General features: G+C 71.7%; 49 protein-coding genes and 1 pseudogene (2 of these 50 only partly in view). 22 read left to right on the forward strand and 28 right to left on the reverse strand.

Annotated elements, in window-relative coordinates; all coding sequences use genetic code 11:
- A protein-coding gene (nrdR, locus tag J3486_RS31700) for a transcriptional regulator NrdR (RefSeq protein ID WP_207826658.1) crosses the window boundary here: on the reverse strand, nt 1–380 show its 5' portion. It extends 166 nt beyond the left edge of the window; only the first 380 of its 546 coding nucleotides appear in the window; it begins with the start codon at nt 378–380; its stop codon lies off the left edge, out of view.
- Between the two features lie 527 nt (nt 381–907).
- Here nrdR and lexA point away from each other — a divergent pair.
- Nucleotides 908–1693: a transcriptional repressor LexA gene (gene lexA / locus J3486_RS31705; protein ID WP_207826535.1), complete on the forward strand. Its 786-nt coding sequence runs from the start codon at nt 908–910 to the stop codon at nt 1691–1693.
- Nucleotides 1694–1784: 91 nt separating this feature from the next.
- Here the strand turns inward: lexA and J3486_RS31710 are convergent, their stop codons facing one another.
- From J3486_RS31710 to J3486_RS31730, 5 genes are all read right to left on the reverse strand, one after another.
- Nucleotides 1785–3758: an ATP-dependent DNA helicase gene (locus J3486_RS31710; RefSeq protein WP_207826537.1), complete on the reverse strand. Its 1974-nt coding sequence runs from the start codon at nt 3756–3758 to the stop codon at nt 1785–1787.
- A gap of 40 nt (nt 3759–3798) precedes the next feature.
- On the reverse strand, nt 3799–5688 hold the full coding sequence (locus J3486_RS31715) for an IucA/IucC family siderophore biosynthesis protein (RefSeq protein ID WP_207826539.1): 1890 nt from the start codon (nt 5686–5688) through the stop codon (nt 3799–3801).
- A gap of 58 nt (nt 5689–5746) precedes the next feature.
- On the reverse strand, nt 5747–6529 hold the full coding sequence (locus J3486_RS31720; protein ID WP_207826540.1) for a GNAT family N-acetyltransferase: 783 nt from the start codon (nt 6527–6529) through the stop codon (nt 5747–5749).
- Nucleotides 6530–6584: 55 nt separating this feature from the next.
- On the reverse strand, nt 6585–8579 hold the full coding sequence (locus J3486_RS31725) for an IucA/IucC family protein (RefSeq protein WP_207826542.1): 1995 nt from the start codon (nt 8577–8579) through the stop codon (nt 6585–6587).
- Between the two features lie 259 nt (nt 8580–8838).
- Nucleotides 8839–10287, reverse strand: coding sequence for a diaminobutyrate--2-oxoglutarate transaminase family protein (locus J3486_RS31730; protein ID WP_307805016.1), 1449 nt, complete (start codon nt 10285–10287; stop codon nt 8839–8841).
- Between the two features lie 544 nt (nt 10288–10831).
- Here J3486_RS31730 and J3486_RS31735 point away from each other — a divergent pair.
- Together J3486_RS31735 and J3486_RS31740 are read left to right on the forward strand one after the other, a co-directional pair.
- Nucleotides 10832–12052 (forward strand): serine protease, encoded by a 1221-nt coding sequence (locus J3486_RS31735; RefSeq protein ID WP_207826547.1) that lies wholly within the window; start codon nt 10832–10834, stop codon nt 12050–12052.
- Between the two features lie 238 nt (nt 12053–12290).
- Nucleotides 12291–13490, forward strand: coding sequence for a serine protease (locus J3486_RS31740; protein ID WP_207826549.1), 1200 nt, complete (start codon nt 12291–12293; stop codon nt 13488–13490).
- An 81-nt stretch (nt 13491–13571) separates the two neighbouring features.
- On the opposite strand, the gene hflX is transcribed toward J3486_RS31740, so the two are convergent.
- The 6 genes from hflX to miaA form a co-directional block, all read right to left on the reverse strand.
- A complete protein-coding gene (gene hflX, locus J3486_RS31745; RefSeq protein WP_207826553.1) occupies nt 13572–15068 on the reverse strand; it encodes a GTPase HflX in 1497 nt (498 codons plus the stop codon).
- 174 nt (nt 15069–15242) lie between these two features.
- Entirely contained in the window at nt 15243–16712 is a 1470-nt protein-coding gene (locus tag J3486_RS31750) for a M1 family metallopeptidase (RefSeq protein WP_207826554.1), read from the reverse strand.
- Between the two features lie 77 nt (nt 16713–16789).
- Nucleotides 16790–18904, reverse strand: coding sequence for a bifunctional (p)ppGpp synthetase/guanosine-3',5'-bis(diphosphate) 3'-pyrophosphohydrolase (locus J3486_RS31755; protein ID WP_207826555.1), 2115 nt, complete (start codon nt 18902–18904; stop codon nt 16790–16792).
- A gap of 139 nt (nt 18905–19043) precedes the next feature.
- Nucleotides 19044–19982 carry a diaminopimelate epimerase gene (gene dapF / locus J3486_RS31760; protein WP_229378907.1) on the reverse strand — a complete coding sequence of 313 codons (939 nt, stop codon included), beginning with the start codon at nt 19980–19982 and terminating at the stop codon, nt 19044–19046.
- A gap of 46 nt (nt 19983–20028) precedes the next feature.
- Nucleotides 20029–20496, reverse strand: a complete 468-nt coding sequence (locus J3486_RS31765; RefSeq protein ID WP_229378940.1) for a hypothetical protein — start codon at nt 20494–20496, stop codon at nt 20029–20031.
- 106 nt (nt 20497–20602) lie between these two features.
- Nucleotides 20603–21541 carry a tRNA (adenosine(37)-N6)-dimethylallyltransferase MiaA gene (gene miaA, locus J3486_RS31770; protein WP_207826557.1) on the reverse strand — a complete coding sequence of 313 codons (939 nt, stop codon included), beginning with the start codon at nt 21539–21541 and terminating at the stop codon, nt 20603–20605.
- 197 nt (nt 21542–21738) lie between these two features.
- On the opposite strand from miaA, the gene J3486_RS31775 reads away from it, so the two are divergent.
- Nucleotides 21739–22017 (forward strand): hypothetical protein, encoded by a 279-nt coding sequence (locus J3486_RS31775; protein ID WP_307805017.1) that lies wholly within the window; start codon nt 21739–21741, stop codon nt 22015–22017.
- A 43-nt stretch (nt 22018–22060) separates the two neighbouring features.
- Nucleotides 22061–22309, forward strand: a complete 249-nt coding sequence (locus J3486_RS31780) for an antitoxin (RefSeq protein WP_207826559.1) — start codon at nt 22061–22063, stop codon at nt 22307–22309.
- Nucleotides 22310–22387: 78 nt separating this feature from the next.
- Here J3486_RS31780 and J3486_RS31785 read toward each other — a convergent pair whose 3' ends face one another.
- The 4 genes from J3486_RS31785 to J3486_RS31800 form a co-directional block, all read right to left on the reverse strand.
- Nucleotides 22388–23092: a class III extradiol dioxygenase subunit B-like domain-containing protein gene (locus J3486_RS31785; RefSeq protein ID WP_207826560.1), complete on the reverse strand. Its 705-nt coding sequence runs from the start codon at nt 23090–23092 to the stop codon at nt 22388–22390.
- Nucleotides 23093–23102: 10 nt separating this feature from the next.
- Nucleotides 23103–23477, reverse strand: a complete 375-nt coding sequence (locus J3486_RS31790; RefSeq protein ID WP_207826561.1) for a hypothetical protein — start codon at nt 23475–23477, stop codon at nt 23103–23105.
- Between the two features lie 29 nt (nt 23478–23506).
- Complete coding sequence (gene miaB / locus J3486_RS31795; RefSeq protein ID WP_207826562.1) at nt 23507–25033, reverse strand: tRNA (N6-isopentenyl adenosine(37)-C2)-methylthiotransferase MiaB; 1527 nt, start codon at nt 25031–25033, stop codon at nt 23507–23509.
- A gap of 144 nt (nt 25034–25177) precedes the next feature.
- Nucleotides 25178–25576: a hypothetical protein gene (locus J3486_RS31800; RefSeq protein WP_207826563.1), complete on the reverse strand. Its 399-nt coding sequence runs from the start codon at nt 25574–25576 to the stop codon at nt 25178–25180.
- Between the two features lie 154 nt (nt 25577–25730).
- On the opposite strand from J3486_RS31800, the gene J3486_RS31805 reads away from it, so the two are divergent.
- Together J3486_RS31805 and J3486_RS31810 are read left to right on the forward strand one after the other, a co-directional pair.
- Nucleotides 25731–26690 (forward strand): TIGR01777 family oxidoreductase, encoded by a 960-nt coding sequence (locus J3486_RS31805; protein WP_207826564.1) that lies wholly within the window; start codon nt 25731–25733, stop codon nt 26688–26690.
- A 58-nt stretch (nt 26691–26748) separates the two neighbouring features.
- Nucleotides 26749–27756 carry a TAXI family TRAP transporter solute-binding subunit gene (locus J3486_RS31810; protein ID WP_207826565.1) on the forward strand — a complete coding sequence of 336 codons (1008 nt, stop codon included), beginning with the start codon at nt 26749–26751 and terminating at the stop codon, nt 27754–27756.
- Nucleotides 27757–28085: 329 nt separating this feature from the next.
- Here the strand turns inward: J3486_RS31810 and J3486_RS31815 are convergent, their stop codons facing one another.
- Complete coding sequence (locus tag J3486_RS31815; protein ID WP_207826566.1) at nt 28086–29543, reverse strand: HAMP domain-containing sensor histidine kinase; 1458 nt, start codon at nt 29541–29543, stop codon at nt 28086–28088.
- Nucleotides 29544–29561: 18 nt separating this feature from the next.
- Nucleotides 29562–30248 carry a response regulator transcription factor gene (locus tag J3486_RS31820; protein ID WP_207826568.1) on the reverse strand — a complete coding sequence of 229 codons (687 nt, stop codon included), beginning with the start codon at nt 30246–30248 and terminating at the stop codon, nt 29562–29564.
- Nucleotides 30249–30509: 261 nt separating this feature from the next.
- On the opposite strand from J3486_RS31820, the gene J3486_RS31825 reads away from it, so the two are divergent.
- From J3486_RS31825 to J3486_RS31855, 8 genes are all read left to right on the forward strand, one after another.
- Nucleotides 30510–31289, forward strand: a complete 780-nt coding sequence (locus tag J3486_RS31825; RefSeq protein WP_207826570.1) for an amino acid ABC transporter ATP-binding protein — start codon at nt 30510–30512, stop codon at nt 31287–31289.
- Nucleotides 31290–31390: 101 nt separating this feature from the next.
- Nucleotides 31391–32230, forward strand: a complete 840-nt coding sequence (locus J3486_RS31830) for a glutamate ABC transporter substrate-binding protein (protein WP_207826572.1) — start codon at nt 31391–31393, stop codon at nt 32228–32230.
- A 101-nt stretch (nt 32231–32331) separates the two neighbouring features.
- A complete protein-coding gene (locus tag J3486_RS31835) occupies nt 32332–32997 on the forward strand; it encodes an amino acid ABC transporter permease (protein WP_207826573.1) in 666 nt (221 codons plus the stop codon).
- Entirely contained in the window at nt 32994–33878 is an 885-nt protein-coding gene (locus tag J3486_RS31840; RefSeq protein ID WP_207826575.1) for an amino acid ABC transporter permease, read from the forward strand. Before J3486_RS31835 ends, J3486_RS31840 begins: the two co-directional genes overlap by 4 nt.
- A gap of 195 nt (nt 33879–34073) precedes the next feature.
- The gene (locus J3486_RS31845) at nt 34074–35702 is read left to right on the forward strand and encodes an FAD-dependent monooxygenase (RefSeq protein WP_207826577.1); all 1629 of its coding nucleotides are present in this window, start codon (nt 34074–34076) and stop codon (nt 35700–35702) included.
- A gap of 64 nt (nt 35703–35766) precedes the next feature.
- Nucleotides 35767–35838, forward strand: coding sequence for a putative leader peptide (locus J3486_RS45270; protein ID WP_309544753.1), 72 nt, complete (start codon nt 35767–35769; stop codon nt 35836–35838).
- A 116-nt stretch (nt 35839–35954) separates the two neighbouring features.
- Nucleotides 35955–36515 (forward strand): cysteine dioxygenase, encoded by a 561-nt coding sequence (locus tag J3486_RS31850; RefSeq protein WP_307805018.1) that lies wholly within the window; start codon nt 35955–35957, stop codon nt 36513–36515.
- Nucleotides 36512–36925 (forward strand): rhodanese-like domain-containing protein, encoded by a 414-nt coding sequence (locus J3486_RS31855; RefSeq protein WP_207826579.1) that lies wholly within the window; start codon nt 36512–36514, stop codon nt 36923–36925. Before J3486_RS31850 ends, J3486_RS31855 begins: the two co-directional genes overlap by 4 nt.
- Here J3486_RS31855 and J3486_RS31860 read toward each other — a convergent pair.
- The 4 genes from J3486_RS31860 to recA form a co-directional block, all read right to left on the reverse strand.
- Nucleotides 36922–37878 carry an IS481 family transposase gene (locus tag J3486_RS31860; RefSeq protein ID WP_207826581.1) on the reverse strand — a complete coding sequence of 319 codons (957 nt, stop codon included), beginning with the start codon at nt 37876–37878 and terminating at the stop codon, nt 36922–36924. The genes J3486_RS31855 and J3486_RS31860 overlap by 4 nt on opposite strands.
- Nucleotides 37879–38059: 181 nt before the next feature.
- Entirely contained in the window at nt 38060–40603 is a 2544-nt protein-coding gene (locus tag J3486_RS31865) for an FtsX-like permease family protein (protein WP_207826661.1), read from the reverse strand.
- Nucleotides 40604–41139: 536 nt separating this feature from the next.
- On the reverse strand, nt 41140–41916 hold the full coding sequence (recX, locus tag J3486_RS31870; RefSeq protein WP_207826583.1) for a recombination regulator RecX: 777 nt from the start codon (nt 41914–41916) through the stop codon (nt 41140–41142).
- 3 nt (nt 41917–41919) lie between these two features.
- The gene (gene recA, locus J3486_RS31875) at nt 41920–43035 is read right to left on the reverse strand and encodes a recombinase RecA (RefSeq protein WP_207826585.1); all 1116 of its coding nucleotides are present in this window, start codon (nt 43033–43035) and stop codon (nt 41920–41922) included.
- A 266-nt stretch (nt 43036–43301) separates the two neighbouring features.
- Here recA and J3486_RS31880 point away from each other — a divergent pair, with 266 nt between their 5' ends.
- The 3 genes from J3486_RS31880 to J3486_RS31890 all read left to right on the forward strand — a co-directional run bounded on the left by J3486_RS31880 (nt 43302) and on the right by J3486_RS31890 (nt 45067).
- Nucleotides 43302–43691, forward strand: a complete 390-nt coding sequence (locus tag J3486_RS31880; RefSeq protein WP_207826587.1) for a VOC family protein — start codon at nt 43302–43304, stop codon at nt 43689–43691.
- Nucleotides 43692–43780: 89 nt separating this feature from the next.
- Nucleotides 43781–44176 (forward strand): hypothetical protein, encoded by a 396-nt coding sequence (locus tag J3486_RS31885; protein ID WP_207826589.1) that lies wholly within the window; start codon nt 43781–43783, stop codon nt 44174–44176.
- Between the two features lie 84 nt (nt 44177–44260).
- Entirely contained in the window at nt 44261–45067 is an 807-nt protein-coding gene (locus tag J3486_RS31890; protein WP_229378909.1) for a hypothetical protein, read from the forward strand.
- Nucleotides 45068–45085: 18 nt separating this feature from the next.
- Here J3486_RS31890 and J3486_RS31895 read toward each other — a convergent pair whose 3' ends face one another.
- Nucleotides 45086–46342, reverse strand: a complete 1257-nt coding sequence (locus tag J3486_RS31895) for an AI-2E family transporter (protein ID WP_207826591.1) — start codon at nt 46340–46342, stop codon at nt 45086–45088.
- An 81-nt stretch (nt 46343–46423) separates the two neighbouring features.
- The gene (locus tag J3486_RS31900) at nt 46424–46618 is read right to left on the reverse strand and encodes a DUF3046 domain-containing protein (protein ID WP_207826593.1); all 195 of its coding nucleotides are present in this window, start codon (nt 46616–46618) and stop codon (nt 46424–46426) included.
- A gap of 79 nt (nt 46619–46697) precedes the next feature.
- Between J3486_RS31900 and J3486_RS31905 the strand changes: the two genes are divergently transcribed.
- Nucleotides 46698–47648, forward strand: coding sequence for a hypothetical protein (locus tag J3486_RS31905; protein ID WP_207826595.1), 951 nt, complete (start codon nt 46698–46700; stop codon nt 47646–47648).
- Between the two features lie 35 nt (nt 47649–47683).
- Here the strand turns inward: J3486_RS31905 and J3486_RS31910 are convergent, their stop codons facing one another.
- The gene (locus tag J3486_RS31910; protein WP_207826597.1) at nt 47684–48862 is read right to left on the reverse strand and encodes a CdaR family transcriptional regulator; all 1179 of its coding nucleotides are present in this window, start codon (nt 48860–48862) and stop codon (nt 47684–47686) included.
- A 216-nt stretch (nt 48863–49078) separates the two neighbouring features.
- Here J3486_RS31910 and J3486_RS31915 point away from each other — a divergent pair, with 216 nt between their 5' ends.
- Both J3486_RS31915 and J3486_RS31920 read left to right on the forward strand, forming a co-directional pair.
- Nucleotides 49079–50470, forward strand: a complete 1392-nt coding sequence (locus tag J3486_RS31915) for an alkyl sulfatase dimerization domain-containing protein (protein WP_207826599.1) — start codon at nt 49079–49081, stop codon at nt 50468–50470.
- Nucleotides 50470–51759 carry an MFS transporter gene (locus J3486_RS31920; RefSeq protein WP_229378947.1) on the forward strand — a complete coding sequence of 430 codons (1290 nt, stop codon included), beginning with the start codon at nt 50470–50472 and terminating at the stop codon, nt 51757–51759. The genes J3486_RS31915 and J3486_RS31920 overlap by 1 nt, the downstream gene beginning before the upstream one ends.
- A 193-nt stretch (nt 51760–51952) precedes the next feature.
- Here the strand turns inward: J3486_RS31920 and J3486_RS31925 are convergent, their stop codons facing one another.
- The 3 genes and pseudogenes from J3486_RS31925 to J3486_RS31935 all read right to left on the reverse strand — a co-directional run.
- Complete coding sequence (locus tag J3486_RS31925) at nt 51953–52261, reverse strand: AzlD domain-containing protein (RefSeq protein WP_207826603.1); 309 nt, start codon at nt 52259–52261, stop codon at nt 51953–51955.
- On the reverse strand, nt 52258–53007 hold the full coding sequence (locus J3486_RS31930) for an AzlC family ABC transporter permease (RefSeq protein ID WP_207826666.1): 750 nt from the start codon (nt 53005–53007) through the stop codon (nt 52258–52260). The genes J3486_RS31925 and J3486_RS31930 overlap by 4 nt, the downstream gene beginning before the upstream one ends.
- A gap of 188 nt (nt 53008–53195) precedes the next feature.
- Nucleotides 53196–53963: pseudogene (locus J3486_RS31935) on the reverse strand (AraC family transcriptional regulator); the annotation flags it as partial.
- An 80-nt stretch (nt 53964–54043) separates the two neighbouring features.
- On the opposite strand from J3486_RS31935, the gene J3486_RS31940 reads away from it, so the two are divergent.
- Nucleotides 54044–57305, forward strand: the 5' portion of a protein-coding gene (locus J3486_RS31940; protein WP_207826605.1) for an ATP-dependent helicase. Its footprint extends 1478 nt past the window's final position; 3262 of the gene's 4740 nt are visible here — the first part of the coding sequence; its start codon is at nt 54044–54046; the stop codon falls past the right edge of the window.

The raw sequence follows: 57305 nt of genomic DNA on the forward strand, positions 1-57305 counted from the left end.
ACGGACGCGAACCGCAGGTAGGCCACGAGGTCCAGCTCCTGAAGGGGGCCCAGTATGGCCAGACCCACGTCATGAGTGGTCAGTTCGGCACTGCCGGTGGCCCGCACCGCCTCCTCGACCCGCTGGCCGAGCTGGGCGAGGGCGTCCTCCGTGACGGGGCGCCCCTGGCACGCCTTGCGCACTCCGTTGATGACCTTGGTGCGACTGAAGGGTTCGGTCACCCCGCTCCGCTTGACCACCATCAGTGAGCAGGTCTCCACCGTCGTGAAGCGACGGGAGCAGTCCGGGCACTGGCGGCGCCGGCGGATCGACGTGCCGTCGTCAGTGGTGCGACTGTCGACGACACGACTGTCGGGATGCCTGCAGAAGGGGCAGTGCATGAACTCCCAACCCTCCTTCACGGCACGACTCGATAGCCCCGAGAAGCTGGTCACGCCTCTCGCGGCAGCCCCAAGCATAGGCGATGACCACGGACCCGAAGGACCAGGGACCACAACTTCTGGGCTGCTGATGCAATCCAACCACTACATCTGGGGTTTGGCTGCTTTTCCTGCCCCATCGCGTGTCGCGGAGCCCGACGCTTCGGCGCGCAGCCGGGAAACCCCACAGGCCACAGGGGTCGACCCGGGCTCGACCGGCGCGACGCACGCGAAAAGGGGGCGGTGTCCGGTTGACGAGGGGTCGGGTGGCAGACTGGAGGGGCCCGCTCGGCGGGTCTCGGTCCCGGCGGTGAAGCGTACCGGATTGAACCGAATTGCCTCTCCGCCCCAGCGCGAGCCATACACCCAGGCACATGATCACGACAAGCAATCTGCGGTTTTTCACTCGAACGTGTGTTTGGCGCAACCTTTCGAAAGGAACTACCGTTGGCTAGCTAGGGAGACATTCTCGAGAGGGGCCGACCGACGTGACCACGACCGCAGACAGTGCCACCATCACTGCCCAGGGCCGCCCCCAGGGCCGACTCGAGCCGGTGCATGCCATGAATGACGCATCCATGAGCCAGGAGGGGCCCAAGCCCGGTCGCTCCCTGCCGGGCCGACCTCCAGGGATCCGCGCGGACAGCTCGGGACTCACCGACCGCCAGCGCCGTGTGATCGAGGTCATCCGCGACTCGGTGCAGCGCCGGGGGTACCCGCCGTCGATGCGGGAGATCGGCCAGGCGGTCGGCCTGTCCAGCACCTCGTCGGTCGCCCACCAGCTGATGGCGCTGGAGCGCAAGGGCTTCCTCCGTCGTGACCCGCACCGCCCGCGTGCGTACGAGGTCCGCGGCTCGGACCAGCCCAGCGCGCAGCCCACGGACACCACCGGCAAGCCCGCCGCCTCGTACGTGCCCCTGGTCGGCCGGATCGCCGCCGGTGGACCGATCCTCGCCGAGGAGTCGGTCGAGGATGTCTTCCCGCTCCCCCGGCAGCTGGTCGGCGACGGTGAGCTGTTCGTGCTCAAGGTCGTCGGCGATTCGATGATCGAGGCGGCCATCTGCGACGGGGACTGGGTCACGGTCCGCCGCCAGCCGGTCGCGGAGAACGGCGACATCGTGGCGGCCATGCTGGACGGCGAGGCCACGGTCAAGCGCTTCAAGCGGGAGGACGGCCATGTCTGGCTGCTCCCGCACAACTCGGCGTACCAGCCGATCCCCGGTGACGAGGCGACCATCCTGGGCAAGGTGGTGGCCGTACTGCGGCGCGTCTGACGCTCCTCCCTGACCGGGCCCCGGGACCAACTGCGCCGGTTCCGGGGCCCAGCGCTGTCCGCGCCCGGCCCCGGATGACGCATCGGGCCGGCTACTTGCCTTCCGCCGTCGCCGCCGCGTCGATCGCCGCGAGAGAACGGCGCACCTGATTGCGGTCCGTCGTGTACCAGAAGTTCGGCATCGAGGCCCGCAGATAGCTGCCGTAGCGGGCGGTCTCCAGGCGGGGGTCGAGGACGGCGACCACACCGCGGTCCCCCGTCGCCCGGACGAGACGGCCGGCGCCCTGGGCCATCAGCAGCGCCGAGTGGGTCGCGGCCACCGCCATGAAGCCATTGCCTCCGGCGTCCTCCACGGCCTTCTGCCGGGCGCTCATCAGCGGGTCGTCGGGGCGCGGGAACGGGATCTTGTCCATGACCACCAGCTGACAGCTGGGGCCCGGGACGTCCACGCCCTGCCAGAGCGAGAGCGTGCCGAACAGACAGGTCTTCGGGTCCGCCGCGAAGTTCTTGATCAGCTCACCGAGGGTGTCCTCGCCCTGGAGCAGGATCGGGAACTCCGGGATGCGGGTGCGCAGCTCCTCCGCGGCGGCCTGGGCGGCGCGCATCGAGGAGAAGAGGCCCAGCGTCCGGCCGCCCGCCGCCTGCATCAGCTCGGTCAGCTCGTCGAGCATGTCGACTCGCGTGCCCTCGCGCGCGGGACGGGCCAAGTGCTTGGCGACGTAGAGGATGCCCTGCTTCGGATAATCGAACGGCGAGCCGACGTCGACGCCCTTCCAGACGGGCACGTCGTCGCCGGTGGTGCCCTCGGGGGCGAGGCCGAGCGAAGCCCCCACCCCGTTGAAGTCCCCACCGAGCTTCAGGGTCGCCGAGGTCAGGATCACGGAGCGGTCGCTGAAGAGCTTCTCCCGCAGCAGTCCGGAGACGGACATGGGGGCGACACGCAGCGAGGCGCCGAAGCGGTCGTGGCGCTCGTACCAGACGACGTCCCACTCCGAGCCGTTCGTCACGCGCTCCGCCACGTCGTGGATCGACTCCACGGAGGCGAGGGCCTGCTTGCGCACCGCGTCCTCGTCCTGCACGGACTTGTCGCGCGTGGAGCCCAGGGCGGTGATCACCGTGCGGGCCGCGTCGCGCAGCGCCATCAGGGCGTAGCCGAGGTCCTCGGGGATCTCTTCGAGGCGGCCCGGCAGCGCCAGCTCCATGAGCCGCTCGAAGCCCTCGGCGGCGGTCTGCAGCTGGTCGGCGGCCTTCTCGTTGACGAGCTTCGCGGCGCGGCGCACCGCCCGGTTGACCTGCCCGGGCGTCAGCTCGCCCGTCGCGACGCCGGTGACCCGCGAGACCAGCTCGTGGGCCTCGTCGACGATCAGCACCTCATGCTGGGGCAGCACCGGAGCGCCCTCGATGGCGTCGATGGCGAGGAGTGCGTGGTTGGTGACGATGACATCGGCGAGCTTGGCGCGCTCGCGGGCCATCTCGGCGAAGCACTCCTGTCCGTACGCGCATTTCGAGGCGCCGAGGCACTCGCGCGAGGAGACGGACACCTGGGACCAGGCCTTGTCGGAGACGCCAGGGGTGAGGTCGTCCCGGTCGCCCGTCTCCGTCTCATCCGCCCAGTCGCGCATGCGCAGCAGGTCCTGGCCCAGCTTGCTGGTCGGCGCGGCCGCCTCGAACTGGTCGAAGAGGCCCTCCTCCTCGTCCTGCGGGGCGCCCTCGTGGAGGCGATGCAGGCACAAGTAGTTCGACCGGCCCTTGAGCATGGCGAAATCGGGGCGGCGGCGCAGCAGCGGGTGCAGCGACTCGACCGTGCGCGGCAGGTCCCGCTCCACGAGCTGGCGCTGCAGCGCCAGGGTGGCCGTCGCCACCACGACGTGCTCCCCGTGGGCCAGGGCCGGCACCAGGTAGCCGAGCGACTTTCCGGTGCCGGTGCCTGCCTGGACGAGCAGATGGGAACCGTCGTCGATCGCCTCGGCGACGGTCTCGGCCATGGTCACCTGGCCAGGGCGCTCCGTGCCGCCGACTGCGGCGACGGCGGCGTGCAGGAGCTCGGGGAGTGAGGGCTTCGTCATAGCTCGACCACCCTAAAGGGCCCCACTGACAATCCCCCGATCACGGCTGATGCAGGGGGTTGTCCACGGTGCCGGCCACGGCGGCGTGCGGGCGGTGGGCCCGGTCGCGGTAACCGTCGAGGTGCAGCCGGTTGCGGTTGAGGCACAGGCGCTCGATCCGCGGGGTGAGCAGGTCGAACATCTCGTACCGCTCCTTGAGCTCCGGGAAGCGGGCGTGGTGGCGGAGGATCTCGGCCCGCACCAGGGACCAGAACTCGCGCTCGGGCACGCCGAGTTGCCCCTCGCACAGCGGAGCGAGGTAGCGGAAGACGCCCACGAACAGACCGGAATGGATGAACTGGGTCAGGAACTCGGGACGCTCCGTGAGCAGGACGTCACGGACCTGCGGCGGCATCGAGTCATGTTCGGGCAGCGGCACCGCGCTGATGTTGACGTCGTCCACGAAGTCCTTGACCGCCAGCCGTACGGGCACGTCCTGGTCGTCGAAGACGACGATGGCGTTCTCCCCATGGGGCGAGAACACCGTTCCGTAGCGGTACAGGAAATGCAGCAAAGGCGGCAGCAGGGACGCGAACAGTCTGCGCAGCCAGGTGGTGGCGTCGAGTCCGGAACGAGCGACCAGTTCCGCGGTGAAGGAGCGTCCTTCCTTGTCGACGTGCAACAAGGAGGCGAGCGTTCGGGCGCGCTCCCCGGGTGCCAGCTGCCGGGAGACGGGCTCGCGCCAGATCGCGCCGAGCAATTCCTTGTACTGGTACGGCACTTCGTCGAGGCCGTCGTACAGCGGGTGCTTGACCGTCACCGACGCCACCTCGCCGAGCAGGATGACCCCGCATACGTCGCGCAGGAAGGGGTCGGCGTCGCGCAGTCCGTGCATCCACGCGGTGACGGCGGGGGCGGCAAGGGTGCGTTCGGTGGGGAGTCCGCGCCACACCAGGGTGTTGAGGACGGACAGCGGCAGTTTGACGCTGAGCCGCCCGGGGTGCGAGGTGTTGAGGAACGTACGGATCGACTGCTGCGGCATCCGCAGGTCGCCGTCGGCGGGCAACGGGACGATGGCGCCCGTGGCGACGGCCGGTGCGAACAGCGGAAGTACGACGTCGTCCCACTGCCAGGGGTGCACGGGAAGATAGAGATACGCCGCCGGGTCCAGGCCGCGGGCCCGGAGGGTCTCGGCGAACAGTTGCCGGGTGTCGGCGTCGAGTTCCCGGGAGTAGAGGAGGTCGGCGGAGTCGAGGTCCGGCACGCCCCGGTACGTGGCGAGGTCGGTGCGCACCGCGATCCAGGGCAGGCGCGTGAGGCGGCGGGCCTCGGGGGCCCAGAGCGCGGTGTCGGTCGCGGAGAAGCCGAGGCGTCCCTTGTTCAGGACGAGCCAGGGGTGGCCGGTCTGGTGACCTTCCAGTTCCGCGTAGCCGAGGTCGGCGAGTTGCGCGGCGGGCAGAGCGGTGTGGTCGAGGCGGGCGTCGGCGGCGAGGGTGACGGTGAGTTCGCGGATGATGTGGCCGAGCGTGGTGCCGTCGAGACCGAGGAGCCGCTTGGCGCGAACGAGGAAGGCGAGCGGGTCGGTCAGGGGCGTCGGGACCGCCCCGGTGCAGGTGCCGATGCCGGGGTCGGAATGGGCGTCGACGGCTTCCGTCCAGGTGAGGCTCACCGGGTCGACCTGCCAGCTGCCGTACGCGCCGCGGCGGGCGCGGAAGCGGAGCACGCCGCCGCTGCCCGGATCGTCTTCGCCGGCGGGCACGTTCAGAGTGTGGACTCCGGGTTCCGCTCCGCCGACCGGGACGGGCCGGAGGATGCCCTCGTAGGCGAACTCGCCGATCAGTTTGGCCAGCAGCCGTGCACCCGCACGGTCCCAGTTCTCACGGGTGAGCTCGGGCGGGTCGTAGAGGGCGGGCGGCTCACCGGAACTCGGGACGACGGGCGGATTCGGCACGGGGACTCCTCGCGAGGGAACCGGATCAGGTCGAGCATCGTTACTGAGAGTGACCGGGTCAGAGCACGGCGCGCAGGGCTCGGTCACGGACCATGAGCGCGGCCCGTTTGTCGGGGAGGTCCACCTCGGCGGAGAAGCGGAAGCCGGCGCTCAGGAAGGCGGAGACGGAAGGGGTGTTGCGAAGGTCGGGTTCTGCGACGACGCGCGCGCATTGCGGGCGGTGGTCGAGTACGAGGTCGGCGACGGCCCGGAGCAGTGTGGTGCCGAGCCCTCGGCCGCGATGGGCGACGCCACCGATGAGGAGGTGGATCCCGGTGTCGTGCGGGCGGGCGGGGTAGTGGCGGGCCAGCGGGTCGAGGTCGGCGCGGTAGACCTCCCAGTAGCTCATCGGGGTGCCGTCGAGCACGCCCAGGCAGGGGACGCTGCGTCCGTCGCCCTCGACCTGGGGGCGCAGATGGTGCTCGGTGACGTCGTCCGGTCCCGCGAGTTCCCAGAAGGCGGCCACGGCCGGGTCGTTCATCCAGCGGCTGATGAGCGCCAGGTCGCGTTCGATCCGGGCGGGGACGAGCTGGAAGACGCCGGAGGCGGTGGTGACGGGGCCCCACTCCCCCACGTCGTCGAGCAGATCGGCGATGTCCGGTCCGGGGCGGGTGGTTCCGGACTCGTCCTGCTCGGCGATAAGCGCGAGGAGTTCGTCGGGCAGGCGCAGGTCCAGGGTGTCCTGGCAGTCGCTGTTCTCCGACTGCTCCGGGTCCCGCGCGGGTTCGGCGGGCGCGGAGGGGTCGCCGGGTTCGGCGACGGGTGTGGTGCCGGCGTCGGTGCTCGCATCGGTCGGGGGCACGGCGACGCTCCTCTCAGGATGTGGTGCGGGGTGTGGTCCTCAGGTATGTGGGGGCTCAGGAATGAAGGGGGTTGGCGATGGTGACGTAGACGGACTGGGTGTCGACCGGGCCGACGAGTTCGTCGAGGCCGTGCAGCCGGGTGAGCAGGTTCGCCTTGCAGCGCAGCGTCGGCGATTCGAGGAGCCGGCTCGGCAGGGGGCTGCGCAGCCGGGTGGGGCCGGTGGCGGCTTCGGTGAGGAAGCGCCGGAACGCGGCGAGCAGCAGACGCTCGTCGACCAGGCGTTGGGAGCCGAAGGCGCCGATGAGGCCGAGGACGTTGTTGATGGCGAGGTAGTAGGCGAACCGCTCGTCGGTGACCTCGTCGGAGACGAACGTGTCGCTGTGCGCGCCGATGCCGGGCAGGCGTCCGTCCAGGCGGTCGCGGTGGGACTCGCGGAAGTAGTAGCCCTGGTTGTCGCGGTAGCGTCCGCCGGTGGGCCAGCCTTCGGGGCCGAGCAGCAGCAGGGTGTTCTGCTGGTGGGCCTCCAGGGCGATGCCGGCCTCGCTGTCGAGCCAGAGCACGGGGCGTACGACGTGCTCCAGGTAGCGCAGGAACCACTCGGCGGAGACGGCGCCGCGGGGGCGTCCGGTGCGGGCCGAAAGGCTGTTGATCACGGCTTCGAGGCGGGACGTGACGGGCGTGCGGCCGACGGGTCCTGTGGTGTCCGCGGGCGGCCTCGGCGAGACGAATCCGGCGATGCAGGAGACGTCGTCGGCCGGGGCGAAGGGGTTGTTGCGGATCATCACGTCGAGGCCGGGGGCCGGGCTGCCGTCCGGGAGGTCCACGGCGAGCCAGGCCGGGTCGCGGACGATGTCGAAGCCCGGGTGGGCCGCGCGCCACTGCTCGGCGAGGCCGCTGCGCAGCAGCCGGTGGACCTCGACGCCGCGGTGGAGTTCCTTGCGGAGGTTCTCGCGGCGGGAGTTGGTGATGCGCAGGCCGAGCGAGAGCTTCAGCATGGCGGGCGCGTCGGGTCGGTACAGAGTGCGGACGGAGGAGGTGGGGTACCAGGGGTCGCCGTGCGGGCCGAGTTCGGTCAGCAGGCCGGCGTCGAAGAGCGCGGCGGTGGCGGGGCGGTGCTGGAGTTCGCGGATCTGCCAGGGGTGCAGGGGCAGGGCGGCGTTCCCCTTGGGCAGGGCGAGACCGGGGCCGGCCAGCCGGGCGGTCAGGTCGGCGGCGGAGACGGTGCGGCCCTGCTCGGTCCAGGCCGAGTCGTGGGCGAGGGCCTCGGGGGCGACCGCGAGCCAGTACAGAGGGAAGGAGCCGCGCAACTCCGGTGAGTAGAGCCGGGCTTCGGCCTCGGAGAGTCCCTCGCGGCTCTTCGGGGTCGGGTGCAGCGGGTGGCCGAGGAGCAGGGCCTGTTCGGCGGAGAGGAAGCGGTCGCCGGCGTCGGCCGGCCGGTTCCGGCGGTCGGTGATGAACTCCGCGGTGCGGCGCACCGAGTCGGCGACCCGGCCGACGAGGTCGCCGCCGTCGCCGGAGACACCGCCGCCCGACGCGGTGGTGCCGGTGGCCGAGGACGGCTGTCCTGCCGTGGTCGCGGACTCCTGCACGGCGGTGCCGTCCCCGGCCGCGCCGCCGCGCGCCGACTCACGGCCGAGGAGCGCCGCCAGGGTCACCGCGTCGACGCAGGGGGCGCCGTGCGGACCGTCCTCCAGATAGGGGAGGCCGAAGCGGTGCCAGCCGGTGGGCGACCAGTACTGGACGGGTACGAGAAGGCCCGCGCCGCTGGCGGGCAGCGGGATCCGCAGGACGGAGAGGGAAGGAGGGGCGATGTCGTTCTCACGCACCCAGCAGCGCAGCAGGTTCTCGACTGCCGCCGCCTGTGCGGCGGTTGTGGCGTCCGGATGGTCGAGCAGGTCGACGGTGGACGTGCGCAGACGCTCGGCTTCTTGGCCGCCGCCCTTCTGCCGGGGGACCGTTTCGCGTTCCTGCGCGTACGGATTCTGCGTGTCGCAGCCTCCGCCGGCGGCGGGACGGGGAAGGCCGTCGGGTGCGGGAGTGGCGTTCAAGAGGGCTTCCTTGCGTGGGGTGGTGGACTCCGAGAGGCGTGGCGCCCGTGAGACATGGGGGGACCCGGCATCTGCATCCGGCCGCGCGCACAGGGACGACGGCGGTCCGTCCGGACACCTCGTTAACGACGCGGGTCGCGGAGGAACACGGATCGAACGCAGAGACACGACGAGACCTTCACCACACCGCAAAGCAGTACAAAAGCGCCTCAACATGCCCACATCGCGGGCCCGTTGGGGAGAAGTGCGCCCTGGCCGGCTACGCCTGGGCGGTGCGGGCCACGGCCGCGATGGCGTCCGCGAGCCGGTCGACGACGGCCGCGGCCTGTTCGTCGGTGATGGTGAGCGGCGGCAGCAGGCGTACGACGCTGGAATGACGGCCGCCGAGTTCGACGATGAGGCCGCGGTCGAGGCAGGCGTCCCGGACGGCCGCGGCGAGGTGCGGGGCCGCGGGGAGCGGGGCGGCGGAGGCACCCAGGAGCGGATCGTCCGCACGGTCGGTCGGGGTCGCTCCGGCGGTCGCAGCCGAGCCGGAGGGCGGGATCGTCTCGGTGGCGCCGGGGTCGACCAGTTCGACGCCGATCATCAGGCCGCGGCCCCGGACCTCGCCGACGCAGGGGAACTCCTTGGCCAGGGAGTGGAGTTGGCCGAGCATCCGGGCGCCGAGCTCCGCCGCGCGCGCGGCGAGACCGTGTTCCCTGACGTACGCCAGCGTGGCGGCGCCCGCGGCCATGGCCAGCTGGTTGCCGCGGAAGGTCCCGGCGTGGGCGCCGGGGCGCCAGACGTCGAGGTCGTCACGGTAGACGATCACGGCGAGCGGGAGGCTGCCGCCGATCGCCTTGGACAGCACCATCACGTCCGGGACGACGCCGCTGTGCTCCACGGCCCAGAAGGTGCCGGTCCTGCCGACTCCGGTCTGCACCTCGTCGGCGATCAGCGGGATCGACCGCTCCTCGGTGATCGACCGCATCCGGCGCAGCCAGGCGTCGGGGGCGGGGAGTACGCCGCCCTCGCCCTGCACCGGCTCCAGGATCATCCCGGCGGGCCGCGGCACCCCGGACTTGGTGTCGTCGAGCAGGGACGCGGTCCAGCGGGCGGCGAGTTCGGCGCCGCGGGGTCCGCCGATGCCGAACGGGCAGCGGTAGTCCTGGGGATAGGGCAGGCGCGTGACGCGGACGTCCTGTGCGCCGCCGGACGCTTCGAGCGCCCCCGCGGTCATGCCGTGGTACGCGCCGGTGAAGGCGAGGAGACCGGAGCGGCCGGTCGCGGTGCGGACCAGTTTCAGGGCGGCCTCGACCGCGTCCGTCCCGGCCGGGCCGCAGAACTGGATGCGGGCCCGGTCGGCGAAGGCGGGCGGCAGGGTGCCGAAGAGTTCGGTGGTGAAGGCGTCCTTCACCGGCGTGGCCAGGTCGAGGACGTGCAGGGGCGCGCCCGAGTCGAGGACCTTGCGGATGGCTTCCAGGACCACGGGGTGGTTGTGGCCGAGCGCGAGCGTCCCCGCTCCGGAGAGGCAGTCCAGATAGCGGCGGCCGTCGGCGCCCTCGATGGTGAGCCCGCGGGCGCGCACCGGCACGATCGGCAGCGACCGCGCATAGGTGCGCGCCGCCGACTCCCGCGCGGACTGGCGGCGCAGGATCCCCTCGTGCGCGCCGCTGTCGCCCGCGGCGCTCGCGCGCGCCTCCCCCTCGTACGGGGCGGGTACCGTCACGGACGCAGAATCGGTCACGGCCACGGCTGTTGGTCCTCCCGCTGGATACACGTCGATGCACGGCCGACCTGGTGCGTCGGCACGTCGGTGGGCGGGGCGAGTCGCCGTACGACGTCGCGTACAGAACGCGTCGTACATCCGGGTGGTTCGTGGACTGAACACCGGATGCGGTTCCCCCGTACGTATCAACGACGGCTCGTCCGCGGAAACACGGGTCGGGCACGGACTCATGACGAGACCTTTGCCGATCGGGTGCCGATCGGATGCCGGCCGTGTGCCGACCGCGGCCCGACAACGCCGGACCCCGAGCCGTCTCCCCGGTCCGCCTCCCCAGCCCGCGTCCGGGGAACGAGGTGTCATAACGATCCGTGGGACCAGCAAGATCCCTCCGTGACGTAACCGTTGCGGTTCCGTCGGTCGTCCCGGACGGCATCGGCATAGTGTGGGGTGCCGTTCGGCGGCGGAGGGGACGGCGGAGCACGTCGTCCGTCCACCGCACGCGTACGGCAGCACAACCATCTCGAAGCCCAGGGGGATTCACGACATGCGACCCATACGCCCACTGTTCGCCGCTCGTCGCGCACGGAGTGCGCGCGGCAGAACGGCCCCTGTGGCGGCGGCAGTTGCACTCGGCGCGGCGCTCGCCCTGACCGCGACGGCCTGCGGGCCGGGGGACGACAACGCGGACGCCAAGGCGTCGGCCTCCGCGTCCGCGGGCAGTGACACGCTCAAGATCCCGGACGACCTCAAGCAGCGCCTCAAGGACCACGGGATCGACCTGGACAAGTGGAAGAACGGCGAGTGGAAGAACTGGAGCAAGGACAAGTGGCTGCGTGAGGCGCAGGACTTCGTCAACCCGATCATCGACGGCCTGTGGGACGCGGGCCGTATGCGGGACGCCGACAAGAACCCGGGCGGCCAGGTCGACGACAACGACCTCTCGGGCGACCAGGGTGTGACGGACCCGGAGCCGAAGCCCGTGCCGGCGGCGGCCGTTCAGCCCTCGTACCACCAGAACGCCCCGTACGCGGGCAAGTTGGTCTTCGACACTCCTGAGGGCCAGGCGCAGTGCTCGGCGACCGTGGTCACCGACCCGGCGCACCCCGGCAAGTCGAACCTGGTGTGGACCGCGGGCCACTGTGTGCACGCGGGCAAGAACGGCGGCTGGTACCGCAACATCGCGTTCGTGCCGTCCTACAACGACGCGGGCAAGTCCGCCGACCAGCTGCAGAACGCCACCCGCGAGGAACTCGCTCCGTACGGCGTGTGGTGGGGCGACTGGGCGCAGACCTCCGACCAGTGGATCGAGCAGGGCGGTCCGACCGGCGGCGCCGGCGCGTCGTACGACTTCGCCGTGCTGCACGTGAAGCCGGAGAAGGGCGCGACCACCAAGTCCCTGGAGGAGATCGCCGGAGCCGCGCTCCCGGTGAACTTCAACGCCCCGGCCGTGCCGAAGATCTCGCAGCTGACGGCGAAGGGGTACCCGGCGGCGCCGCCGTTCGACGGCCAGAAGCTGTTCCAGTGCGCGGACAAGCCGGGCCGGCTCTCGCTGAGCGACACGGACCCGACGATGTACCGCATCGGCTGCACCATGACCGGCGGTTCGTCCGGTGGCGGCTGGATCGGGCAGGGCTCCGACGGCAAGCCCGCGCTGGTCTCCAACACCTCGATCGGTCCGGTGACCTCGGGGTGGCTGGCCGGTCCGCGGCTCGGCAAGGAGGCCAAGGCGGTCTACGACTCGGTGAGTCAGAAGTTCGCCAAGTAGCCGCGGGGTCCGGGCGGTTGTGACCCGGTCGGTGGCGGGGTGCGGAAATCTTCACCACCCCGCCGCCGTTCGTCCTCAACCCCACAGGCATAGTGGGGTGCCGTGTCCTCATGGCCGGCGCACAGGTTCCGGCCCCGGAGTGACACGCTCATGACAGCGGTACGCGCACCTGCGCCGCGCCGCACGCTTTCCATCAGGCCGTCGAGGCCTTCAGGTTTCCATCGGGGGTACACGCAGCATGCGTTCCACACGTCCGTCCGCCGCGCGCGGCCGCAACCGGCGTTCGCTGATCGCCGCGACCGGTCTCGCCGCGGCCCTGGCGCTGACCGCCACCGCCTGCAACGGCGACAAGGGCGACGCGGCCGGGGACAAGCCGGCCGCCACCACCTCGCAGGGCGCCGACACCGGCGCGAAGCTGCCGGGGGACATCGCCGACAAGCTCAAGGAGCACGGCATCGACCCCGACAAGTGGAAGGGCGGGGCCTGGAAGAACTGGAACAAGGACGACTGGCTGCGTGAGGCGAAGGACTTCGTCAACCCGGTCATCGACGGTCTGTGGAAGCCGGAGCGGATGAAGTCCGCGAAGGACCCGAACAAGACGGTCCAGTCGAAGGACTACGCGAGCGACCAGGGCGTCACCGATCCGGAGCCCGAGCCGGTGAAGGCGGAGCCCGAGAAGACGCCGTACCACGAGAACGCGGCCCCGGTGGGCAAGGTCTTCTTCGACTCCCCCGAGGGTTCGATGGTCTGCTCCGGCACCGTCGTGAAGGACCCGGCGCACCCCGGCAAGTCCAACCTGGTGTGGACCGCGGGCCACTGCGTGCACGCGGGCAAGAACGGCGGCTGGTACCGCAACATCACCTTCGTGCCGTCCTACAACGACCTCGGCAAGTCCGCCTCCCAGCTGCAGAACGCGACGCAGCAGGAGGTCGCGCCGTACGGCACGTACTGGGCGGACTGGGTGTCCACCTCGAACGAGTGGATCAATGACGGCGGTCCGACGGGCGGCGCGGGCGCCCCGTACGACTTCGCGGTCCTGCACGTGAAGCCGGAGCAGGGCACCAAGTCCCTGGAGGAGACCGTCGGCAACGCGCTGACCGTGGACTTCTCGGCGCCGTCCGTGCCGTCGGTCGGCTCGATGGGCGCCTGGGGCTACCCGGCCGCGCCGCCCTACGACGGTCTGCTCATGCACAAGTGCATCGACCGGCCCGGCCGGCTCTCGCTCGGCTCCGGCCTGCCGACGATGTACCGCATCGGCTGCACGATGACGGGTGGTTCGTCGGGCGGCGGCTGGTTCCGCGTCCGTGACGGCAAGACCGTCCTCATCTCGAACACGTCGATCGGCCCGGCCGAGAACACCTGGCTCGCCGGACCGCAGCTGGGCTCCGAGGCCCAGCAGGTCTTCGACACGATGAGTGAGAAGTACGGCAGCCAGTAAGGCCGGTTGCACAAGAAGGGGCCCGCCCCGGTCGATGACCGGGGCGGGCCCCTTCTCATGTACTGCCGGTGGAGGCCGGCGTCAGTGCGCGGCCGCCGCGGGAACGAACGACGAGAACTCCGCCGCCAGTTCCTCGTGGACGCGCGCCTTGAGCAGGGTGCCCTCCGCGGTGTGCTCCTCGGAGATCACCTCGCCCTCGCTGTGCGCCCGCGCGACGAGCTTGCCCTGCGTGTACGGCACGAGGACCTCGATCTCGACCTCGGGCCGCGGCAGTTCGGCGTCGATGAGCGCGAGGAGCTCCTCGATGCCGGCGCCGGTGCGGGCCGAGACGGCGATCGCGTGCTTCTCGTTGCGCAGCAGGCGCTGCAGGACCAGCGGGTCCGCCGCGTCCGCCTTGTTGATCACCACGATCTCCGGTACGTCGGTGGCGCCGACGTCCCGGATCACCTCGCGCACGGCGGCGAGCTGCTCCTCGGGCACCGGGTGCGAACCGTCGACCACGTGCAGGATCAGGTCGGAGTCGCCGACCTCCTCCATCGTGGAGCGGAACGCCTCGACGAGGTGGTGCGGCAGGTGCCGGACGAAGCCGACCGTGTCGGCCAGCGTGTACAGGCGACCGCTCGGCGTCTCGGCCCGGCGCACGGTCGGGTCGAGGGTGGCGAACAGTGCGTTCTCCACCAGGACGCCCGCGCCCGTGAGGCGGTTGAGCAGCGAGGACTTGCCCGCGTTCGTGTACCCGGCGATGGCGACCGAGGGCACCTTGTTGCGCTTGCGCTCCTGGCGCTTGATGTCGCGGCCCGTCTTCATCTCCGCGATCTCACGGCGCATCTTCGCCATCTTCTCGCGGATCCGTCGCCGGTCCGTCTCGATCTTGGTCTCACCGGGACCACGGGTGGCCATGCCGCCACCGCCGCCGCCACCCATCTGCCGGGAGAGCGACTGACCCCAGCCGCGCAGGCGCGGCAGCATGTACTGCATCTGCGCGAGCGCGACCTGCGCCTTGCCCTCTCGGGACTTGGCGTGCTGGGCGAAGATGTCGAGGATCAGGGCGGTCCGGTCGACCACCTTGACCTTGACGACGTCTTCGAGGTGGATGAGCTGGCCGGGGCTGAGCTCACCGTCGCACACGACGGTGTCGGCTCCGGTTTCGAGGACGATGTCGCGCAGTTCCAGGGCCTTGCCGGAGCCGATGTACGTCGCCGCGTCGGGCTTGTCCCGGCGCTGGATGACGCCGTCGAGCACCAGCGCGCCCGCCGTCTCGGCGAGGGCGGCCAGCTCCGCGAGGGAGTTCTCCGCGTCGTGCACCGTGCCGGACGTCCACACGCCGACGAGGACGACGCGCTCCAGGCGGAGCTGTCGGTACTCGACCTCGGTGACGTCCTCGAGCTCCGTGGACAGACCGGCGACACGGCGCAGTGCCGCGCGCTCGGAACGGTCGTACTGATCACCGTCCCGGTCCGCGTCGATCTCTTGGCTCCAGGCGACGTCCTCTTCCATCAGGGCATCGGCCCGAAGACCTTCGGTGTAGTTCTGCGCGAAGCTCTGCGCGTCCTGGGAAGGGGAAGAAGAGGAGGTCATTGGATCCTTTACGTCGCTGGGGTTCGGGATGGTCTCGTACGTCACAACGCTCGGGCCGTCCCCGGGATTCCCGGCCGGCCCGCGCCGTCAGCCTGAAGATGGTCGCACGGGACGGGCCGTCTCGTCATCCGGGTTATTTCCCGCGCCGGGCGGGCCGAAGCCCCCGGGAGGGCGCTATTTCCGTGCCCTCTGTGCCGCCTGCGTCTTCCAGTCCGGGTGACCGGGCATCGGCGGGGTCTTCTTCCCGTACAGCCAGGCGTGGAAGAAGCCGCTCAGATCGCGCCCGGCCACGCGCGAGGCGAGGGCGGTGAAGTCCGCGGTGGTGGCCGTCGCGTCACGGTGCGTGCTGACCCACTCCCGCTCGACGCGCTCGAACTTCTCCTTGCCGATCTCCTGGCGCAGCGCGTACAGGACGAGCGCGCTGCCGTCGTAGACGACCGGGCGGAAGATGCTGATCTTCTGGCCGGGCTCGGGGGCCTTGGGAGCAGCCGGCGGCCCCCCTGAGGCGCGCCAGGCGTCGGAGTCGCGGTAGGCGTTGCGCATCCGCGTCTCCATCGGCCGGTCCGCCTTCTCCTGCGCGTACAGGGCCTCGTACCAGGTGGCGTGCCCTTCGTTGAGCCACAGGTCGGACCAGGTGTGCGGGCTGACGCTGTCGCCGAACCACTGGTGGGCGAGCTCGTGCACCATGATCGATTCGACGTACCACTTGGGGTACTCCTTGCGCGTGAACACCTCTCTCTCGAAGAGAGAGAGGGTCTGCGTCTCCAGTTCGAAGCCGGTGGTGGCTCCGGCGATCAGCACCCCGTAGTTCTCGAAGGGGTAGGGGCCGATCTTGTTCTCCATCCAGGCGAGCTGCGCGGGCGTCTTGTCGACCCACGGCTTGAGCGCCTCGATGTCCTTGGTGGGCACGACGTGGCGGACGGGGAGGCCGTGCGGCCCCTGCTGGTGGAGCACGGTGGAGCGGCCGATGGAGACCTGCGCCAGCTCGGTGGCCATGGGGTGGGCGGTGCGGTAGATCCAGCCGGTGGCCGTGTCGGTCCTGGCCTGCGCGACGGGCCGCCCGTTGGCGACCGCCGTGTACGCCTTCGGCGCCTTGATGCGGAAGGTGAACATGGCCTTGTCGGCGGGGTGGTCGTTGCACGGGAACACCCGGTGCGCGGCGTCCGCCTGGTTGGCCATGACGAGACCGTCGTCGGTGCGCACCCAGCCCACTTCGGTGTCCTTGTCGGGCATCGGGTCGCTGGTGTGCCGCACGGTGATCCGCAGCGGCGTCCCGGCCAGGACGGGCTGCGCGGGCGTCACGACCAGGTCCTCGCCGCCGGTCGCGAAGTCCGCGGGGGCGCCGTTGACCTCCACCGAGCGCACGGTGCCGTGCGAGAAGTCGAGGTTGACCCGGTCGAGCCGGGAGGTGGCGGTGGCGTCGATCCGGGTGACCGCGTCCAGGGGTTTGCTGTTGTCGCCCTTGTACGTGAAGGAGATGTCGTACGCGCGCACGTCGTACCCGGGGTTCCCCAGGTACGGGAAGAGCCGGTCGCCGATGCCGAGCGGCGTGGCGGGCCGGGGCGCGGCCGCGGCGAGCAGCGCGACGGAGGCACCGGCGGCGAGCAGCGCGCCGGTGCGGGAGGTTCGGGAGCTGAGCAGCATGAACTACGGCTATCAGCGCACCCCCGCCGGGTGGTGCGGCACACGCCGCACCCACTCGAACGAGACCCCCCGGCGTCCTACAGGGCGCCCGCCGCGGCGTGCTGGGCGCGCCCGACGTCGTACACCCCCGGCACGTTGCGCATCGCCCGCATGACGCCCTGGAGGTGCGAGGAACCCGGGAGCTGGAGCGTGTACGTGTGCCGGACGCGGCCCTGCGCGGGCGGTTCGACGGTCGCCGAGATGATGGCGACGCCCTCCAGCGCTATGGCTTCGGTCAGGTCGGCGAGCAGGTGCGGGCGGCTGAAGGACTCGGCGATCAGCGTCACCCGGTACTCGGCGGTCTCCGCGTCGGCCCAGCGCACGCCGATCTCCGGGCGCCCCGCGTCCTTCATGCGGGCCACCGCTGAGCACTCCACGCGGTGCACGGTGACGGCGCCGCCGCGCACGGCGAAGGCGGTCACCGCGTCGGGCGGTACGGGCGTGCAGCAGCCCGCGAGGCGGACGGTGGCCCCCGGCTGGTCCACCACGGCGTTCGCCGCGGAGGGGCGGGCCGAGGGGCCGCTGTAGGGGGCGCGGGGCGCGGACTCGGGCGCGCGCGGGCCCTCCGGGTGGGCGGTCAGCCAGCGGCGGATGGCGATACGGGCGGCGGGCGTACGGGCGTGGTCGAGCCAGTCGCGGGACGGCTCGGACGAGCCGTCCTGGTCCATGAGCAGCTGGACGGTGTCACCGTCCTTCAGGACCGTGCTGAGCGTCGCCAGGCGGCCGTTGACGCGGGCGCCGATGCAGGCGTGGGCGTCCTCGCCGTACTGCGCGTACGCGGCGTCCACGCAGCTGGCGCCCGCGGGCAGGCCGATCGTGCCGCCGTCGGGCCGGAAGACGGTGATCTCCCGGTCCTGCGCGAGGTCCTCCCTGAGGGTGGACCAGAACGTGTCGGCGTCGGGGGCCGACTCCTGCCAGTCCAGGAGGCGGGAGAGCCAGCCGGGCCGCGTCGGGTCGGAACGCTCGCCCAGGGTGTCCAGGTGCTCCTCGCCGGACGGCGCATAGGGATTGCCCAGTGCGACGACACCGGCCTCCGCCACCTTGTGCATCTGGTGCGTACGGATGAGGACTTCGGCGACCTCGCCGTCGCCGCGGGCCACGGCCGTGTGCAGCGACTGGTACAGGTTGAACTTCGGTACGGCGATGAAGTCCTTGAACTCCGAGACCACCGGCGTGAAACAGGTGTGCAGTTCGCCGAGGACGCCGTAACAGTCCGCGTCCTCGGAGACGAGGACGAGGAGCCGGCCGAAGTCGGCGCCGCGCAGCTCGCCGCGTTTCCGGAAGACGCGGTGGACGGAGACGGAGTGCCGCGGCCTGATGAGGACCTCGGCGTTCAGCCCCGCCTCGCGCAGCACGCCGCGCACCTCGTCGGCGATCTCGGCGAGGGGGTTCTCCTCGCGGGCCGCGTTCCGCGCGATGAGGGTCTGGGTGTGCGCGTGCTCCTCGGGGCGCAGGATCGCGAAGACCAGGTCCTCCAGTTCGGTCTTCAGGGCCTGCACGCCGAGGCGCTCGGCGAGCGGGATGAGGACGTCGCGGGTGACCTTGGCGATCCGTTCCTGCTTCTCCTGGCGCATGACGCCGAGCGTGCGCATGTTGTGCAGCCGGTCGGCGAGTTTGATCGACATCACACGGACGTCGTTGCCGGTCGCGACCAGCATCTTGCGGAAGGTCTCGGGCTCGGCCGCGGCGCCGTAGTCGACCTTCTCCAGCTTGGTCACGCCGTCGACCAGATAGGCGACCTCGGCCCCGAACTCCGTGCGCACCTGATCCAGCGTCACCTCGGTGTCCTCGACGGTGTCGTGGAGCAGGGAGGCGGTCAACGTCGTGGTCTCCGCGCCCAGTTCGGCGAGGATCAGCGTCACGGCCAGGGGGTGCGTGATGTACGGCTCGCCGCTCTTGCGCATCTGGCCGCGGTGCGAGGACTCGGCCAGTACATAGGCGCGGCGCAGCGGCTCCAGATCGGCGTCCGCGTAGTGCGCCCGGTGCGCCTCGGCCACATGGCCGATCGCATCGGGCAGGCGGTCCCGGGCGGCCGGGCCGAGCAGCGCGGCGCGGCCCAGACGCCGTAGATCGATCCTGGGGCGGCCACGCCTGCGCTGTGCTCCTGGCGTGATCGGCCCCGGGGTCGCGGGGTTGGTCGCCTCCGCACTCATGAGCACCTCCGGCTGGATCGACCGGCGGCGGGCTGGCGGGGGCACCCGTCCGGACCGGTGCTTGATGCTACCGAGCCCATCACGTGGCGCAGTCCCGCTCTCGCCCAGCGTGAAACGGATCACCCATTCGAGCGACACTTCACTGGTTTAGGGTTTCGGCGCTCGGACCGGCCTGACCGGCCGGGGGTCCGGGGGTTGTCCCCCGGGAAGGCACGGCGATCGACGCGAACCAGTCCGCGTCGATCTCGCCCTGGGCCACGATCACGGCCGGTCCGGTCATCTCGATCTCGCCGTCGGGCCGCTCGGTGATGGTCAGGCGCCCGCCGAGCACGTCGATCTCGTACGTCACCGGGGCGCCGGTGACGGCCGGGTCGAGGCCGTCGCGGCGGGCCGTGGCGACGGCCACCGCGCAGGCGCCGGTGCCGCAGGAGCGGGTCTCGCCGGAGCCGCGCTCGTGCACGCGCATGGCGACGTGGCGCGGGCCGCGGTCGACCACGAACTCGACGTTCACCCCGTCCGGGTAGGTGCTCGCCGGGGCGAACGGCGGCGGGTCGAGCAGGCGGCCCGCGTGCGCGAGGTCGGCGACGAAGGCCACCGCGTGCGGGTTGCCCATGTTCACGTTCCGCGCGGGCCAGGAGTGGTCGGCGGAGTCGGCCACGGTGACGGTGACCTCGCCCTCGGGGAGCGTCGCCCGGCCCATGCCGACCGTGACCAGGCCTTCCTTGTCGATGTGGACCTTCTTCACGCCGCCGCGGGTGGCCACGGCCAGATCGCCGCCGGTGACGTGTCCCGCGTGCTGGAGGTACCGGGCGAAGACCCGGACGCCGTTCCCGCACATCTCGGCGATCGAGCCGTCCCCGTTGCGGTAGTCCATGAACCATTCGGCCTCGGCGGCCAGGTGCCGTGCCTCGGGGTGGGCCGCGGAGCGCACGACGTGGAGGACACCGTCGGCGCCGATGCCGGCGCGGCGGTCGCACAGGGCGGCCACGACTGCCGGGGGCAGCTCGATCGCGTTCTCCGGGTCGGGGATGATCACGAAGTCGTTCTCGGTCCCGTGACCCTTGAGGAAGGTCGTCATTCGTCGATCGTACGAGATCGGTCGGACAAGCTGTCGGCGAGGGCGCTCAGCGCAGCCGGGCGACGCGCCAGACGGCCAGCACCGTGACGGCGGCGACCACGACCACGTACGCGCCCACGACCCGCCAGTCGGGCCAGCGGCCCGAGCCGCGGGGCGGGAGCCCGGGCAGCGTGTAGCCCACCCGGCGGGCCGCCATCAGGCCCCAGCCGGCCGCGCAGGAGCTGATCAGCAGGCCGAGCATGGCCACGACCGCGCCGCCGTCGCCGAACTCGAAGAACAGCGGGAAGGCGAACATCAGGGAGCCGATGGTGGCGAGCATCACGATGGGGGCGAGCTGCCAGATGCGGAGCCTGCGCTGCGGGCGCAGCTCGACCTGGACCTCGGCCGCCTCGTCCTGCGCGGCGAGCTCGTCGACGGACGGGCCGTCGGCGATCACGCCGTCCGGGGTCGTCTCAGGACCGTCGGCGCTCAACTGGTCGCCGCCTGGTGCGGTGTCTCGAGGGCCGGCCTCCATCGCCACGCGCCCTCCCACTCCGGACTGTCTGGTCGATCGATGGTCGATGATGGCACGGCCGCGGGGGCGGCGATGACCGCCCGGGCGTCCCGATGCCATCACGTGATCAGGCTGTAACCGGTCGTTCGACCAACGCCATTGCGCGCGCCGGGAGTTCCGCGCGGTCGGTGACAGCCCCACTGAGCCAATGCACCCGCGGGTCGCGGCGGAACCACGAGTCCTGGCGGCGCGCGAAGCGCTTGGTGGCGCGGACGGTCTCGGCGCGCGCCTCGTCCTCGGTGCACTCCCCCGCGAGCGCCGCGAGCACCTGCTGATAGCCCAGCGCACGCGAGGCCGTCCGCCCTTCGCGCAGTCCCTGGGCCTCCAGGGCGCGCACCTCGTCGACCAGTCCGGCCTCCCACATGCGGTCCACGCGCGTGGTGATGCGTTCGTCGAGTTCGGGCCGCTCGACGTCGACGCCGATCTGGACGGTGTCGTAGACGGAGTCGTGTCCCGGCAGGTTGGCCGTGAAGGGCTTGCCCGTGATCTCGATGACTTCGAGGGCGCGCACGATGCGGCGGCCGTTGCTGGGCAGGATCGCGGTGGCGGCCTCCGGGTCGGCGGCGGCGAGGCGGGCGTGCAGGACGCCGCTGCCGTGCCGCTCCAGCTCCTCCTCCAGGCGGGCGCGGACGGCGGGGTCGGTGCCGGGGAACTCCATCTTGTCGACGGCTCCCCTGACGTAGAGTCCCGAGCCGCCGACGAGGACGGGCCAGCGCCCCTCCGAGAGGAGGCGATCGATCTCGGCGCGGGCGAGCTTCTGGTACTCGGCGACGCTGGCCGCCTCGGTGACGTCCCAGATGTCCAGGAGGTGGTGCGGCACGCCCGCGCGCTCCTCGGGTGTCAGCTTGGCGGTGCCGATGTCCATCCCCCGGTACAACTGCATGGAGTCGGCGTTGACGACTTCTCCTCCCAGTTCCTTGGCGAGGAAGACTCCGAGATCCGACTTTCCGGCCGCGGTGGGACCGACGACGGCGATGACCCGCGGCGCGGGAGCTGCACTACTCACCGCCCCAGTCTCGCAAACCCCGCCACCACTTCTCGAACGAGCTACGTGACGGCGCGGGTCCGGGGTCGTTGCCTGTTGCGAGGTTCCAGCCGCCGGTTTTGCGGACCGGTGACCCGGGCGACGCAATGGGACGCACCGGGCAGGGCGGGATTTCGCCCACACGAGTAACGTATGGAGTTGAAATGGGCGTTTTTGCCATGTTTCGCCGGAAGGCCAAGGACACCGAGGAGGCGTCAACCCCCGAGGCGGCGGCCGCCACTCTGACGGCCGATCCCGAGGCGGAGGAGACTCCGGACGCCGAGGCGGCGCCCGAGGCCGCAGAGGCCGCCACGGCCGACGAGAAGGCCGAGTCCGCCGAGGAGGCGGAGGCCGCCGAGACCGTCGAGGCCGCTGCGAAGGAGAGCGTGGAGATCCCGAAGCAGCAGTCCGCCGAGCAGGCCGCCGACAACGAGGCCGGCGAGAGCGCCCGCAAGTAGCTCGAGCCGAATTCCTCGAGCCCCCACGAGGGAAGGTGGATCCATGGGCTTCCTGGACTCGATCAGAGCCAAGCTGAACAAGGACAAGGTCTCGGACCTCGCGCGCGAGCACGGGGACAAGATCGACCAGGGTCTGGACAAGGCCGCCAAGATGGCCGACGACAAGACCAAGGGCAAGTACAGCGACAAGATTCAGCAGGGCGCGGACAAGGCGAAGGACACCCTGGGCAAGCTCTCGGGCTCGAACGGCAAGGACGGCGGCACCCCGCCGTCGCCCCCCGCGGCGTCCTGACACCGCGCCCGGCACACATGGCGGACGGCCGCGAAGCCCGAGGGCTTCGCGGCCGTCGCCGTGTGCGGCACGTCGGGGTTACGTCCAGGAGGCGACGAAGTAGCCGACTCCGTAGGGGGCGTCCTCGTACAGGAGGCGCGCGCCGAGGCCGTCGTCGCAGTCGGCCCCCAGGAGGATCTGCCACGGTGAGCGGCCCGAGACCTTGAGCTCGCGGGCGAGGTCCGCGCTCAGGTTCGGGAGGAAGCCCTCGTGGTCGAGGGTGCGCAGTGCCTCGGCGATGCCCGCGTCGACGCCCTCGGCCCGCTCGTCCAGATAGCCGGGGGCCTTGACCGTGCGGCAGGCGGTGCCGTCGCCCATCACCAGCATGCCGACCCGGTCGGCCATGGTCGACAGGTGGACGCCGTCCTCGCCGTTGGTGGGCCAGGAGCGCTCGCCCGCCACTTCGTAGCCGCGCACCGCGCCGTCCCAGCCCGCGCGCGCGAGCAGCCAGGCGCCGACCGCGAGGGACGGCGGCAGCGTCACGTCCACGGCGCCGGCCGGGGCGCCGAGGACCACGTCGACATCGACGCCGAAGGGGCGGAAGGAGCCGCGGGCCCCCGCCTCGTGGAACGTCGTGCGCCCGCCCTCGCCGACGACCACGATCAGGTCGGGCCGTGCGGCGACCACCGCGCCGATCGCCTCGTCGCAGGCCGCGCGCGCGGCGTCCAGTTCCGGGGCCGCACCGGCGGCGACCTCGGGCACGAGCAGGGGCGGGCAGGGGCAGACGGCGGCGGCGACAAGCATGATCGGCAGCCTACTCGCCGGGCGGCCGCCAGTAGTCGGGGACGGTCCCGTCGGGGTCCGGCCGGCCGGCCGAGGTGTGCCGGGCCGCGGTTCCGCTCCGGCCCGCGCCGCCGGCCCGCTCCCCCGCGCTCCATACCAACTCCGCGAGGCAGTAGCGCAGCCGGTACTCGGTCAGCGCGCCCTGGATCTCCACGTAGTACGTGCCGTCGTCCCGGCGGAACACGTCGCGGCCCTGCTCGCGCAGCGTGCTGCTGAAGCGATGCGTGCACGCCGTCTCGTACAGCCTGCGGTGCGCCTGCTCCCGCGTGCCGTCGAAGCGCGCCACGGGGACGACGTCGTACACGTCGCCCCTGGCGTGCTCCACCGTGATCACCCAGCGCGCCATGGCCCGCTCCCCCGTGTCGGTGTGTCCGGTCAGTCGACGGCGCAGCCTCCGGTGACCGCGGGCAGCGGCTCCGGGACGCCGACCTTGGGCAGGCCCAGCAGGACGCCGGCCTTCTTGTCCTGCGTCTCCTGGGTGCGCTTCTCCCACGCGTCGCCCGCGCGCGTGCGGCGCACGTTCAGGACCTCGCCCTCGGCGAGCAGGTGGTGCGGGGCCGCGTACGTGATCTCGACCGTGACCACGTCGCCGGGGCGGACCTCCTGGTCGGGCGCGGTGAAGTGGACCAGGCGATTGTCGGGGGCGCGGCCGGAGAGGCGGTGCGTGGCGCCGTCCTTGCGGCCCTCGCCCTCGGCGACCATCAGGTCCAGGGTGCGGCCGACCTGCTTCTTGTTCTCCTCCCAGGAGATCTCCTCCTGAAGGGCGACCAGACGCTCGTAGCGCTCCTGCACGACCTCCTTGGGGACCTGGTTCTCCATGGTCGCGGCCGGCGTTCCGGGGCGCTTGGAGTACTGGAAGGTGAAGGCGTTGGTGAAGCGGGCCTCGCGGACCACGTGCAGGGTCTGCTCGAAGTCCTCCTCGGTCTCGCCGGGGAAGCCCACGATGATGTCGGTCGAGATCGCGGCGTCCGGCATGGCGGCACGGACCTTCTCGATGATGCCGAGGAACCGGTCCTGCCGGTACGAGCGGCGCATCGCCTTCAGGACCGTGTCGGAACCGGACTGCAGCGGCATGTGGAGCTGCGGCATCACGTTCGGGGTCTCGGCCATGGCGGCGATCACGTCGTCGGTGAAGTCGCGCGGGTGCGGGGAGGTGAAGCGGACGCGCTCCAGGCCCTCGATGCCGCCGCAGGCACGCAGCAGCTTGCTGAAAGCCTCGCGGTCGCCGATGTCCGAGCCGTACGCGTTCACGTTCTGGCCGAGCAGCGTGATCTCGGAGACGCCCTCGCCGACCAGGGCCTCGATCTCGGCGAGGATGTCGCCGGTGCGGCGGTCCTTCTCCTTGCCGCGCAGCGCCGGGACGATACAGAAGGTGCACGTGTTGTTGCAGCCGACGGAGATGGAGACCCAGGCGGCGTAGGCGCTCTCGCGGCGCGTGGGCAGCGTGGAGGGGAACGCCTCCAGGGACTCGGCGATCTCGACCTGCGCCTCCTCCTGGACGCGGGCGCGCTCCAGCAGGACCGGCAGCTTGCCGATGTTGTGCGTGCCGAAGACGACGTCCACCCAGGGCGCCTTCTTCACGATGGTGTCGCGGTCCTTCTGGGCGAGACAGCCGCCGACGGCGATCTGCATGCCGGGGCGCGCGGTCTTCCGCGGGGCGAGCCGGCCGAGGTTGCCGTAGAGCTTGTTGTCGGCGTTCTCGCGCACGGCGCACGTGTTGAAGACGACCACGTCGGCGTCGCCGTCGGAGCCCTCGGGGGCGCGGACGTAACCGGCGCCCTCCAGGAGGCCCGACAGACGCTCGGAGTCGTGGACGTTCATCTGGCACCCGTAAGTGCGTACTTCATAGGTCTTGGGGGCGTGAACGTCCACTGCCTGGCTCCGGTCGCTGCTGATGGTCATGCAACAAGGGTAGGCGGTCCCCGCAGCCCCTCCGCCCCCGCTGTCAGTAGGCGGTGCTCCGTCCTTCCAGGCGGCTCCGGAGGAACGTGAACTTCGCGTCACTGTCTGCGGCCGCAGCGGGTTCAAACCTCTCTCCCGTCTCCATCACGAGCGGCCGTTCCGTGCGCACGGCGGGCCAGGCAGGCAGTGGCCGGGCACGCCGGTGGGCGGGCACGCCGGTGGGCGGGGCTGTTGGGGTCGCCGGTCGCCGCGAGGTTCACGACGTACGAGGAGAAGGTCTCGGCGGCCTCCCGGCCGCGGGCGGTCCACTGCCTTGCGGTGCCGTCGCGGCAGGCCGCCGAAGAGGTGGTAGAGGTCGCGTCCGTGGTAGGCGCCCGCCGTCGCGGCGTCCTGCGTGGACGTGATCGGGTTCGTGGGGTCCGTGCCCTCGGACGGGGCGTCCGGCGCGTTGATCTTCGTGACGATCTCGTCGGTCGGCAGGGCGCGCAGCCCTGCGAGGGACGAGGCGCCCGCATACGCGGCGAACGCGGTGCCGTTCGCCACGTGACCGAGGGCAGGGTCCTTCGTGTACCGGAGGCCGCAGGAGGCAGCGCGCGGGCAAGGACCGACCCCCGCTCGCCGCATGAGCGCCCCGCACGGTATTTTGAACACGTTCAACCCGCCGTGGTTGGCATGCAGGTGACATGGAGGGGGCGCCATGAAGGTCGTACTGGCAGGGGGCACGGGTCAGGTGGGCGGCGTGCTGAGGCGCGCGCTCGCCGCCGCAGGACACGAGGTCGTGGTCCTGAGCAGGCGACCCACGCGCGCGGGTGAGGTGGCGTGGGACGGCCGTACGCAGGGCGCCTGGGTCAAGGAGATCGACGGCAGCGACGTCGTCGTCAACCTGGCCGGGCGCAGCGTCAGTTGCCGCTACACGCCCGAGAACCTGCGCGCGATGATGGATTCCCGGGTCGACTCGGCCCGCGCGGTCGGCGAGGCCGTCGCCGGGGCGGGCCGGCCGCCCGCGCTGTGGCTCCAGATGAGTACGGCCACGATCTACGCGCACACCTTCGGCGCCCCGCACGACGAGGCGTCCGGCGTCATCGGCGGCACCGAGCCCGGCGTCCCGCGCTACTGGGCGTACAGCGTCGACATCGCCCGCGCCTGGGAGCGCGCGCAGCGGGAGGCGGCGACCCCGGACACCCGCAAGGTCGCCCTGCGCGCGGCCATGGTGATGAGCCCGGACCGGGGCGGTGTCTTCGACGTCCTGTCGTGGCTCGCGCGGCTGGGACTGGGCGGTCCGGTGGCGGGCGGGCGGCAGTACGTCTCGTGGATCCACGACGGGGACTTCGTGCGCGCGGTGGAGTTCCTGATCGCCCGCGACGACCTGTCGGGGCCGGTGAATCTGGCCGCCCCGCACCCGCTTCCGCAGCGCGACCTCATGCGGGTGCTGCGCCGGGCCCACCGCGTCCCGGTCGGACTGCCCGCCACGCGCGCGATGGCGGAGCTGGGCGCGTTCGCGCTGCGCTCCGACACCGAGCTCCTGCTCAAGAGCCGCAGGGTGGTGCCCGGCCGGTTGCTGGACGCGGGGTTCTCCTTCACCCACGAACGCTGGGAGACGGCGTCGCGCGACCTCGCGCGGCGCCGGCGGGCGCCGGGTCGCCCTCACCGAGTGTGACCGTCCGCGGACACTGCGACCCTGGTCAGCCCGGTCCTTGTTTGGCAGGATCGCGCCCATGCCGCAGGCCCCCTTCCGGACGTTCCGCATCACCCGCCGCCGCGCCCTCACCGGCTCCGTGGTGGGGCTCGTGGTGTTCGGGCTGCTCCTGTGGTGGCTGCTGCCGCTGGGCGACCGGTCGCCGGGCGGCAAGGTCACGTTCAGCACGGGCACGCGCAACGGCGTGTACGTGCGCTACGGCAACCTCCTCGACAAGGCCCTGGCCCACGACCTGCCGCGGCTCGACGTGACGCTCGACGAGAGCCAGGGCTCGTGGGACAACGTCGCGCGGGTCGCCACCGGCAAGGCCGACTTCACCATCGCCGCGGCCGACGCCGTCGCCAAGTACCAGGACGAGGGCCTGCCCGGCGCGGACCGGCTGCGCGGCTGCGCCCGCCTCTACGACGACTACATGCAGCTGATCGTGCCCGCGACGTCCGGGGTGGAGAAGGTCGCCGACCTGCGCGGCAAGAAGGTCGCCGTGGGCGGGGTGCGGTCCGGGGTGCGGCTGATCGCCGAAAAGGTGCTGGCCGCCGCGGGCCTGGACATCGACAAGGACGTCACACCGGTCGGCATGGGCATCAACGACATGGCCGACGCGCTGAGGTCGAAGGAGATCGACGCGTTCTTCTGGTCGGGCGGCCTGCCCACCAACAACGTCAAGGAACTCTCCGAGCAGTACCCGATACGGCTCGTCGAGATGGGCAGCCTGCTGGACAGGCTGCGCAAGCAGAGCGACGCCTCGGCGCGCTACTACCGCGCCGCCGTGATGCCCGCCGACGCCTACCCGGCCGCCCAGCACGGCAAGACCGTCAGCACGCTGGCGGTGGCGAACCTCCTGGTGACGACGGACCGTACGTCCACGGAGCTGACCGAGGCCGTGACCCGGACCGTCATCGACAGCCGCGACAAGATCGGTGCCCAGGTACACGCGGCCCAGCTCGTCGACCTCCGCACTGCGGTCTACACGGATCCCCTCCCCCTCCACGAGGGCGCCCGCCGCTACTACCGCTCGGTGAAACCCTGACCGCAGCATCTCGGCCACACCCGGGCTGCCTCGGGCGATCCGCCGGGCCCCTCGCCTTGGTCAATCCGCCGATCCCCTCGCCTTGGTCAATCCGCCGAGCCCCCTCGCCTTGGTCAATCCGCCGATCCCCGAAGCCTTGGGCAATCTGCCGCCATGGGCGGCAGGGTGGGCAAGGCGGCACCCCGGCGCGGGGTGAGCGCTCAAACCGGCCTCCAGCTCGGTCCCGGGCGCTTTGTTGCCGGTTGCGCGCTCGGGGGGGGCCGGTCGCGCCCGCGCGGCGGAGCCGCAGATCGACACAGCCCCGCGCCCCTGACGGGGCCGAGGCCCCGCTACCCCTCCCGCGCCGCAGGCACCGGCGCCGTCCGCGGCACCCGCACCGTCACCTTCAACCCGTGCGGCTCGTGATGCGCGTACGAGATGGAGCCGCCCCCCGCGGTGAGCAGCGCCCGCGAGATGGACAACCCCAGCCCCGACCCCTTGATGTTCTGGTGCCGCCCACTGCGCCAGAACCGGTCCCCGATCCGCGCGAGCTCCTCCTCGCGCAGCCCCGGCCCGCCGTCGGCGACCTCGATGGCCGTACTCCCCCCGTTGGCTCGCACCGTGACCCGGACCTCCTCACCGCGCGGCGTGAACTTCAGCGCGTTGTCCACCACCGCGTCCAGCGCACTGGACAGTGCGACAGGGTCGGCCCACCCGGTGGCGGCCGGGCAGTCCGCGACCAGCCGCACGCCCTTGCCCTCGGCGGTCAGCCGCCACGCCTCGACGCGCTCGGCGGCCAGCTCCCCGATGTCCGTCAACTGCAGGTCGGCGGCGGCGTGTTCGGCGAGCGCCAGGTCCAGCAGGTCGTCCAGGACCCGGGCCAGCCGCTTGCCCTCGGCCTGGACCGACGCGATCTCCTCGTTCCCCTCCGGCAGTTCGTAGGACAGCACCTCGATCCGCAGCAGCAGCGCCGCGAGCGGGTTGCGCAACTGGTGCGAGGCGTCGGCGACGAAGGCGCGCTGCTGCTCCAGGACGTCCTCGACGTTGTCCGCCATCTCGTTGAACGACCGGGCCAGGCGCCGGAGTTCCGGCGGCCCGCCCGCCGCCGCGACCCGCGACTTCAGCCGCCCGGTGGCGATGTCGTGCGTGGTCGCGTCGAGCACCCGCACCGGCCGCAGGATCCAGCCCGTCAATCGCAGCGCCGCACCCACGGCGAGCAGCATCGCGGCGGCCTCGCCGACCGCGATCACCAGCCAGCCGCGCAGCGTCTTGGCCCGCATCGTGCCCGTCGGCGAATCGGTGACGACGACGGCGACGACGTCCCCGTCCCGGACGACGGGCGAGGCCACCACGATCCGCCCGTGCCGCTGCCACGGCCACACCTGCGGCGGATCGTGACTCCCGCGCGAGTACAGCGCCTCGTCGAAGGCCGAGCGCAACTGCCCGCTGCCGGGCACCTGGAACGTGACCGGCGCCCGCCCCATCGGCGGCACGTCGAGGTCGCGGTAGAAGACCCCGGCGCGGATCCCGTACACCTCGTAGTAGCGGGCGAGTTCCTTCTGCAGCGTCTGGCGCCGCTCGTCGGTCACCGTCTCGCCGGTGTCCTCGGCGGCGGAACCGGCGGGCCCGGCCCCCGTCCCCGTACTGACGAACTGCGCGAGCGAGGCGAACCGGGCGGTGTCGTCGATCCGGTCCACCACGACCTTCTGCTGCTGTGCCGACGCCACGCTCACCGCGAGCGGAAAGCCGAGCGCGAGCAGTACGCCCGCCATGAGGACGATGAGCAGCGGAAGAAGCCGTGTGCGCACCCGTGATCCCGCCTGTTGCTACGCGGCCGGGGCGACGAGCCGGTACCCGACGCCGCGCACGGTCTCGATGAGGGCCGGCATGCGCAACTTGGAGCGGAGCGAGGCGACGTGCACCTCCAGGGTGCGTCCGGTCCCCTCCCAACTGGTGCGCCACACCTCGGAGATGATCTGTTCCCGCCGGAAGACGACACCGGGCCGCTGCGCGAGCAGGGCCAGCAGGTCGAACTCCTTGCGGGTGAGCTGGACGGCGGCCCCCTGCACCGTCACCCGCCGCGTGGGCAGATCGATGACCACATCACCGAACCGCACCTCCTGGGAGGGCGTCACGGCGGTGTCACCGGGCACGCTGCGCCGGCTGACCGCGTGGATACGGGCGAGCAGCTCCCCGGTGTCGTACGGCTTCACGACGTAGTCGTCGGCGCCGAGATTGAGCCCGTGGATCCGGGACCGTACGTCCGCGCGCGCGGTCACCATGATCACGGGCGTCGAGGTCCGCTTGCGGATCTTGCCGCACACCTCGTACCCGTCCTGGTCGGGCAGGCCCAGATCGAGCAGGACGACCCCGAAGGCGGCGGCTTCCGGGACGAGCGCCTGCAACGCCTCCTCGCCGTTGCGGGCGTGGTGCACCTCGAAGCCGTGCCGGGACAGGACCGCCGACAGGGCCGCGGCCACGTGATCGTCGTCCTCGACGAGCAGCAGTCTCATTCCGGCCCCCTTAGGTTCGTCGTCCGTACATCGAAAAGTGCGAGCACAAGGCATCCACTCCGATGGATAAGGACGGCGTCAAGAGGCTTCTGGTTACGTCCGTGTTCCGTTATGCAGCCGGTACGCGGAACCCTGTCCCCTTCACGCATAGTGCCCGGTTGCGACCGGATCGTTATGCTCAATTTCCCCTCAGATGTAATGACGCTGGTCGTACGGCGTTACTACTGTCCTCCCAACCGAGGAGGATGGAGCAAGACCCCGATGACCGAAGTTTCGGTGACCAAGGACGCCACTCCCCCCGCGGGCGACGCGCTGGTCGCACTGAGCCGAGTCAACAAGCACTTCGGCGCGCTGCACGTGCTCCAGGACATCGACCTGACCATCGCGCGCGGCGAGGTGGTGGTCGTCATCGGCCCGTCGGGCTCCGGCAAGTCGACCCTGTGCCGCACGATCAACCGCCTGGAGACCACCGACTCCGGCGACATCACGATCGACGGCAAGCCGCTGCCCCAGGAGGGCAAGGAGCTGGCCAGACTGCGTGCGGACGTGGGAATGGTCTTCCAGTCCTTCAACCTCTTCGCGCACAAGACGGTGCTCGAGAACGTGACGCTGGGGCAGATCAAGGTCCGCAAGGTGTCCAAGGCGCAGGCCGAGGAGAAGGCCCGTGCCCTGCTCGACCGGGTCGGCGTGGGCGCCCAGGCCGACAAGTACCCGGCGCAGCTCTCCGGCGGCCAGCAGCAACGTGTCGCCATCGCGCGCGCGTTGGCGATGGACCCGAAGGTCATGCTCTTCGACGAGCCGACGTCCGCGCTCGACCCGGAGATGATCAACGAGGTCCTCGAGGTGATGCAGCAGCTCGCCCGGGACGGCATGACGATGGTCGTGGTCACGCACGAGATGGGCTTCGCCCGCTCCGCCGCGAACCGGGTCGTCTTCATGGCGGACGGCCGCATCGTCGAAGAGTCCACTCCGGACCAGTTCTTCAGCAACCCGCGCAGCGATCGGGCCAAGGACTTCCTGTCGAAGATCCTGCACCACTAGACGCGCGCCCGCACGTGCGCCCTCACGCCCTTGAGTGAGGCCCCGCGCGCGCGTGTTGAGTTTTCCGACTGCCGAATCTGCCGACACGAAGGATGTTCACCATGAAGCTCCGCAAGGTCACCGCCGCGGCCTCCGTCGCCCTGGCTCTCGCCGTCACCGCCACCGCCTGCGGCGGCGACAACAAGGACGACAAGGGCTCCGGCGGTGGCGGCAAGAAGATCACCATCGGCATCAAGTTCGACCAGCCGGGTGTGGGCCAGAAGACCCCGGACGGCAAGTACAAGGGCTTCGACGTCGACGTCGCCACCTACGTGGCCAAGCAGCTCGGCTACTCCGCGGACAACATCGAGTGGAAGGAAGCCAAGAGCGCCGACCGCGAGACGATGCTGCAGCGCGGTGACGTGGACTTCATCGCCGCCTCGTACTCGATCAACGACGAGCGCGCCGCCAAGGTCGACTTCGCGGGTCCTTACCTCCTCGCCCACCAGGACATCCTGGTCCGTGCGGACGACAACTCCATCAAGAGCCCCAAGGACCTGAACAACAAGAAGCTCTGCTCGGTGACGGGTTCGACGTCCGCGCAGAACGTCAAGGACAAGCTGGCCCCCAAGGCCCAGCTCCAGGAGTACGGCGGCTACTCGGAGTGCATCACCGGCCTGGAGAACAAGGCCGTCGACGCGCTGACCACCGATGACGACATCCTCGCCGGTTACGCCGCGCAGGCCGAGTTCAAGGGCAAGTTCAAGCTCGGCGGCTTCAAGATGACCAACGAGAACTACGGCATCGGCGTCAAGAAGGGCAGCGACCTCAAGGCCAAGATCAACACGGCCCTGGAGAAGATGGTCTCGGACGGTTCCTGGGAGAAGGCCGTGGAGGCCAACTTCGGCCCGGCGAACTACAAGAACGAGCCCGCGCCGAAGATCGGCAACATCGTCAAGTGACGCGGTGACACCGGTCGCGGCGGCCCGCACCCCTGACGGGCGGACCGCCGCGCCCCGTCCTCACCAGGCAGCCCTCCACACACGCGGAAGCGCGGGAGATCGTGTTCGACTTTCTTGAAGGTTACGACCTGCTGGGAGCGTTCTGGGTGACGGTGAAACTCACCGCTCTCTCAGCCGTCGGCTCCCTCATATGGGGAACCCTGCTGGCCGGCATGCGAGTCGGCCCGGTGCCCGTGATGCGCGCCTTCGGCACGGCGTACGTCAACATCGTGCGGAACATCCCTCTGACGATCATCATCGTGTTCACGTCGCTGGGCCTGTTCCAGACCCTGGGGATCAACCTCGGGGCCACTGACTTCGACACGATCAACTTCCGCCTCGCGGTGCTCGGCTTCATCGCCTACACCTCCGCGTTCGTCTGCGAGGCACTGCGCTCGGGCATCAACACGGTGCCGGTCGGCCAGGCCGAGGCGGCCCGCGCGATCGGTCTGAGCTTCAACCAGGTGCTGCGGCTCGTGATCCTGCCCCAGGCCTTCCGCTCCGTCGTGGGCCCCCTGACGAACGTACTGATCGCCCTCACCAAGAACACCACGGTGGCCTCGGCGATCGGTGTGGCCGAGGCCGCGGCCCTGATGAAGAAGATGATCGAGAACGAGGCCCAACTCCTGCTGATCGCGGCCGTCTTCGCGCTGGGCTTCATCATCCTGACGCTGCCGACCGGCCTCATCCTCAACTGGGTCGGCAAGAAGGTGGCGGTGAAGCGATGACCTCGGTCCTCTACGACGCCCCCGGCCCCCGGGCCAAGCGGCGCAACATCCTCTACACGCTTCTCTTCCTCATTGCCTTCGCTGCCGCCGCCTGGTGGGTGTACAAGGAGCTGGACAGCAAGAACCAGCTCGACTGGGTGAAGTGGAAGCCGTTCTTCACCGACAGCCGCGCCTGGTCGACGTACATCTGGCCGGGTCTGGAGAACACCCTCAAGGCCGCCGCGTTCGCCATGGTCATCGCGCTGCCGCTCGGCGCGTTCTTCGGCATCGCGCGCCTCTCCGACCACCTGGCGGTGCGCCTCCCGTCCAGCGTCGTCATCGAGTTCTTCCGCGCCATCCCTGTCCTCCTCCTCATGTTCTTCGCGAACCAGGCATACAGCCAGTTCACGAACGTGTCGTCGGACGACCGCCCCCTCTACGCCGTCATCACCGGCCTGGTGCTCTACAACGCCTCGGTGCTGGCCGAGGTCGTCCGCGCCGGCATCCTCGCCCTGCCCAAGGGACAGGCTGAGGCCGCGTACGCCATCGGTATGCGCAAGGGCCAGGTCATGCGGTCGATCCTGCTGCCGCAGTCGGTGACCGCGATGCTGCCGGCCATCGTCAGCCAGCTGGTCGTCATCGTGAAGGACACCGCGCTGGGCGGCGCACTGCTCAACTACGACGAACTCCTCGCGGCCGTTCGTCCGCTGAGCGCCGCCTACGGGGCGAACACCATCGCCTGCTTCACGGTCGTGGCCGTCATCTTCGTCGCGATCAACTTCACCCTCACCACGTTCGCCTCCTGGCTCGAAGGCCGGCTGCGGCGGGGGAAGAAGTCCACGGGCGCGGTCCTTCCCGCGGCGGCCGTCGCGGGCACCCAGTCGGCGGGAGCCGAATTCTGACGCTTCGTCGGACGGTCGCTGGACCGTTGAGGTATCACGGAGGCAGTGGCGTCGTCGCCACTGCCTCCGTCACTTGACGCAAGCACCGGCAATGGGTTGCATACGCTCTGTGAACGCGCACCCCGCTCCAACTGCCCCTTCTTGTACGTCCAGTACGCCGCCCCAGCGGCCGCTCCGGGCAGGAGGAGCCGCGCCGTGGATCCGGTGATCGTCGTCGGCGCGGGTCCCGTCGGGCTCACGCTGTCCCTCGCGCTCGCCCGGCACGGCGTACCCTCCGTCGTCCTCGACGAAGGCCCCGGCAAGGACGAACCGCGGCCGGCCCGTACGGTCGTGCTGCGCGAGGACACCGCCGCGCTCGCCGAGCGGCTCTCCGGTACGTCGTTCGAGGCGGTCGGCGCCCGGTGGACGGGCTGGCGCTCGATGCGCCGCAAGCAGGAGATGCGCGCCCTGGTGTTCGGCGACGATCTGCCCGCCCCGCTGCACATCGCCCAGCACGAGCTGACCGGCGCACTGCGCGCGGCGGCCGCCGAGGAACGGCTGATCAAGGTCTCCGTCGACAGCCGCCTCGACTCGATCGACGAGGACAAGACCGGTCTGACGGCGCACACCCGCGGACCCAAGGGCACCTGGTGGCGCGGCAGTTACCTGGTCGGCTGCGACGGTCCGCGCTCCACGGTGCGCAAGCTCCTCGACATCCGCTTCCCCGGGCGGACGGCCGTCGAGCGGCACGCCGTCGCCGCGCTGCGCACGGAACTTCCGTGGCCCGGCGAGGCGTTGCTTCATCGGAGCCCGCCGTGGCGGACGTCCGGGCCGTCCGGTGCGGAGGTCGTCGGCCGCCCCCTGGCCGACGGCGTCTGGCGCCTGGACTGGCTGCTGCCGCCGCGCAGCGACCTGGTCACGCCCGATGTCCTGGTGGCCCGCATCCGGGAGACGCTGGCGGGCTGGTGCGGCGGGTCCACGCCCCCGTACGAACTGCTCGACACGGGCGTGCACACCGTCCACCACCGGCTCGCCCGGCGCTGGCGCGTGGGCCGCGCCTTCCTCGCCGGGGACGCCGCGCACCTGCTCGGCGCGCTCGGCACCCAGGGCCTGGACGAGGGGCTGCGCGACGCCGACAACCTCGCCTGGAAACTGGCCCTGGCCTGGCACGACGGGCGGGGGCCCGCCCCCGACACGCTGCTCGACAGCTACCAGGCGGAGCGCCGCGCCGTCGTCGCGAGCCGGCTGCGCGCCGCCGACCAGGCCCTGCCGATACTGCGCGGCAGCGGAGGCCTGCGCTCGTACGTACCCGGGGCCGCCCGGGGTCACGACGCCCTGCTCACGGACGGCCACCTGGGGCACGGGCCGCTGGGCGCGCCGGGGGCGTACGCCGACTCCCCGCTGGCGCCTCCACGCACCGAGTCGCAGGTGGATGTGGGCACGGCACCCGGTGCCCCGGTCACCGACGTGCGGGTGACGGCGCCCGACGGCTCCTTCGTCCGGCTGCGCGACCGGCTCGGTCTCGGGCAGCTGCTCGTCGTGCTCGTGGCGCCCGGCACCGGCGTGTGGGACCGCAAGCACTGGATGTCCGCCGGCCTCATGCCCCGGCTCGCGGCCGCCGTCTCCGCGCTGCCGCACGAGGCCGAACTGCTCGTCACGGAGAGCTACCCGGACGCCCCCGCCCACACGGTACTGCTGATCCGGCCCGACGGGCATCTGGTCACGGCACTCAGCGGCGTACGCCCCGCGGAGCTGTACGACGCGGCGCGCACGGTGCTAGGCGGACCGGACGCAGGATCGCAGGAACCCGCCGCGACGGCGTCGGAGGTGAGCGGCGCGTCCTGAGAGCCGGTTGACCGGCTCCGACCGTCATGGTCTACTCCGGATCGTGACGACTGTTGACACCTGCGTGCGCCTGTGGCGGCGAGTCCATATGGACCTCGTCCGCTATGCGGGCTGCGTGTGTCGCCCGTCCTGCTGAATTCGCCTTCTCCACCTTCTTCACGCGCGTCTCCGACCCTCCGACCGCCTTCTGTGTCGGGTGCCGAGCCGGTGGCGCGCGTCCTTCGCGAACCTTCAGGACCCAGGACGGTATCCGTGTCTCTTCCCACGACGCCCCTGCCCACGCCCACGTCCAGGCCGGCCTCCGCGTCGGCGTCCACCGGGGCGCCCACGCAGGCCGATCTCCTCGACTTCGTCCGCCGCACCGCCGCGGACCGCGACCTCGTCGCCTCACTACCGCTCGATCCCGAAGGCCGTACCTGGGTGCGGCTCGAAGGGCCGGGCGGCAGTGAGGCCTGGCTCATCGGCTGGCCGCCGGGCACCGGCACCGGCTGGCACGACCACGCCGACTCGGTCGGCGCCTTCCTCACCGCGTCCGGCGCGCTGAAGGAGAACTCGCTCGCCGCCCGGCTGCCCACCGACGGCTGGAAGACCCTGGAACTCTCCGAAGGAGTCGACAGGGAACGCCGATTGACGGAAAGTCAGGGGCGCGCCTTCGGCCGTCACCACGTCCACGAGGTCCTGAACGAGTCCACCACCGAGCACGCCGTCTCGGTGCACGCCTACTATCCGCCGCTCCCGCAGATCCGCCGCTACAGCCGTAGTGGCCAGGTGCTGCGTCTTGAGTCGGTGGAGCGTCCGGAGGACTGGCAGTGAGCACTCCTTCCATCCCGCCCGTCGGCATCGACGAACTCCTGGAACGGGTGCGGTCCGGGCTCGACCGGGTCGGGGCGCAAGACGCCTTCGCCGCGGCGTCGGCGGGCGAGGCCCTCCTCGTCGACATCCGATACGCGGCCCTGCGCGAGCGCGACGGGCTGATCCCCGGCGCCCTGGTGGTCGAGCGCAACGAACTGGAGTGGCGCCTCGACCCCCGGGGCAGCCATCGCGCCCCGGAGGCGACCGGCCACGATCTGCGGATCGTGGTGATCTGCAACGAGGGCTACGCGTCGAGTCTCGCGGCCGCCTCCCTGCACCAGTTGGGGCTGCACCGGGCGACGGACCTGGTGGGCGGGTTCCAGGCGTGGCGGGCGGCCGGGCTGCCGGTGGACCGCACGCGTACGGACTAGGTGTATTGGCCCGGAGCGTTGTTCACACGGTTGATGGGTGGCTGGCCGTCGAGTGCGGTGTGGCAGCGGTGGTGGTTGTAGGTGTGCAGGAAGTCTGTCAGGGCTGCGGTGCGTTCGGTGTTGCTGGTGTAGGGCCGCAGGTAGGCCCATTCGTCGAGGAGGGTGCGGTTGAAGCGTTCGACCTTGCCGTTGGTCTGGGGCCGGTAGGCGCGGGTGAGTTTGCCGGCCGCGCCGAGGTCGGCCAGGGCCTGCTGCCAGGCGAAGCTTTTGCGGTAGGGCCAGGCGTTGTCGGTCAGGACTCGCTCGACGCGGTCGATGCCGCAGGCGGCGAAGAAGGCTGCTGCGCGACGCAGGAAAGCAGCGCAGGTGACGGCCTTCTCGTCCGCGTGGACTTCGCTGTAGGCGAGGCGGGTGTGGTCGTCGACGGCGGAGTGGATGTAGTCGAAGCCCATGTTGCTGCGGGTGGCCCGGCCGGCCTGGCGGCCCAGGGCCTTGTGGCCGCCGCCGTCGGGGATCCGGCCGAGCTTTTTGACGTCGACGTGGATCAGTTCGCCGGGCCGTTCGCGTTCGTAGCGGCGGATGACCTGGCCGGTGGGCCGGTCCAGGTGGGTGAGGCGGTTCAGGCCGTGCCGGACCAGGATCCGGTGCACGGTCGAGGCGGGCAGGCCCAGGACCGGGCCGAGTCGTGCCGGGCCCAGCTTGCGGTCCTGGCGCAGGCGGCAGACGCGGGCCTCCACGTCCGCCGGGGTGCGGTGCGGTGTTGTGCGCGGTCGGCTGGAGCGGTCCTGCAGTCCTTGTTCGCCTTCGGACCGCCAGCGGCGGATCCACTTGTGGGCCGTTGCGCGGGAGATGCCCATCTCGGCTGCGACATGGGCGACGGGACGGCCAGACCGGACACGCTCGACCAGCAGTCGCCTGCCATGAACGGTCAGGCGGGCATTACGATGGGACACGAAGGCCTCCGTGCGGTGAAGATTCGACACCTCCACCACACACGGGGGCCTTCGCCACGAACAAGACCAGGAAGCGTCAACAACGCTCGTGATCAATACAACTAGGGCCCGACACGCGGGTGCCCCTTACGGAGACCGGGAAAGGTCTGCGTAAGGGGCACCCGCCATGGTCAACCGACCCTTACTCCTTGGCCGTTGCGACGGTGACGGGCCGGACCCGCAGAGCCACCCGGCCGGGCAGCGACGTCGCGGTGAGCGCGAGCAGTCCCGCAGCCGCGATCACGGTGAGGTACGTCAGCGGCAGGACGGCCGGGGCGGCCGTGCCCGTCATCCCGAGGCTGAAGGCGCTGAGCACGGCGGCGGCGATCCCGCTGCCGAGGGCCACGCCCATGAGGACGACGGTCAGCGCCTCGACGCGCAACATGCGCAGCACCTGCCGCCGCGTCGCGCCGGCGAGCCGGAGCAGGGCGAACTCGCGGATCCGCTCGGACACCGACATCGCGAGGGTGTTGACGACGGCGATGGCGGTGAAGGCGAGCACGAGCGCCATCGCGATGATGTTGACCTCCGCGTTGGCCTGCTGGCGCGCCTCCTGGAGCCCGTCGGCGTCGCCCGGCGAGATCACCCGCACGCCCGGGAACTCCCGCAGGGTGTGCGCGAGTTGTTCCTGTGTACGGCCGGTGGAGACGAGCACGGAGGAGGCGAGCGGGTTGTCGATGTGGCGCGAGAGCAGATCGTGGGCGACGGTCAGATCGCCGAAGCCGAGACCCCGGGCGTAGACGGCGGCGACGGTGAGGGTGACGGGCGTGCCGTCGCCCAGCGTCAGCTTCAGCGTGCTGCCGGGCTTCACGTTCCGCTGATCGGCGGCGAGTTCACTGACGGCGACGGAGCGCGCCCCGAAGTGCTTCAGCGATCCCGCGGTGACGTCCGGGTCCCAGGTCCGGGTGAGCCCGGCCGGCGTGACGCCCTGCACCGGGTACTTGTCGAGGCCGACGCGGACGGTGGAGCGGACGACCTCGGTGGCCGTGGTCCCCTTGTCCGCGGTCCGCAGCTCGCGCACGGCCGCCTCCGGGATTCCGGGGCCCTGCGCGGCGAGCACCCAGTCGGCGCGGACACCTTCGTGGGCCTGGGCGCGGGTGGCGTCGCCCAGGGTGGGCTGGACGAACAGTACGGTGCAGGTCATCCCGACGAGGAGGGTGATCGGGGTGACGACGGCGGCCATGCGCGCGGCGTGTCCCTTGAGGTTGGCGGTGGCGATCCGGGCGCCGGGCCCGACCATCCGCAGCGGCCGTCCCAGGACGGCGACGGTCGCGCGGACCAGGAGCGGGCCGAGCAGGGAGACGGCGACGGCGAGGACGACCACGGTCAGGAAGGTCACCGGAGTCGACGCGGCCTCGGTGCGCAGCCCGCCCAGGACGACGACGAGCACGGCCCCGCCGGCCAGGGCGATCAGTCCCGCGACGGTCCGTGCCACGGCGGGCCGTGCGGACTCGACGCTCGCCTCGGACAGCGCGGCGGCGGGGCGGATGCGGCCGATGCGGCGCGCGGCGACCCGGGTGGCGGCCCAGGCGCCGAACAGCGTGGCGAGCAGCCCGGCGGCGACCGGGAAGAAGCTCACGGTGCGCTCCAGGGTGGGCGGGACGGCGCCGAGGTCGACGAAGCGCCCGTACAGCCAGCCGCCGAGCGGCAGTCCGGCCAGGGAGCCGACGGCACCGGCGGCCGCGCCGACAAGCAGCGCCTCGCAGCTGAGCATCTTGCGGATCTGCCGGGGCGTGGCGGCGATGGCGCGCAGCAGGGCCAGCTCGCGGTGGCGCTGCTGCACGGACAGGGTGAAGGTGCCGACGACGACGAGGACGGCGACGAGCAGGGAGGTGCCGCCCATGGCCCCGCCCATGCTGACGAGCTTCACCCGCGCGGCGGCGCCGTCCAGGAACTCGACCTGGCCGCGGTCGTCCCCCGTGGTGACGCGCGCCTTCGTCCCGTCCAGCGCCCGGGCGACGGCCCGCTTCAACTCGGCCACGTCCTGGCCCCGTTCGGGCACGACGCCGATCGCCGTCACCCGGCCGGGGTGGGCGGCGAGCCGCTGTGCCTCTCCGGCGGAGAAGAACAGCGAGGTCTGCCGGGTGACGCCGGCGCCCGCGGCGGGCGCGGCGATCCCCGTCACGCGGTACGTGCGCGGGTCCTGGGTGGACTGCACGGGGAGCCGGTCGCCGACGGTGAGGTGGGCGCGGTCCGCGAGGTCCCGGTCCACCACGACGTCGCCCGCGGCGCGGGGCGCGGAGCCCTCGGTCAGCCGGTACGGAGTGAGGGCGGCGGAGTTCCAGGCGTGCCCGTAGGCGGGCCGGTCGGGGTCGGCAGCGCCGGGGGCCGACGGCTCGGCGAGAAAGGTGAGTTCGGGCACCGCTCGCCGCACTCCGGGCACCGCCCGCACCGTGCGCACGACGTCCTGCGACAGCCACGCCCGCTCGGCGATCGGCTTCGCCTTGTGCTTGACCTTCGTCTTGCCCTTCTTGTGCTTGACGATGGTCCGGTGCACGTTCTGATCCGCGGAGACGAGCATCGGCGCGGCCGCGTAGCGCTCGGTGTGCACGGTCCCGCGCAGTCCGGTCTCCAGCAGCGTGCCGCAGGCGGTGACCAGGGCGGACGCGCACATCAACGCGAGAAAAGCCCCGAGGAACCCCCCTTTGCGGTCCCTTACGGTCTGCAGTGCGTAGCGCAGCATCATGACGTCCCCCACCGGGCCGAGCCCCTCTTCAAGGTCATGGCTCTAAGATCGCCCGTCCCCCCGGCCCGGCACACTGCGGCGCCCAGGCGTCTTGGGGTGGGGTAAACCCCACCCACCCCGCCCGGTCCCGCTCGGGAGCCGGCCTCGCGGCGCAGCCCTCGCGGGCCTCGTGCTCACGAGCCGCGCCTTCGCGCTCACCAGCCGCGCCCCACGAGTCTCCTTCGCGAGCCTCGGCCTCCGGGCTCAAGGGCGCCCCGGCCCAAGGGCTCTGCCACGCCGGGCGGTTCACGCTCCCCCTGCCGGACCGGCCACACCCCCATGGCGACCGGCCGACGATCTTCCTCTAGGGCCTGCCCGGCGGCTCAGGTCGCACCCGTGTGGCCCGTGTCTTTCCTTGCTGGTGAGCGGGATCTGGAGCGTCGAGACGCAAGGCCAAGGCGGAGGAGGGCGTCAACGCGGAGCGCTGGCAACCGACGACAACGCCGCAGGTCGGCGTGCCGGACCCCACGCCCGCGACAAGTTCCGCCGTACCGGCCCTAGTCCAGGAACCCCAGGTCCTCGGTCTCCTCCCCCTCCTCCTCCAGCGCCTGCCTGACCACGCGCAGCGCCATCCCCTCGGGGTAGCCCTTGCGCGCGAGCATCCCCGCGAGGCGCCGCAGCCGCTTGTCCCGGTCCAGGCCGCGGGTGGAGCGGAGCTTACGGGCGACCAGATCGCGCGCCGTGTCCTCCTCCTGCTCGGAATCGAGCTGCCCCACCGCCTCGTCGATCACCGTCGAGTCCACGCCCTTGGTGCGCAGTTCACGCGCGAGCGCCCGCCGGGCGAGACCCCGCCCGTGGTGCCGGGACTCGACCCAGGCGTCGGCGAAGGCACTGTCGTTGATCAGCCCGACCTCCTCGAACCGGGACAGCACCTCCTTCGCGACGTCGTCCGGGATCTCGCGCTTGCGCAACGCGTCTGCGAGCTGCTTGCGCGTGCGCGGGGTCCCGGTGAGCAGGCGCAGACAGATGTTCCGCGCCCGCTCCGCCGGGTCCCCTGACGGCTCCCCTCGCTCGGCCCTCGACGAGGGAGGGGGGCCGTCGTTCTGTCCGGTGCCGGGCGGATCCCCGAATCCGCTCCGGCGCCGGCGTCCGCGCGGTCCGGCCCCACCGCGTGTCCGTCCACCACGGCGCGGCCCGTCCGCCGCGCCGTCCCCCGGTTCGCCGTCGTGACCTGCCTCCCCGTACGCGGCATCGTCGTACGCCCCGGATCCCTCGCGGCCCTGCGGGGCGGTGGGGAAGGCGTCGTACTCGGCCCAGTCGGTTCGTCGTGTCACGGACTAGCTCTTGGCCGCCGCGGCCTTGGACTTGGCGGCCTTGGGAGCGGGGACGGTCTTCGCATCGTCGGCGGGGGCGGCCGCCGCGTCCGCGCTCGGCTCCTCGGCCGGCTCCTCGGTCTTCTTCACACCGACGCCCAGCTTCTCCTTGATCTTCCTCTCGATCTCGTTGGCCAGGTCAGGGTTGTCCTTCAGGAAGTTGCGCGCGTTCTCCTTGCCCTGGCCGAGCTGGTCGCCCTCGTACGTGTACCAGGCGCCGGCCTTGCGGACGAAGCCGTGCTCCACGCCCATGTCGATCAGGCCACCCTCACGGGAGATGCCCTGGCCGTAGAGGATGTCGAACTCGGCCTGCTTGAAGGGCGGCGCGACCTTGTTCTTGACGACCTTGACGCGGGTGCGGTTGCCGACCGCGTCCGTGCCGTCCTTCAGGGTCTCGATGCGGCGGATGTCCATGCGCACCGAGGCGTAGAACTTCAGCGCGCGGCCACCGGTCGTGGTCTCCGGCGAGCCGAACATCACGCCGATCTTCTCGCGCAGCTGGTTGATGAAGATCGCGGTGGTCTTCGACTGGTTGAGCGCGCTGGTGATCTTCCGCAGGGCCTGGCTCATCAGGCGGGCCTGGAGACCCACGTGCGAGTCACCCATCTCGCCCTCGATCTCCGCGCGCGGCACGAGCGCGGCGACGGAGTCGATGACGATGAGGTCGAGGGCGCCGGAGCGGACCAGCATGTCGACGATCTCGAGCGCCTGCTCGCCGTTGTCCGGCTGCGACAGGATCAGGTTGTCGATGTCGACGCCGAGCTTCTTGGCGTACTCAGGGTCGAGGGCGTGCTCGGCGTCCACGAAGGCCACCGCGCCGCCGGCCTTCTGGGCGTTGGCGACAGCGTGCAGGGTCAGGGTCGTCTTACCGGAGGACTCCGGGCCGTAGATCTCCACCACACGGCCGCGCGGGATGCCGCCGACGCCGAGCGCGACGTCGAGCGCGGTCGAGCCGGTCGAGATGACCTCGATGGGCTCGTTGCTCCGCTCGCCCATGCGCATGACGGCGCCCTTGCCGAATTGCCGTTCAATCTGTGCGAGCGCGGCGTCGAGCGCCTTCTCGCGGTCGGTTCCTGCCATGGGTTCCACCCGGTTTGCTTGTGTCGATCGCTTCACGTCAAAGACGCTAACGCCTGCCACTGACAATCGGCCTCGACGCCCGTTCCGCCTGTGGATAACTCGAGGCTCGTAGCCCGGCCACCCTCTCCGAATCCCTTGGGATTCCTGGGGAAGAGAGCCTCCGGACACTCCATGAGAATGGATGTTCGATTTTGGTGTCAAGCGCACCACGCGGGAGCTGCGGCACAACGCGCCCCGACTCCGAAGCCCACTGAGAGGATCAGCCCATGGCGGACACATACCCGCAAATCAACGCTCTGATCATCGATGCCACGGACCCCGACCGGCTCGCCGCCTTCTGGTCCGCGCTGCTCGACAGGCCGGTCGTGGGCCGCACGGGCCCCTACGTCTGGCTGCGGCGGGAGAACGGCCTCGCCCTTGGCTTCCAGGGCGCCACCGAGCCCACGGCGGGCAAGAACCGGATGCACTTCGACGTCTCCTCCCCCGATCCCGCCGCCGAGCAGGAGCGGATCGAGGCACTGGGCGGGCGCAGGCTCACCCAGTACGACGAGGGTGGCTTCCTGGTCATGGCGGACCCCGAGGGCAACGAGTTCTGTGTCATCCCGACGGGCCCGCTCGACATGGACGACGAGGGGCGCGTGCACTACCTCCTCTGAGGCGTCTCCCGTAAGGCGCCCGGCCCGAGCCGTCTCCCGGGACCGGGCCCGAGCGCTGTGCCCAGAGCGCGGCCTGCAAAGCTGGCCCGATGTTCCTGGACCCTGAGAACACCCTGTTCGTGCGCGGCACCACACCGGCTCTGCTGGTGGCCGGGGCTCCCGTGCACGACGCCCTGCCGGTGCTGACCACCCCCGACGGGCAGGTGCCGCTCTGCCCGGGGTGGAGCCTGCTGCCCCGGCTCACCGTGTGCGTCGTGGACGGGCCCGGCGACGCCGGGCTCCTCGTGCGCGCTCTCGCCGCCCCGGTGGCCGGCGGCGCGGGCAGCGAGAACGCCGAGTCCGCCATGGCCGCCTGGTGCGACGACGCGGCGCGGGCCGGCGGCGCGGTCGTCCTCTCCCTCGACGCGCTGCCCGAGACCCTCGACTGGAGCCACCTCCTGGGATCCGGCACGGCTCACGGCGGATTCGTCGCCCTGGCGACCTGAGACCGCCCCTACTCCCGGCGCCGTACGCCGAGTGTCTCCGGCCGGACGACGCCCGCACGGCCCCGCACGACGAGGCTTGTCCGCATGGAACCCCGTTCGGAGACCGTCGCGAAGACCGCCCTCACACCCCGCCGCACGACCACCGGGTGGTCGTCGGTGCGCCCCGTCGAGCGCCTCTGCTACGCGACCGGCGCGGTCCTGGTCGCGTCGGGCCTCGTCCACCTCGTGGTGTTCGCGGTCGACGGCGGCCCGTGGGACGGCCCCGTCTCCTGGCGCAAGCCCTTCACCTTCGGGCTCTCCTTCGGGCTGACGCTGGTGGCCCTCACCTGGGTGACGTCGTACCTCCGGGTGGGCGCGCGGCTGCGCGGCGTCCTGCTCGCGGTGTTCGCCGCGGACTGCGTCCTTGAGGTGGGCGGGATCACCCTTCAGGCGTGGCGCAAGGTCCCGTCGCACCTCGACATGGAGACGCCCTTCGACACCGCCGTCTCCATGTCGCTCGCCGTGGGCGGCGGCGTCCTGGTGGTGCTCCTGACGGTCTTCGCCGTCGCGTCCTTCCGCGGGCGCCCGAGCGGACCCACGGCGATGCCGCTCGCCGTGCGTGCCGGTTTCGCCGTCCTCCTGGTGGGCCTCGCGTCCGGCGCGGCCATGATCGCGCGCGGTGTCACGCTGACCAGGACCGGCCACCAGGAGGCGGCGTACCACTCGACGGCCCCCCTCAAGCCGCTGCACGGGGTCAGCCTGCACGCCGTACTGGTGCTGCCCGCGCTGTCCTGGCTGATGTCCCGTACGCCGTGGCAGGACCGCACCAAGGAGCGCGTCATGTACGCCGCGGTGGCCGCCTACGGAGCGGCGGTCGTCGCGGCCGGCGTCCGGGCCGCGCTCACGTACTGAACCGGGCCCGGCGCGCGGCTACGACGCCTCGGTGTCGGTCGGCGGCGCGGCCCCCGGCTCGTTCGGCCCCCGCAGGGCGCGCCGCACGCGCGCGAGGAGGGACACTCCGCCCCGTCTGCGGTGGCCGTGCACGCGCGGGTCGTCCGTCACGTCGTACCGCTTCACGTACGCCCCGAGGAACGCCTGGAGCGTGGCGACGGCGGGGATCGCGATGAGCGCGCCCACCGCACCTAGCAGCGCGGTGCCCGCGATGACCGATCCGAAGGCGACCGCCGGGTGGATGTCCACCGTCTTCGCGGTCAGCTTCGGCTGCAGCATGTAGTTCTCGAACTGCTGGTAGATCACCACGAAGACGAGCACCCACAGTGCGTACCAGGGGTCCACCGTGAACGCGATCAGCATCGGCAGCGCGCCCGCGAGATACGTGCCGATGGTCGGGATGAACTGCGAGACGAGGCCCACCCACAGGCCGAGCACGGGCGCGTACGGCACGCCGAGCGCCTGAAGCAGGATGTAGTGCGCGATCCCGGAGATCAGCGCCATCAGACCGCGCGAGTACAGGTAGCCGCCGGTCTTGTCGACGGCGATCTCCCAGGCGCGCAGCACCTCGGCCTGCTTGGCGGGCGGCAGCACCGAGCACAGCGCACGCCGCAGCCGCGGGCCGTCGGCGGCGAAGTAGAACGAGAACAGCGTGATCGTGAGCAGCTGGAAGAGGGCGCCGAGCACCTGCCCTGAGACGTCCAGGACGCCGGTCGCACTGTTCTGCACGTACTTCTGCAGCCAGTCCGAGTGCAGCAGGCTGTCCTGGACCTCGACCCGGTTCAGGTCCGTGTGGAATGTCTCGTTGACCCAGCTGATCAGTTGGTCGAGGTACTTCGGGAAGTCCTCGACCATGTTCACGACCTGGCCGGCGAGCATCGAGCTGAGCAGCACGATGAAGCCGGCGCCCGCGATCATCACACCGACGAAGACGAGGCCGGTGGCCAGCCCGCGGCGCAGACCGCGCGCCGCCATCCAACTCACCGCGGGCTCCACGGCGAGCGCCAGGAAGAACGCGATCAGTACGTTGATCAGCAGTCCCGTGACCTGGTGGAACGCCCAACTGCCGAGCTGGAAGCAGGCGATGAGGGCCAGGGCGAGCACCATGGCGCGCGGCAGCCATCGGGGCATGCCCGCGCGCGCGGCCGTCACCGGCCCCGGCGGCTGCGCGGGCGGCGTCGTGCCGGGCGGTGCGACGTCGGTCGCCACCTGGAGGTTCTCGTCTGTCGCTGCCACGGTGCCAGTCTCGCCCACGCCGCCGACAATCGGCGCCACGCCCCCGGAATCCGTCCCGCCGTCCCTCCCGGTCGGCGCTGCTCAGCGGTCCTGGTGGGGTACGTCCATCGTGGTGCACACCACGCGCCAGACGTCCTTCGCCTCCCAGCCGGCGTCGAGCGCCTCGTGGACCGTGCGCCCGCCGAGCCCCGTCATCACGTGGTCGCGCGCGAAGGTGTCGGCGTACCCGGATCCGAAGTGATCCGCCATCCGCTGCCAGAAGACCGTCAACCGCATGCCTCCAGTATCCCGCTCCTGAGAGTGCAGCCGTGCCGGGGAGGCTTGCCGAGAACGCTTTCCGCCCTACGGTCGGTGCATGGCCGAAACCGGAGCTTCCCCACTCCCCTCATCGCCCTCGGCACGCACCCCGCTCTCCCGTGCCGAATCCTTCGTCTGGCTGACCGCGCGCGTGCTGGAACAGCGTCGCTTCGCCTATCACTTCCTGGAGACCTCATCCGCCGCGGCCGACGCCGTGGAGACCGCCCTGGCCGCTTACCGCAACGAGGACGAGGGGTACGGACACGCCCTCGAACCGGATCTGCGGGGGCCGGTCAGCCAGCCCCTGCACACCGGTCACGCCCTGCGCGTCCTGGACTCCGTCGGACGGTGCTCGGGGCAGCGCGTGGAACGCGTGTGCCGCTATCTGACCGCCGTCTCCACCCCGGAAGGAGCCCTTCCGGCGGTGCATCCCAGCCAGCGCGGCTACCCCTGCGCCCCGTTCGTGCCGATCGTGGACGACCCGCCCAGCGAGCTGCTGGCCACCGGGCCCGTCGTCGGCCTGCTGCACCGCAACGAGGTGTGGCACGCCTGGCTCTTCCGCGCCACGGACTTCTGCTGGTCCGCCGTCGAGTCCCTGAAGACGTCACATCCGTACGAGATCCAGGCGTCGGTCGCGTTCCTGGACAACGTGCCGGACCGCTCGCGCGCGCGGGCGGCCGCCGACCGGCTGGGCCGACTCGTGCGCGAGCAGGGTCTCGCGGTGCTCGATCCGGAGCACGAGGAGGACTACCCGGTGGCGCCCGGCTACGCCCCGGGCGAGCGCCACTATCCGTACGACTACGCGAAGGCGCCCGAGTCGCTGGCGCGCTCCTGGTTCACCGAGGAGGAGATCGCCCGCTCCCTGGATCACCTGGAGAGCGAGCAGCAGGAGGACGGCGGCTGGCCGGTCAACTGGCGGCAGTGGGCCCCGGGTACCGCCTTGGAGGCGCGTCCCATGGTGACCATCGAGGCACTGCGCACACTGCGCGCGTACGGGCGTCCCTTGTAGGCGGGCGCCGCTCCGTCGGCGGGCGCCCCGCGCGGTCAGCCCTCGGAGTCGCGCAGCAACAGAGCGGCGAGCGCGAGGGCCGTGCCGCGCGGCGACGACAGGTCGATGCCGGTCCGCTCGGCGATCTTCGCCAGCCGGTTGTCGACGGTGTTCGGGTGCAGCGCGAGCGCGGCTGCGGTGGCCCGGCGGTCCTGCCGGTGGGCCAGGTGCGTGCGCAGCGTCTCCAGGAGTTCGGGCCGCTCGGCCACCGGGTCCAGGAGTGCGGCGATATGTGCGCTGCTCTCGTTGCGCCGTGACAGGTGGTACTCGAGCAGGACGTCGTCGAGGCGGTGCAGTCCCGGCGGCATCCCGCACGCGCGCGTGATGCGCAGGATCTCGGTCGCGGTGCGCGCCGCGTCGGTGAGGTGCTCGGGCCCGGCCGCCGGCACCGCGGCGACCCGCACCTCCAGTCCGCTCGCCCTGCTGAGGTGCTGGGGCAGGTCGTCGGGCGGGACGCGGTCCGCGGGGACGATGACGCGGCCGCCGTCGCCGTCCAGGAGCGCCAGCACCTCCACACCGAAGGTGTGGTCCAGGACGGTCTGCAGGCGCCGCACCCTGCGCCGTACCGCCACGGGGCCGTCCGCGGGCGGCGAGTCCAGGCCGAGGGCCAGCAGGAGGGACGGTCCTTCGAGCCTGAGCTGGTCGAGCAGCACGTGTCCGGGCGGCACCATCCCGTCGAGCAGGCCGCGCACCAACGACCGCTGCTGCGCACGCTGTTCGGCCTCCAGTGCGGAACGCTCGTCCAGGTACGTCTCGGCGACCGCGCCGACGATGCCGGGGTGGCTCCGCAACAGGATGTCGACCAGTTCGACGAGGGCCGCCTCCTCGCCCGGCCGCGCCACGTCGCGCAGCGCCTGCCACAGGACGTAGGCGCCGAGCGCATGGGTGCGCAGCAGGAGGTGCAGCGGCATGCCCTCCTCGGCGCGCTGGGCGGCTCTCTCGCGGAACAGCCGGTAGCTGCCCGGCCGGTCCAGGTCCGGGTCGTTCACGCGGCGCAGGAACAGCCGTACGCCGTGCCGCGCGGTCGCCGCGATCTCCAGGTCCTTCACGTCGTCCGGCAGGTCCGCGTAGCCGGGGAGTTCCTCGAAGGACTCGCGGGCCATGCGGCGGGCCAGCTCGTTGACGCGCGGCTCGCAACGCGCGGCGAGGGAGCGCGCCTCGGGCGACAGCGACACGGTTCCTCCCTGGGGCCGTCGCGGGGCACTGCGTTGTGACGCGTCACAGTACCCAGCCGATCCGTGTGTGACGCGGGGTGGTGTTCCGCGTCACCCATGACGTCTTGACTCGGGTACGGCCGATGGGCGCGGGGCCCGCACGCCAATTACGCACCACCCCTACAGCAAGCAGGGCCCGCACGCCGACGCACCACCCTTACAGGAGGAGCCACGCACATGACGGAGCACAACGAGGCGGCGACGAAGGCCGCGGACTACATCGCCTACACGGACCGGGTCTGGCACGGCTCAGAGTCGCTGCTGCCCCACCTGTCGGGCGCCTACTCGGGGGACGAGCTGGTGCGGCTGCGCGCGCGGGTGGGCTTCTTCCCCGCCTTCGCCAACGTGACCGCGTTCGACACCGGTGACGGTGTGGTCCTCGTCGACTCGGGCGACTTCCGGACGGCCGACCGACTGCACGCCGCCGTCCGTGGGTTCGGGGCCGGCCCGGTGCGCTCCGTCGTGTACACGCACGGCCACGTGGACCATGTCTTCGGAGTCTTCCCCTTCGACAAGGAAGCGCGGGAGAACGGGACCGAGCTCCCTGAGGTCGTCGCGCACGAGGCGGTTCCCGCACGCTTCGACCGCTACATACGGACCGCCGGCTACAACTCCTGGATCAACCGCAGGCAGTTCGGCGTGCCCTCCCTGGAGTGGCCGACCACGTACCGCTACCCGGACACCGTCTACCGGGACCGGCTGACATTCCGCCGCGGCGAGCTGACCTTCGAGCTCGTCCACGCGCGCGGGGAGACCGACGACCACACCTATGTGTGGATCCCGGAGCTGAAGACCCTGTGCACGGGCGACCTGTTCATCTGGAACACGCCGAACGCGGGCAACCCGCAGAAGGTGCAGCGCTACCCGGAGGAGTGGGCCCGCGCGCTGCGCGCCATGCAGGAGCTGGGCGCCGAACTTCTGCTGCCCGGCCACGGGGTGCCCGTGATGGGCACCGAGCGCGTGCACCGGGCGCTGGACGACACCGCACGGCTCCTGGAGTCGCTGTGCGAGCAGACCAGGGAGCTGATGAACGCGGGCCACCGGCTCGACGCCGTGATCCACGGCGTGAAGGTCCCCGAGGAGCTGCTGTCGCGCCCATACCTCCACCCGGCCTACGACGAGCCGGAGTTCGTCGTGCGCAATCTGTGGCGGCTCTGGGGAGGCTGGTACGACCAGAACCCGGCCCATCTCAAGCCGGCCCCGGAGGCGGCGGTCGCCGCCGAGTACGCGCGGGCCGCGGGCGGCGCGACGCACCTGGCCGAGCGGGCCCGCGAACTGCTCGCCCAGGGCGACGTACGGCTCGCCTCGCACCTGGCCGAGACCGCCGCACTCGCCGCGCCCACGGACATCGAGGTGGCACGCGTGCGTGCCGAGGTGTACGCGCAGCGCGCCAGGAAGGAGACGTCCACGATGGCTCGGGGCGTCTTCAACTGGGCGGCCGCCGAATCGGCCGCGGTGGCCGAAGGCACCGACGTGACCACGGAGTTGACGCGTTCCCCCGAAGGCCGCAGGACGGCCGAGGGTGTGATCAGCGTCGGGGTGGTCGACGACGAGGATGCGTGCTGCTGATGCGCGGCGCCTGGCGCACGACCTGGCTGCTGCTCGCCTTCATGGTCGTGAACTTCGCCGACAAGGCCGTCCTCGGACTCGCGGGCCCGGAGATCCGGGCGGACTTCGGCATCACCCGGGCGGAGTTCGGCACGGCACAGTCGGCGTTCTTCGCGCTGTTCTCGGTCGCGGCCCTGGGGGTCGCGGCCCTCACGAAGCGGATCCGGACGACGCCGCTGCTCCTGGTGCTCGCCCTTCTGTGGTCGGCGGCGCAGCTGCCGATGGTGTGGGATGCGGCCGGGTTCGGCGCCTTGGTGGCCACCCGCGTCCTGCTGGGCGCCGCCGAGGGGCCCGCCTCACCGGTGGCCATGCATCACGTGCACGGCTGGTTCCCGCAGCGTGAGCGGACGCTGCCGACCGCGGTCCTGCTGGTCGGCGCGGCCATCGGGGTCGCCGTGGCCTCGCCGGTGCTGAGCTGGGTGATCTCGCACCAGGGATGGCGCTGGTCGTTCGGCGTGGTCGGTCTCGTGGGGCTCGTCTGGGCCGTGGCGTGGCGCCTGTGGGGCTCTGAGGGGCCGCTGGCGCCCTCGGTCGGCAAGGAGGCTGCCGGGACGGCTCAGGACCCGCTCACGGTGCCGCTGCGCCGGATCCTGCTCTCGCCCACCTTCCTGACCGCCGCCTTCGGTTCGTTCGCCGCCTACTGGTCGATGTCGACGCTGCTCACGTGGGCGCCCGACTACCTGGAGAGCGTCGTCGGCTGGGATCTCCACCGGGCGAGCACGATGGTCGGCGCGGGCGCCCTCGCGAACGGGGCCGTCCTTCTGGTGCACGGCCTTCTGTCCCGCCGTGCGGCCCGGCGCGACGCACCGCCGCGCCTGCCCGTGGGCGCGGGCGCGGGCATCCTCGTCACCCTGGCGGGGTGCGCCACGGCCGTCTACGGGACGACCGACTCCCTGGCCGTCAAGGTCCCCATGATGATGGGTCCGATGGCGCTCGCCATGGTGATGCTCACGGTGGCCGCCACCGCGTGCTCCCGTATCGCTCCGCCTTCCCAAAGGGGCGTCGTCCTGGGCGTGCTCACCTTCGTGTACGCCCTCGGCGGCATTCTGTCGCCGCTCGTCCTGGGCGCCATGGTGGACAGCGCGGCCACCGTGTCCGCCGGGTACGAGCACGGCTGGCTGCTGACCTCCGGTCTCCTGGTGACGGGCGGCGTCCTCGCGGCGCTCTTCTGCCGCCCGGAGCGCACGGCCCGGAAACTCGGCGTACCCGAGACATCGGAAACCGCGACAGCGGTCCCGGTGGCGCACTAGCCGTTATGGATGCCTACAGCTCGGCGGGTCCGACCTGTAGGCATCCGGTCCGACCTGTAGGCATCTGGCCCGCCCCGGAGACATCCGGACCGACCTGTAGGCATCCGGTCCGACCTGTAGACATCCGGCCCGACCCGGAGACACCCGGACCGACCTGTAGGCATCCGGCCCGCCCCGGAGACACCCGGACCCCTCACCCCGTGAGCGCGCGCACCCCCGCCGTGACGACCACGGCGGCCGCGACGATCACCAGAAAGGGCGCGCGCAGCAGCAGCGCGACAGCGGCCGCGGCGAGTCCGGCGGCCTTGGCGTCGAGCACCAGCACGCGGCCGTCCGCGAACGTCTGCTGAGCGGTGAGCGCGGCCAGCAGCGCGACCGGCAACAAGGCCGACAGACGCTTCACGAGAGGCCGTTCCAGGGCCCCCGCGGGCACGAGCAGGCCGATGAGTTTGACGGCGTAGCAGCCCACGGCGGTGACGCCGATGGCGATCCAGAAGTTCAACGGTCCTCCCCATGCACCGTGTCGGAGGTGGCCGCACGGCGCCGCCCCTCCACGTAGAGCACCGTGGGCGCGGCGAGCGCGGCCACGAGTACGGGCACGCCTGCGGGCAGTACGGGCAGCAGGCCGAGCATCAGTACGACGGCGAGAGCGGCCACGGCGCGCTCCGTGGTGGTCCTCAGCATCGGCGCCAGGAGCGCGAGGAAGACGGCGGGCCCGGCCGCGTCGATCCCCCAGGCGTCCGTGTCGCCGATGGCCTCGGCGCCGAGGGCGCCGAGCAGTGTGGTCAGGTTCCACAGCGTGTACAGGGTCAGCCCGGTGACGGTGAACCCGATGCGGACGCTGCGCCGGTCGGGCTGGGCGAGCGAGACGGCCGACGTCTCGTCGATGACCCAGTGCGCGGCGAACGGCCGCACCGCGCGCGGCAGCGCGAGCAGCTGCGACAGCCGCAGCCCGTAGAAGGCGTTGCGCACACCGAGGAAGAATGCCCCCGCCGCGGCCGTGAAGGGGTTGCCGCCGGCCGCGAGCGCGCCGACGAGCGCGAACTGCGAGGCCCCGGTGAACACGAAGAGGCTGAGCACGCAGGTCTGCAGCACGCTGAGGCCGCTGCCGGCCGACGTCACTCCGAAGGCGAATCCGGAGAGTCCGACGGCGACGCCGACGCCGAGCGCGTCCCGGACGACGGCCGCGTCGGACTTTCCTGCCCCTTGGGCGTGCTCAGGGACCGCGCCGTCGGCGGCTGGTCGTATGGGTGCGGGTGTTGTCTGTTCTGCCACGTCCCGGACGGTACGAGCCGGCGCGCCCCCGGGTCTTGTACGTTCTTGCGCTCCCTTGTCACCCCGTCCTCTGTCACCCTGTCCTCCCCGGTTCTGCGTTCCTTCTGGTACGCGCCCGGGGGCACCCCGACGATCCGGGTGAAGTGCCGGTTCAGGTGCGGCTGGTCGGTGAACCCGACGGCGACCGCGGCGTCGGCCGGTGCCGTGCCCGCCTCCAGAAGGCGCCGGGCGGCCCGCACGCGCGCGTTGGTGAGCCAGGTGTGCGGCGGCATCCCGTAGGCGTCACGGAAGGCCCGCAACAACGCGAAGGGGCTGGTGCCGAGTTCGGCGGCGAGATTCTCCAGGGACGGCGGCTCGGCCATCCGCGCTTCGAGCACCTCGCGCGCGCTGGCCGCGGCCCTGGCCCCCGCGGTCCTGCGGGGACGCTGCTCCAGCGCCGTGCCGTGGTCGCGCAGCAGCCGGGCGAGCACGACCCGCAGGAGGCTGTCGGCCGCCAGCGCGTTGCCCTGCTCGGCCGCGCGGTGCACCTCACTGATCAGCCGCCCGGCCTGCGGGTCGGTGACGATGGGCTCGCCGAAGCCCGGGGTGCCGCGGACCGTGGTGGTCTCCGCGGCTATCTCGGCGACGACGTGCGCCGACGGGTACAGCGTGGAGTACGACCAGCCGTCGGGCCCGCCCGCCTGCGCGGTGTGCGCCACCTCCGGGTTGATCATGACGACGCTCCCGGGGCCCGCGAGCAGGGTTTCGCCGGGCATGCCGACGGCCTCGACGCCGCCGGTGACCGCGCCGAACACATAGCCGTCGTGGCTGTGGCGCGGGAAGGTGTGGCGCAGATAGCGGGCGCGCAGCAGATCGAGGCCCGGCAACTGCTCGTACCGCCAGTGCCGTGCCCACTCACCCTTGCCCGACCGACCCGCCATGCCCTCCATTCTGCGCTACGGATCCCGCCACGGGCCCACCGTTTCCGCTGGTCACGGCCATTGTCAGTGGTGGGGTGCAGGATGGAGGCATGGTCAGGCCCAAGCAGGGGGCCCACAGTGCCCTGGACGGTTTCTCCCCCGCGACCCGCGGCTGGTTCACGGGCGCCTTCTCCGCGCCCACGTCCGCGCAGGCCGGCGCGTGGCAGGCGATCGGCGAGGGTTCGGACGTGCTGGTGGTCGCGCCGACCGGCTCGGGCAAGACGCTGGCGGCGTTCCTCGCGGCCCTCGACCAGCTGGCGTCGACGCCGCCGCCCGCCGACCCCAAGAAGCGCTGCCGGGTGCTGTACGTGTCCCCGCTCAAGGCCCTCGCGGTGGACGTGGAGCGCAATCTGCGCAGCCCGCTCACCGGTATCCGTCAGGAGGCGGTGCGCCTGGGTCTGCCGGAGCCCGAGGTGAAGGTCGGCATCCGCTCCGGCGACACCCCGCCCGCCGAGCGCCGCGCCCTGGCCACCCGCCCGCCGGACATCCTGATCACGACCCCGGAGTCGCTGTTCCTGATGCTGACGTCGGCCACGCGGGACGCGCTGACCGGTATCGAGACGGTGATCCTCGACGAGGTGCACGCGGTGGCGGGCACCAAGCGCGGCGCCCATCTGGCGCTCTCCCTGGAGCGCCTCGACCAGTTGCTGCCCCGTCCTGCCCGCCGCATCGGCCTGTCGGCGACGGTCCGCCCGGTCGACGAGGTCGCGCGGTACCTCTCGCCGCAGCGCAAGGTGGAGATCGTCCAGCCGCCCTCCGGCAAGGAGTTCGACCTGTCGGTGGTCGTCCCCGTCGAGGACCTGGGCGAGCTGGGCGGTTCCCCCGTGGCGGACGGGGACGACAAGGCCGAGCGCCCGTCCATCTGGCCGCACGTCGAGGAGCGCATCACCGACCTCATCGAGTCGCACCGCTCCACCATCGTCTTCGCCAACTCGCGCCGCCTCGCGGAGCGCTTGTGCAACAGGCTGAACGAGATCGCGTACGAGCGCGCCACCGGTGAAGCGCTGCCCGAGGACCACTCCCCGGCAGAGCTGATGGCCGAGTCCGGCGCCGCCAAGGGCGCTCCGCCGGTGATCGCGCGGGCCCACCACGGTTCGGTCTCCAAGGAGCAGCGCGCCCTGGTCGAGGAGGACCTGAAGGCGGGCCGGCTGCCCGCGGTCGTGGCCACCTCCAGCCTGGAACTGGGCATCGACATGGGAGCGGTCGATCTGGTCGTCCAGGTGGAGTCGCCGCCGTCGGTCGCCTCCGGGCTGCAGCGCGTGGGCCGTGCGGGCCACCAAGTGGGGGCGGTGTCCACCGGAGTCGTGTTCCCCAAGTACCGGGGCGACCTGGTGCAGTCCGCGGTCGTCACCGAGCGGATGCGCGCGGGCTCCATCGAGTCGCTGCGCGTCCCGGCCAACCCGCTGGACGTGCTCGCGCAGCAGTTGGTCGCGATCACGGCCCTGGACACCTGGCAGGTCGACGACCTGCTCGCCCTGGTCCGCCGGGCCGCGCCGTTCGCGTCGCTCCCTGAGTCGGCGTTCACCGGCGTCCTCGACATGCTGGCGGGCCGCTACCCGTCCGACGCCTTCGCCGAGCTGCGCCCGCGCGTGGTCTGGGACCGTGTCACGGGCACCGTCACGGGCCGCCCGGGAGCGCAGCGCCTGGCGGTCACCTCCGGTGGCACGATCCCCGACCGCGGCCTCTTCGGCGTCTTCCTCGCGGGAGCCGACCCGAAGAAGGGCGGCGGCCGCGTCGGTGAGCTCGACGAGGAGATGGTCTACGAGTCCCGCGTGGGCGACGTCTTCACGCTGGGCACCAGTTCCTGGCGCATCGAGGACATCACGCGCGACCGCGTCCTGGTCTCCCCCGCCCCCGGTGTCCCCGGCCGGCTGCCCTTCTGGAAGGGCGACCAGCTGGGCCGCCCGCTCGAACTGGGGCGTGCGGTGGGTGCGTTCCTCCGCGAGGTCGGCTCGCTGAAGCCGGAGGCCGCGCGCGAGCGCCTCGCCGCGGCGGGCCTCGACACCTGGGCCGCGGACAACGTTCTGTCCTACCTGGCCGAGCAGCGCGAGGCGTGCGGCCACATCCCGGACGACCGGACCATCGTGGTCGAGCGGTTCCGTGACGAGCTGGGTGACTGGCGCGTCGTCGTCCACTCGCCCTTCGGCGCCCAGGTGCACGCCCCGTGGGCGCTCGCCCTGGGCGCGCGGCTCAGCGAGAAGTACGGCATGGACGCCCAGGTGATGCACGCCGACGACGGCATCGTGCTGCGCCTGCCCGACGCCGATCTGATGGGCCTGGACCTGCTCGACCAGGAGCCCGCCAAGCTGGGCATGGAGTACGACTCCGAGCAGGCGCCCATCGGGGCGGCGGACGTCGCCTTCGACCGGGGCGACGTGGACCAGATCGTCACGGACCAGGTCGGCGGCTCGGCCCTGTTCGCCTCCCGTTTCCGCGAGTGCGCGGCCCGCGCGCTGCTGCTCCCCAAGCGCAACCCGGGCAAGCGCACCCCGCTGTGGCAGCAGCGGCAGCGCGCCTCCCAGCTCCTGGAGGTGGCGAGCGAGTTCGGGTCGTTCCCGATCGTCCTGGAGGCGGTGCGCGAGTGCCTCCAGGACGTCTTCGACGTTCCCGGGCTGGCCGAGCTGATGGGCGACATCGAGTCCCGCAAGGTGCGCCTCGTGGAGGTCACCACCCCGGAGGCGTCCCCGTTCGCCCGCTCGCTGCTGTTCGGCTATGTGGCGCAGTTCCTCTACGAGGGCGACTCACCGCTCGCCGAGCGCCGCGCGGCCGCGCTCTCCCTGGACTCGCACCTGCTGGCCGAGCTGCTCGGCCAGGCCGAGCTGCGCGAGCTGCTCGACGCAGACGTCCTGGCCGAGCTGGAGCAGGAGCTGCAGTGGCGCACCGAGGACCGCCGCGTCCGGGACCCCGAGGGTGTCGCGGACCTGCTGCGTCTCCTCGGCCCGCTCACCGGCGCCGAGTTGGCCGAGCGCGGCGCCGAGCCGGGCTGGGCCGAGGATCTCGCCGCCGCCCGCCGCGCCATCCGCGTCCGCATCGCCGGCACCGACCACTGGGCGGCGATCGAGGACGCGGGCCGGTTGCGCGACGCGCTGGGCACAGCCCTCCCGGTCGGCGTCCCGGAGGCCTTCACCGAACCGGTCAAGGACCCCTTGGGCGACCTGCTGGCCCGCTACGCCCGAACCCACGGCCCGTTCACGTCGAAACAGGCCGCGGCCCGCTTCGGCCTCGGCACGGCGGTCACCGAGGGCGCCCTCCAGCGCCTGGGGGCCAACGGCCGGGTCGTGCAGGGCGAGTTCCACCCCGCCGGTATCGGCC

The sequence above is a fragment of the Streptomyces sp. VRA16 Mangrove soil genome, assembly GCF_017377775.1.
Lineage (GTDB): Bacteria > Actinomycetota > Actinomycetes > Streptomycetales > Streptomycetaceae > Streptomyces.

What these genes read in the sequence shown, in the direction of transcription:
- J3486_RS31710 (WP_207826537.1), bottom strand. Translation starts at nt 3,758, where the DNA reads ATGACGAAGCCCTCACTCCCCGAGCTCCTGCACGCCGCCGTCGCCGCA.
- J3486_RS31735 (WP_207826547.1), top strand. Translation starts at nt 10,832, where the DNA reads ATGCGACCCATACGCCCACTGTTCGCCGCTCGTCGCGCACGGAGTGCG.
- J3486_RS31740 (WP_207826549.1), top strand. Translation starts at nt 12,291, where the DNA reads ATGCGTTCCACACGTCCGTCCGCCGCGCGCGGCCGCAACCGGCGTTCG.
- hflX (WP_207826553.1), bottom strand. Translation starts at nt 15,068, where the DNA reads ATGACCTCCTCTTCTTCCCCTTCCCAGGACGCGCAGAGCTTCGCGCAG.
- J3486_RS31750 (WP_207826554.1), bottom strand. Translation starts at nt 16,712, where the DNA reads ATGCTGCTCAGCTCCCGAACCTCCCGCACCGGCGCGCTGCTCGCCGCC.
- J3486_RS31755 (WP_207826555.1), bottom strand. Translation starts at nt 18,904, where the DNA reads ATGAGTGCGGAGGCGACCAACCCCGCGACCCCGGGGCCGATCACGCCA.
- dapF (WP_229378907.1), bottom strand. Translation starts at nt 19,982, where the DNA reads ATGACGACCTTCCTCAAGGGTCACGGGACCGAGAACGACTTCGTGATC.
- J3486_RS31765 (WP_229378940.1), bottom strand. Translation starts at nt 20,496, where the DNA reads ATGGAGGCCGGCCCTCGAGACACCGCACCAGGCGGCGACCAGTTGAGC.
- J3486_RS31775 (WP_307805017.1), top strand. Translation starts at nt 21,739, where the DNA reads ATGTTTCGCCGGAAGGCCAAGGACACCGAGGAGGCGTCAACCCCCGAG.
- J3486_RS31780 (WP_207826559.1), top strand. Translation starts at nt 22,061, where the DNA reads ATGGGCTTCCTGGACTCGATCAGAGCCAAGCTGAACAAGGACAAGGTC.
- J3486_RS31785 (WP_207826560.1), bottom strand. Translation starts at nt 23,092, where the DNA reads ATGCTTGTCGCCGCCGCCGTCTGCCCCTGCCCGCCCCTGCTCGTGCCC.
- J3486_RS31790 (WP_207826561.1), bottom strand. Translation starts at nt 23,477, where the DNA reads ATGGCGCGCTGGGTGATCACGGTGGAGCACGCCAGGGGCGACGTGTAC.
- miaB (WP_207826562.1), bottom strand. Translation starts at nt 25,033, where the DNA reads ATGACCATCAGCAGCGACCGGAGCCAGGCAGTGGACGTTCACGCCCCC.
- J3486_RS31805 (WP_207826564.1), top strand. Translation starts at nt 25,731, where the DNA reads ATGAAGGTCGTACTGGCAGGGGGCACGGGTCAGGTGGGCGGCGTGCTG.
- J3486_RS31810 (WP_207826565.1), top strand. Translation starts at nt 26,749, where the DNA reads ATGCCGCAGGCCCCCTTCCGGACGTTCCGCATCACCCGCCGCCGCGCC.
- J3486_RS31820 (WP_207826568.1), bottom strand. Translation starts at nt 30,248, where the DNA reads ATGAGACTGCTGCTCGTCGAGGACGACGATCACGTGGCCGCGGCCCTG.
- J3486_RS31825 (WP_207826570.1), top strand. Translation starts at nt 30,510, where the DNA reads ATGACCGAAGTTTCGGTGACCAAGGACGCCACTCCCCCCGCGGGCGAC.
- J3486_RS31830 (WP_207826572.1), top strand. Translation starts at nt 31,391, where the DNA reads ATGAAGCTCCGCAAGGTCACCGCCGCGGCCTCCGTCGCCCTGGCTCTC.
- J3486_RS31840 (WP_207826575.1), top strand. Translation starts at nt 32,994, where the DNA reads ATGACCTCGGTCCTCTACGACGCCCCCGGCCCCCGGGCCAAGCGGCGC.
- J3486_RS31865 (WP_207826661.1), bottom strand. Translation starts at nt 40,603, where the DNA reads ATGATGCTGCGCTACGCACTGCAGACCGTAAGGGACCGCAAAGGGGGG.
- recA (WP_207826585.1), bottom strand. Translation starts at nt 43,035, where the DNA reads ATGGCAGGAACCGACCGCGAGAAGGCGCTCGACGCCGCGCTCGCACAG.
- J3486_RS31880 (WP_207826587.1), top strand. Translation starts at nt 43,302, where the DNA reads ATGGCGGACACATACCCGCAAATCAACGCTCTGATCATCGATGCCACG.
- J3486_RS31885 (WP_207826589.1), top strand. Translation starts at nt 43,781, where the DNA reads ATGTTCCTGGACCCTGAGAACACCCTGTTCGTGCGCGGCACCACACCG.
- J3486_RS31890 (WP_229378909.1), top strand. Translation starts at nt 44,261, where the DNA reads ATGGAACCCCGTTCGGAGACCGTCGCGAAGACCGCCCTCACACCCCGC.
- J3486_RS31900 (WP_207826593.1), bottom strand. Translation starts at nt 46,618, where the DNA reads ATGCGGTTGACGGTCTTCTGGCAGCGGATGGCGGATCACTTCGGATCC.
- J3486_RS31905 (WP_207826595.1), top strand. Translation starts at nt 46,698, where the DNA reads ATGGCCGAAACCGGAGCTTCCCCACTCCCCTCATCGCCCTCGGCACGC.
- J3486_RS31915 (WP_207826599.1), top strand. Translation starts at nt 49,079, where the DNA reads ATGACGGAGCACAACGAGGCGGCGACGAAGGCCGCGGACTACATCGCC.
- J3486_RS31920 (WP_229378947.1), top strand. Translation starts at nt 50,470, where the DNA reads ATGCGCGGCGCCTGGCGCACGACCTGGCTGCTGCTCGCCTTCATGGTC.